The following is a 56,158-nucleotide window of genomic DNA, read 5'->3' on the forward strand; positions in this document are numbered from 1 at the left end:
GCAGCAGAATCAAGCGAATTAAAGGCCGAGAATACAAATAGCAATTCAACCAAAGCAAACGACTTAGAGTTGGTTGAAACGGATATTAAAGCAGCAGAATCAAGCGAATTAAAGGCCGAGAATACAAATAGCAATTCAACCAAAGCAAACGATTTAGAGTTGGTTGAAACGGATATTAAAGCAGCAGAATCAAACGAATTAAAGTCTGAGGATACAGACAGCATTTTACCAAAATCGGATGATTTTGAGTCTAACTACTCAGATAGTGGATCACTGGAATTAAATAGCCATGAACTTACAAGTGCAAAAAATTCTGATTCCAGGAACTTAGAATTTTTAGGAAATACCGCAAAGGCTTTTGTAGATAAAGAAACTCTAGATACTTCTAAAGCAATTGAAAGAGAGATTATGCATGATTCATACTTCTACAACGGAGAAGGCAAGCGCGCAAACTTGATGGTTGCTCAAAAAGGATCAGTATTCAGTACTTATGGAACAGAAATAATTGGTGGACGCGAGTTCTATTTGATTGATAACGGTTTATATATTGCTGCTAATAATGTTAATGCTCAAAAACGAATCTTATTGAAGAACTCATTTGTTTATAACAAAGAGGGGAAACGTATAGGCAGTCAATTACTTAAAAGAAACACGGAAGTTGATACTTATGGAGATCCAGTTAGGTTTGATGACAAAGAATTTTATACTATCGATGTGAATCGCTATGTTAAGGCTGTTAACTTTGGCACAACTAACAAAGAGGTAAATGAAACATTAGCTGACGGTGTTGTTGCAAATGCAGTGTTGAACCATAGTGCTAGACTTTATAACAGTGAAGGGCAACAAAAAGATCAAGTTGTTTTATCAGTTGGATCGCGAGTGGCAACAGGTGAAACTCGGAATATTAATGGTCGTATGTTCATTGAAATTGGTGATAATCAATATCTTGATAGTGATGAGCTAACGGGGACATCTCGAGTATTGACTACCAAGGCAGATGTTTACAATAATACAGGTAAGCGTATTGGTAAGGTGACTATTAGTGTTGGTGATAACATTCGCACTTATGGTGAGGTTACTATAATCCAAGGGAAAGCTTACTACTCGGTTGGTAATGGACAATTTGTAAAGCAAACAGCTTTTGAATAAAGCACTAAAATTAGTCATAAGATAGAGTTCTTTTAGCGGCAATTTTTATGAAAACAAGTGTAAGAATACTTTACATCAAAGCCAATTTACAGCTATAATCAATATTTTTTTCGTACCAAATAAAAAAGGAGCTTTTTTGAGCTCTTTTTTTTTGTTACTAATTAAAGGGATAAAGACTTTATACTTGGTTTAGAGTTAGTTCACCGTGGTCATAACGATTTCGCGTTTGTGAATACTCAAAGGGAATACCATTAGTCAAATAACAAACTTGTTCAACTTCAAAAACCGGATCAGTTTTGCTGCACTTTAAATATAGCTGATCATAAGCATCTGGTTTATCAGCACGAAGAATTCTATTGGCCTTGCCAACTTTTAAGTGAAGCGTATTTTCAATATATCCATAAACTGACTTCCTAAGAACTTCTTCAGTAATACCTGGAATAACCTTTACAGGCATCACTGTATATTCAAGACGTACCGGAAAATCACTTAACAAGCGTTGTCTAATAATGTCATATACTAAATCACTGCGACTAATTTTTAAAAGAGCAACTTCTTTATCAGTTGGTTCGCGGAGGTCAAATGACACAATGTGATTGGTTAATAGAGCCGTGTTCTTGATTCGTTCGGTAAAGCCGACGTGCTCATTAGCATTATCCTTTTTGGCAATTTCAACTTCTTTTTCTGTCAAAATCAGGGTTCCGTGGCCACGAATCGGTTTGACAACGTTTTGATAGCTCAGAAAGCGAATGGCTTTTACAATTGTAACTTTACTAGTTGCATAATCTGTTGCTAGCTGGTCGATATGAGGCAGCTCTTTTTGATACTTATGCATTAGAATATCTTCTTCAATTTTGTTAGCAATTTTTATGTATTTAGGTCTTGTGATCATCATGCACCTCCAATTGTAAGTAAACTATTTACTTTACTTACAGCTTGCCAATCATTTACTTAAAAAGCAAGATGAAATATGATTATTTTTGAAAGCGCTTTTAATAAATAGAAAGAAGTTATGATAATGACAAAATTTTTCTGGGGCAATTCCAGTTCAAGTATGCAAACAGAAGGCGGGTGGAACGAAGGCGGTAAAAGCCTATCTGTTTATGATGTTCGTAAGTCTGGCCCGCATATTAGTGACTGGCACTTTGCAAATGATAATTACCATCATTTTGATGAAGACTTTGATTACATGAAAGATCTTGGAATGAATATGTATCGGTTCCAGATATCTTGGTCACGCGTCATCAAGGATGGCGACGGTGAAGTTAATGAGGAAGGACTTAAATATTATGACAAGCTGGTAGATGGTCTACTAGCACGTAATATTGAACCAATGTTATGTCTTTATCATTTTGATATGCCTTTACACTTAGCAGAAGATTACAACGGTTTTATTAGTAAAAAAGTGTGTGAAGACTTTATTCGCTATAGCAAGATCGTGATCGATCACTTTGCAGATCGAGTTAAGTACTGGATTACTTTTAATGAACAAAACTTGTATCACACTTCGGGTGTATTTCAAATTGCTGGTTATTTAAAAGGTGATAAGACTTTAACCGATATTTATCAAATTGCTCATAATGTTATGTACTGTCATGCGGCGGTTGCTAATTATTTACATAATCAAACAGATGCAAAAATTGGTGGGATGCTAGCTTACAACCAAGTTTATGGTGCAACTGCAAATCCTGCTGATGTCTTTGCGGCACATCAAATAGACGAATTCCTGAACTTTGATTTACTAGATGCGTTTAGCTACGGTAAGTACTCAGATGCAGTAATTAATTTTGTTAAACAGAATAAGTTAGAACTTGAAGTTAATGACAGAGAAATGGCAGAAATTTCACGCCTTAAGAGTGATTTCCTGAGTTTTAGTTACTATGCTTCCAGTACGATTGATGCAAGTAAGATACCTGCTGGCACAGCACCAAATCTCTACCAGGATTATGGCAAAAAGGATAATCCTTATCTCAAAACGACCGAGTGGGGTTGGCAAATTGATCCCTTAGGTTTCCGTGATGTTTTAAACAAGATCTATCTACGCTACCACTTACCTGTATTTCCAATTGAAAATGGGATTGGTGTGCGTGAGAAGTGGGATGGAGAACATCCTATTAACGATGACTACCGAATTGAATATCACCGTAATCATATTAAAGCAATGAAAGCAGCGATTGAAGAAGATGGAGTGGAAGCTATCGGCTACCTTGGCTGGGGACTAATTGATATTTTGAGTTCGCAAGGTGATATGGAGAAACGCTATGGCGTGGTTTATGTTAACCGAACGAATCATGACTTGCGCGATATGAAGCGCGTACCTAAGAAAAGCTATTATTGGCTCCAAAAAGTAATTAAGTCTAACGGACAAGACTTATCTTAAACATGTGAGGTGTTAAATATGAATGACGTTAGTAATACACAAGCTCATCCAAAACTGCAACGGTTTTTGGATAAGTTTACGGACATATCTGTAAAAATTGGAAATCAAGTTCATTTGCGTTCTTTGCGAGATGCCTTTGCCACACTGATGCCGATGTTTATCTTGGCCGGGGTAGCAGTGTTTTTTAACAACGTATTATTTACTTGGGTGCTCAAGGGCGACATGTTAGCAAAGTTTCAAGTATTTGGAACATCCTTAACCAACGGAACGCTAAACGTTGCAAGTATCCTAATTGCGCCAATGATTGCATATTATTTGGCTAAAAATAAGTCTTATGATAGTCCAATTTCAGCAGCGGCAATTGCTCTTTCCGCAGTTTTTATCATGTTGGCTATCCACGTTAGCGTGACTCCAGATGGAGCAAAAAAGGCAGTAGAAGTTACAGGAGCAGTGCTATATTCTCAAGTTGGTACCACGGGGATGTTTGCAGGCATTATTATCGGTTTATTGGCAACTGAAATATACTTAAGACTTTCAAAAGTTAAAGCTTTAAAGATTAACTTAGGGGATCAAGTTCCACCTGCCGTAGGTCAGAGTTTTTCTGTTTTACTACCATCCTTATTAACGCTGGGATTATTTGGTGTATTTGCAGCAGTATTGGCATACTTCAATGCTGACTTGGTATCACTTATTTCACGGTTAATTCAAGAGCCATTGCGTTCAGTTAATACGTCACTGCCAGGATTCCTGCTAATCTACTCAACCGGTAATTTCTTATATACATTAGGAATTCACCAAACTGTAATTAATGGCTCCTTACTTGATCCGTTGAACTTGGTTAATATGAATGAAAATATGGCTGCTGTTCAAGCGGGTAAACAAGCTACACACATTATTAACACAGACTTTGTAACGGTTTATTCACAAATGGGTGGAACAGGTTTAACAATCGCTCTAATTATTGCCGTTTTGCTAGTTTCACACTATAAACCATATAAGGATGTAGTTAAATTGGCAGTTATCCCAGGAATTTTTGAAATCAATGAACCAATTATCTTTGGTTTCCCAATTGTCTTTAACATTCCAATGATTATTCCATTTGTTTTGAGCCCTGTTATTGGCTCGTTAATCGGCTACTTTGCAACTGCAATTGGTTTTGTAAAACCTTTGGCATACTTAGTTCCTTGGACTACACCACCAATTTTAAGTGGTTTGTTGGCCAGTGGGGGAGACTGGAAAGTAGTGCTAGTTCAAATCGTTATTTTAGTGGTCTGTACCTTGTTCTATATTCCATTTATCAAGATTTCAGAACGTGTTGCTTTGAAGCAGGCTGAGCTAAATAATCAGTAAATTGTCTCTAGCACTTACCGAAAGAAACTAATTTCTTCCTTGTTACATAACAGAAAAAGGTTAATTATTAGAATTCTCAATGTTACAATAGTAAATGATATTTTTAGAACTAGTGAGGATAATTAACCAATGAAGAAGGGCGTAAAGCTACTTACAATTTCTGCAGCCATCGCACTGTTTTCAGTTGCAACTGGTAAAATCGCAACATCAGTTGTTGACGCATCGACCAGCGAGGAGAGTAAACAAGAGGCAAAGACTGATGAAAAGGCGTCAATCCGATTAGCTAAAGCAGGTTATGTTTTTAGATTAAATCAGGATGCCACTATTTCCCTAAAAGCACATCAAGCAGCGCACCTACCCAAAGCAGAAGTAGAGAAGTTGGTTAATGATCAAGTCCTCTTTAAGGTCGATCAGGTTAGTTCATTGAGAAATGGCGTACAGGTTCATATTGTTGATCAGACTGGTCAAGCAAAAGGTTGGGTTAACATTGTTAGTGACTTATCCAATGTTAATGCTCAAAAAAGAGCCTTAAAAAGTTAATTAAGGCCGAGCTGAAAGTGATGGATTATTGCGATATTATGCAAATGAAGTCAGCTAAGAAGCAACTCAAAAAGGTAACTAAACTAGCAGACCAAGTAAAAGATCCGGAAGAGCGAGCAATTGCTAAAACCTCCGTTAAAGAATTGAAAAAATGGATGGGTCAACTTGAATACAAGGATATTCCAGCACTACTAATTGGACTATATCCTAGATACTAGTTCTGTTAATGCGGGACTTAATAGGTAAATTAGGAACTGATTTTTAGTTAACAAATTTTGAGAGCGTACTAATAGAAGTCGACAGAAAAAGAAACGTGTATTCTTTTTTAGATGTACTCGTGAATGCTTTTCTTTTTACTGATATACTATACATAGCAATTGAACGCAAACGGCTTTGTTAGTAGATTGCTATACATACATTTTTCTTATAGCTTTCAATACCGCTATGATAATCATGATGTTTCAAAAATTTATGTACTCAAATTGCTACCTCGAATGAAGAACTAGTTTTGAGCTGATTTATGGAAAATCTCTCCTCCGTCGCCTCAAAATGTCTTTTGATTTTTCGCTGTATAATTCCACCTTGCAATTTAAACCGGTATTGAGAGAGTACGCTGTAAAAAGATAGGATACTTTATGTCCTATCTTTTTATTTACCAATTTTTTGATTGAGAAGTTAATTTGGTCAATGTGATTTAAAAAGTAGTTTAAAGATCTCTGTGAATTGAAAATGCAATGAGAGACTGCATTATTTATTACATTCAGAAAAGAATCAAAATAAAAGGACTAACTCCGATTTAATATCGGAAATTAGTCCTTAATTAACAGTTAATAGCCATAAATGCAGGTTTACGTCATAATGAAGTGATTGCTCTTTTATATTTAGTGTAGAAAAGTATTGAAAAATCAATGTTTTGACGCCAAGCGCTGAGTTAATCCAAGGGCTTAACTCTCACATTGATCTTTCAAATCAATTATTTCATCAGACAGGTCAGCAGTCTGTTTTGCAGGTGATGTGTTACTAAGATAACTGATTTATCTTTTTGCGTTAAGATTAATTTTTCTAAAGAATTGCTAGTAGATTTATTCAGTGATGAAGATGCTTCATCAAATAAGTAAACTAGTGTGTCCCGCAAAAGTGCCCAGGCATCTGTAATTTTTGCTTTTGGCCACCAGACAAGTTCGTTCCATAGTTGGTTAATAAAGCGTTTGACCCATCAGGCAAATGTTCGATTGTTTCATCAAAACCACACGCACTTATTACTTGCTTTAATCTACTTTTTGGTTTGATTAACATTAATCAAGTAACCAAAAATGGCACGCATTACATAGGCTAAGGCCATAGTTATAATCCAGATTAAAAATTGCTGTGCATGTAGCTTAAGTTATTTGAATTAAAGCATTGGCACTAGCGATTTCCACCAGAGTTGAAAATCCAGCATTAATGACTGTTAAGGCAATTACCAAACTAAATTGCCACTTTGTTTAAAATATTTGAATAGCGTTATATCTCCTAAAACTTATTTATAAATAGGAACTAAAATAGTATTTCTAATAGTTAAAAATGGCATTATTAGTTCAATAGCTTTTTTAATATTAGCTTTAAAATATTTGCTTTATTTAGAAGAGATTATGCAGTTGAGACTAGGGTATGGCGCCTTTTTTAAGTGTCATAGTGCAAAATAGTATTAGCGTTTAGCAATTGAAAAAAGGGTTGTATTCCGCTATTAATCTAGTACTTAAAAGATAGGATATTTTACGTCCTATTTTTAATTTGCAAAATTTTAACTATAAAGTTAATTCATTAAAAAATGTTTAAATAAAACAGGTTTTATGAGTAGTTTTGTTAAACTTTAATTATTAGTTTGAAATTTTGTTTGTATTTAAGGAGACCACATATGCTGACAATTAACAATCTATCAATTAAAACACGCCAACCAATTTTGCATGACTTTACTTATCAGTTTAAGCCAGGACAGTTTTATCAAATTGCTGCGGAAAATGGTTCGGGAAAAACAAGCTTTCTTCGTGCAATCACAAATTTAATTCCAATTTCGGCAGGAACTATTTTGTTAGATGGAGAGCCATATGCAAAGAAAAAGCAAAACTTCTTTTTCTTTGAAAGTAATGATTGGTTTAATGATAACCTCAACAGCTTGGATTATCTTAATTTTGTTAAAAAGCTATGGCACTCGAATGCAGACCTTGATCGAGAGATGACCTTTTTGGGTGTTAATGAATTTGCCAAGGTTCCAATCAAGAAATACTCCTTAGGGATGAAACAAAAGTTAATTGTAGCAATGTACTTCACAAGTGATGCTGATTACTATCTAATGGATGAAATAACTAATGGCTTGGATGAAGAAAGTCGTAATAAATTATATCAGCGACTAAATGATGAGATTACAAATAGGAATAAGTGTATTATTTTAACTTCGCATTATAGCAGTGAAGTTAAAGTTAATAATCTTCATCGGCTTGTTCTAGAAAAACAAATGATGCATGAGGTATAGACATGGGTACTTATTTTTCTTTACAACGCAAAAAAATCACTAAATCTAAGTTGACAGTAATCTCTGTAGTCATACTGCTCATCTTTTCGCTTACTGTACTTTACTTCAATTCTAAAGCTCTGAATAGTAACAATTTTTCCATTAAAGGCCAGCTACAAGGTAATATTATATTGCAGAAAAAAATCGTTGCAGAAAGCAAGCGAAAACTCAGCGAGCTTAAACCTACGGATCACAGATATCAATCAACTAAGAAAGATTTGAAGAAAGTCGAGACTTCGTTGGCCAAAAAACAAAAATTGCTAGAGGATATCAACAATAATCATTGGGTGCCCGTATATGAAGAACAAATAAGGGCAACAAAAGAGTTGAAAAAAATAATTCTGAAAGTAATTCGAAGAACTTTGTGAATGGCATTGAGCTGCGCTTTAAATATTTAAAAGCGCATCCGATGCCTTATGAAAGTGATACACCTGTTTCAGGTATTCAAATTTTGCTAAACCTAAATGAAACATATTGGCCGATTTTATTAACTTTAGTCATGATTTTTATTTTGACCTATCTATATACTGGTTCATATCGCAATGGAAAAGACATTACGATGGTTTTGCCGATAGGTAGAATCCAGAGTATTTTAACTAACGCAAGTATTGGCTGGATATGTGGAATTGTAATTTTGTTAGGGATGAGTTTATTAATTTTTGCCTGTGCATCCTTGTTTTTTGGTACAGGTAATATTGCTTATCCATACATTATCCATCAGGTAGTAAACGGAAAATTTGCCTTGGGAATTGTTCCAGTAAGTCAAATTGTACCCAACGCATTGATTTTACAAATTTTTGCAATTCTATTTATTGCACTTTTTACGCAACTTATTGCTAAAATTTTCCGTAATCAATTACCGTCATTGCTGCTAACAATTTTATTGTTAATTGGTGGCTCCTTAATAACGATAGTGATACAGCCGTTAAACGCGATTGCTCAATGGCTTCCAAGCACTTATCTAAATCCACTTAAGACAGTTTCTGGTACTTTGGCATATGAGTTAGAGAATGTACAGGTTAATTTTGGAAACGGGATGCTTACATTGATTATTAGTTCCTGTTTTCTAATCGTATTACTGATTTTGGTCGATTATATTCAAACTAAGAATGAGTCAAAGAGGTAAATGAATGAGTACGTATTTAACTTTTCAATTAAAAAAAGTCTTTAAAAATATCCTAACTCCCATTTCACTTCTATTAGTTGTTGGTGCTTTAGCAGTCGTTTTGGTAATGAACAAGCGAACTGAATCTGATTTTAGACTCGAGCAAATAGCAAAAACTAGTATTGAATACTCTGAAAAAGAGATTGTTAAAGCAAAAAAGACACTGTTAACTTTCCCAAAAGATAGTAAAAAAGTTGAGCAGGCTAAATTTTCTTTAGCTGAAAACAAGAGAAGCGAGAAACAAGATAGGAAGGTAATAAAAGCAGTCAAAGCTGAGAATTGGAAAAAAGCATACGAGATATTATGGCAAAAAAGTAAAAGATTTATAGCCGCAGACGAACAAAATATGGTGGGTGCAGAGAAGGAAATGGCTCTTTACGGCTATTTAAAGAATAACCCACTAAAGTATGAAACGCAGGAAATGCCAGTTACTGGTTGGCAAATTTGGATGCAAGTCAATGAAATGTACTTGCCATATCTTTTTGCCATAGTAGCACTCTTTTTGCTCAGCCTACTTTTAACAGATTCTTATCGTCAAAAATTGGCGACAGCTAAATTGTTACCACTCAGCAATTGGCAACGGGCTACAAGTGAAAATTTTGCCGGCTTTTTGTTGATTGCTGGTAGTTTCTCCGTTGCTAACTTATTGCTATTTATTTTTGCATCAGTTTTTTCTGGTACGGGTAATTTGGCTTTTCCGACAATTATTCAGCAGTTTGTTAAGGGAAAAACTGTCATAAAATGTGTTCCAACAGGTGATTTGATCTTACCAATCATTATTTTGCAAATTATGTACATATTTTTTATAGTTGCTTTGACCAGATTATTGGCTTGTATTTTCCGTGATAAAATGCCGACTTTGCTTGTTGCACTACTAGTGGTTCTTGGTATTAACCTTGCGACAATGGTGGCGAATCCTTTAAAACGAATTAGTGCATGGCTACCAATGACCTATCTTAATGCAGTAGAAGTTGTTAATGGTAAATTGGGCTTGCAGTATCAAAACAGCCAGATTAATTTCCAAACAGGTTTGGTAGTTTTGCTTAGTGGCACAGTACTTATGATAACTTTAACGGCAATCATTAGTAGTTTTCAAGAAAAAATCACTTCAGTTTTATTTATTACGAGTATTAACTCATAAATTAGATTGTTCTTTAAGTTTAAAATACAGACTTTTAAAACTCGAATAAAAAATAAATCTTTTTAATATCTCTCGGGCAAATCAACTTAACTCACTGACTAAATGATACAATGTTACAAAAAGATTCGGTTTTTAGTGCTATTATTTAAAATTAGTTTAGCTTACTGAAGATGAGCGAGGTGGTAGTGTGTTATTTTTATTTCAATTTAAGAAAATTGTTAAACATAATCTGAAATCTATTGTTTTTAGTATCCTACTAATTGCCCTATTTATTTTTCTTTATTTGGACTTAAATATCTTAAAAAATAGCAGTTTCATTGAAAATCAAAATAATAGTGTAGTAACTGCTAAAAGTGTAGTGATCTTGGATAGTAATTATCCTGAAGGCAAAGAAGGCGAGCTCCTGATTGATAAGAAGTGGTCGCAAAAAGATAAGCAATCTGTCAAACGCAAAGATCTGATTGCCGATAAAAATAATACTAAACAGTGGACTGAGGTACGTAAGGGTAAGAGACATCGTAACAATAAGCTGGAAATTAGTTATCAAACCACAGAAAAAAGAAATTGGTTAAATCGTGCAAATAATTTTTTAGAGTCACTACCTGATCCAAAAACACCAGGCAAAAAAAATAATGCGCTTGCTGGTATCCAACTATTTTTAGCACTAAATAGCAATTATTGGCTCACTTTCTTTATCCTACTAATTATTTTTATTTTGGCTAAATTCTATACTAGTTCACACCAAAATTGTGATGACTTTGCGCAGGTTTTACCAGTTGGCCAAATAGGAAAATTGCTATCTAACTTGGGTGTAGGGTTATTAGTTATATGCTCTACTTATCTAGTAATTGCCTTCTCATTTTTTGCTAGCTCTATCCTATTTTTTGGTCGAGATAGTTTGAATTATCCGCTAATAATCCACCAAACATGTGATTATAAAGCAACAGTAACCACTGTTCCGGCAGCTAAATTAGTACCAACAACTGTTACTCTTCAACTTTTGAATATTCTAATGTTAGTGATCTTTGTCAATTTGATGGTAAAACTATGCCATAAATTATTAACAACGATTTTAGTTTCAAGTGCAATTATCGCTTTTCTTGTTTTGGCAACCATGTTACTATCTCCTGTTCGTCAAATTGCGCAATGGATTCCAACTACGTATCTTAGATCGTTAAAGATAAATACAGGCTCAATTTCTTATTGTTTAAACAATCTTTCAATTAATTTTGAGCACGGTGTGTTGACCTTAGTAATTAGTTCCTTGCTGATGTTGGGTTTAACCCTTATCGTTGATTATCGAAGCGAGTGTAGAATAAGACAAGCAAATATAAGCAACTAAAAAAGAAACATCATAGTGATGTTTCTTTTTTAGTTTGGTGTTTTTTATAAGCTGTCCTTAATATTGTCAGCCAAGAAGTTATATAGCATACCTTCTTTTAGTGGTTTAGTATCAATGCCTAAAGCATCCGCAATTGCGTAGGCAAAGGCCCAAGCAGTGGCTGGACCACGACTAGTGATGATTTTGTGTTCATTATCGGTTACTGTGATTGTTTCCTTAAAATGACCACTAGGTGCATCCGTTTTTGTTTGCTCATCAAAGCCAGGATAGCAGGTATAATCTGCATCATTTAAAACGCCATAACGCGCTAATGCGATTGGAGCAGCACACATTGCAGCGTCCCATTTTCCTTCATTATGGCGTTTATTCATTAATTCAGCCAATTTGGAACTATCACGAAGGTTCTCCGCACCGGTTTTTCCACCAGGAAAAGCGACGAGATCATAATCTAGCAAACTGTCATCAACCACTTTGTCACAGGTCAATTTGATTTGGTGGTCACCATTGATATCCTTCTTGCTCAGACCGACCATGTCCGTTTGAACACCCAAACGGCGCAAAACATCAACTGTGCTAAGACCTTCAACTTCTTCACATCCGTCAGCAAAAACTACTGCAACTTTACACATTTTAAAAGACCTCCAATCTATTTCTTTTATTATAAACTAGTTTAATTCAAGATAAAAAAGCAAGTCACTGAGTTTAGTTAAATGCAGAGTAGGTCGAGGACTAATTGGCATTTTAACCTTTTTCGGTGCAATCCATAATGATTGCAAGCCAGCGTTTTCTGCTCCTTGAATTTCTTCAACTAAATCTGTGCCGATAACTAGGCAATTATCTGGATCTAATTCTTGCTCTTTTATAATTTGAAACAGGACATTTTTATTTGGCAAAGGATTAGCAAAATCTTCTTTAAAATAGGAAGCAGAAAAATAGTTAAGTAGTTCGCTATCAGATAGGCGAGCTGAGATTAGTTCACGTTCTTCTTTGGCAAGGAGAACTAGATTAACTTGGCTTGTTACTTGATCAAGAAATGGAATAGCATCTTTGACTAACTGCCGCTGACTTTCTAATTTTGTTTTGAAAATTTTTTCGGCTTCTGCAAAATTGTCGGCACAAAAATTTTGCAAAGTTACTGCGATGCGCTCACTAAACCCCATCATTTTAACTTGTCCTTGTAAGTTAGAATATTTTAGGCGTTCAGCTGGTCCAAAATCATGACCGAGCTCTTTTAAAGTTTGTCTAAGTGCGACTTGTTCAGCCGTTTTTTCATTTAATAAACTACCTTCAGGAACAAAAATTAACGTTTGATATTTAGTCACTTGAAATTACCCTCTTAATTTACTCTTAACTGCATTATAATAGATATTAATGCTAAAAAGGAAGTGAAGTTTTATGCCATCAATTTTAACACTTGTTTTCTTACTAAGCGGAGGAATAGCGGGTGGATTACTGTCCTCAGTTGCATCAATGGCGTCCTTAGCATCATATCCAGTACTGCTTGCAGTGGGAATTCCACCGGTATATGCTAATGTGACAAATGATGCTGCCTTGATTTGGACTGGAATAGGATCGACTATTTCGTCACTCAAGGAACTAAAAGGACATTGGAAACAGGTTGCTTTTTACGGCACCTTTACGGTTATCGGCTCACTAGTCGGGTGTCACTTATTACTAGCTTTTCCTTCAGCTGTTTTTGAAAAGGTTGTACCGTTTTTTATTGCCGGATCAGGAATCATGGTAATTGTATCGGCTAAGCATCATAGCTTGGAACCACACAAAAGACCTTTATGGCAAGAATTGCTTTCTATTGCGGCTCTTTTATTTATGGGCGTTTATACGGGCTATTTTGGTGCTGCAGCTGGCGTGATTGTGATAGTTTTGTTAACCTATGTAACAGATGAAAAATTCATTGTTGTCAATGCAATCAAAAATGTAATTTGTGGGCTGGCAAACTTAGTTGCCCTAATAGTTTTTGCTTTCACTTCGCATATCTATTGGATACAGGCAATTCCACTTGCAATTGGCATGTTTATTGGTGGCTACTTTGGTATGGATATTTTACGTGTTGTTCCTGCTAAATATGTGCGCATTTTCATTGCTGTATTAGCATTTTTACAGGCGGGCTATTTCTTTTATAAAGCATATATGTTATAGTTTACCAACACTATTTGAATGAAGGGAGAATACAAAATGGCAACAGAAGTTTATCTAGTACGTCATGGCGAAACAATGTTTAACCAGTTGGATAAAGTACAGGGATGGTGTGACTCCCCTCTGACAATCAAGGGAATTGATGATCTTAAGTCAACCGCGCAGGCGCTTAGTCAGGTTCACTTTGATAACATGTATTCTTCTGATTTAAAAAGAGCAATTGACACAGTACACTTAATGAAAGATGCCAATCAAGTTTCTGAAATTGGCAAAATCAAAAAACTTCCGGAATTTCGTGAAGTCTTTTTTGGTTCATTTGAAGGCGATGATATCGCTACGACTTGGGAGCAAGTCAGTGAAGCAGCTGGAATTGGACTAGAGGATGATGTTACTAAAATCATCAATCAAGTCGGCATTTATGAGTTCCGTGAAGCAACTAAAAAAGCTGATCCACGTCATTTGGCAGAAAATAAGCATGAACTTGATGAGCGGATGGAGCGAGCTGTATCCGTTCTGGGCGAATTAACTCAAAATGAACAACGTGTGTTAATTGTTTCGCACGGTGATTTTATCAAAACGCTGGCCATCAAATACTGGAATCAAAGTGATGGCCTACATGACATTATTTTTCCTAATAATGGTAGCGTTACAAGGGGGCTACTCCATGATAACGGTCGCTTTGAAATTGTGGATTATAATGTTAATGCAGAAGATATGTAGAGTCCTACTTTAAAGGTAGGACTTTTTGTTAAGTTAAGATAATGAGGTAAATTAATGAAGGATCAAACAACTAAGCGTTATGCATACGTAACGGCACTGAACGTAGTTATTACCGCTGCGGAATTTATTGGTGGATTCGTTTCAGGTTCTTTATCACTGCTTTCAGACGCTGTGCATAACTTGAGCGATGTTGGCGCAATAATTATTTCTTTTGTTGCCCATTTAATCAGTAATCGGCGTAGTAATAAGCAAAAGACTTTTGGCTATGAGCGCGCTGAGACTTTAGCGGCTTTTACAAATGGTGTGGTATTAATTTTAATTAGTATTGTTCTATTCGTAGAAGCAATTGAACGCTTCTGGCAGCCAACACAGATTAGCGGTGGCGTTATGTTAATTGTCTCAATCATTGGCTTAGTTGCTAATATTGTTTCAATGCTTGCAATGCACGAGGATGGCGAAAAGAACCTTAATGTCCGTTCAACCTTTATCCATATGATGAGTGATGCACTTTCGAGTGTAGCTGTCGTTATTGGGGCAATTTTTATTTACTTTTGGAAGATTACTTGGCTTGATCCTTTGATGACACTTCTTGTCTCCGTGTTTGTATTTCATGAAGCATGTAGTTTAACGAAAAAGGCAGCTAACGTTTTGATGGAATCTAATCCAGATATCGATCTTGACGAAGTTAATCGCATCGTTTTATCATTTCCAGAAATAAAAAATATCCATCATTTGCATGTTTGGCGTTACAGTGATCGTTACATTATGCTCGACGCACATGTTAACGTAGACCGAGATCTAACAGCAGGCCGGTTTGAAGAATTGACAGATGAAATAAGTCAAAAACTAGCTGTGTTGGGCATCAATCATACCAATTTTCAGGTTGAGTGCGAACGTGGTAAAAATGATCAGATGATTGCATCAGATCAAGACAAGAGGGGGGCTGAATAATATGTCATTAGAAGTTAATCTGTTTACAGCGGTTATTGTTTTAATTGTTGGCTTATATGATATGGCATATGCCTTTAACAGAAGATATAAATCGAAAAAGGGTGGCTTTGGTCCCTTTATGGTTTTGGGCATTATATTCACTATTTTTGGAATTTATTTACTAATTAGACACTGGATGGGATAAAAATGGTCAAATTGGTGTTGTTGAGGCATGGGGAAAGCACAGCCAACTATGCTAATGTTTATACCGGTTGGAATGATGTTGAACTAACTGAAAAAGGATGCAAACAGGCTGAAAATGCTGGTCAGTTAATTAAGCAAATTCCTAATTTTAATCCAACCCACTTGCATACGTCAGTTTTATTGCGGGCAATTGTTACTGCTAATATCGTCGCAGAAGTATGCGGTTGGCTCTACTTACCAATTACTAAGACCTGGCGTTTGAATGAACGGCACTACGGGAAACTGCGTGGCATAAATAAGGATCAATCACGCGAGATTTTTGGGGATGAACAAATCACTGAATGGCGGCGTGGTTTTTATGCAGTTCCACCAGAAGGTGGTGAAGTCACTGCCGCTTGTTACGCATCGTGTGATCGTCATCGCTTGCCGAAGGCAGAAAGTCTTTATCAGACTCAAAAACGCTTAATGCCTTATTATCATGACCAAATAGCGAGTAGACTGCGGCTAGGTGAGGACCAATTGGTTGTAGCTCATGGCTCAAGTTTGCGCGCTTTAATTAAAAAACTTGAAGAAATTGACGATTATGACATTGTTAAGCTTGAAGTTCCCAATGCGGAGCCAATCATTTATACTTTGGATGATCAATTAAATATCATTAAGAAAGAAATATTACATTAAATTTTCAGCGCTTTTCAGTTAAGTGTAAGTATTCTCCTTGATATATGTTAAAATCTAATACGATACTAAATAGATTTTTTTACATTCTTAGTTTGGAGAATTGGTATGCGTAAAATATTTTTATTACGAGGCGCACCCGGCTCCGGTAAATCTTCATTTATTGCTCGTCATCACTTACAGCCTTATGCGATTAGCCGTGATCAAATAAGGCTATTATTGGCGAATTTGACTTACTATTATGAAGAAGATTCCGATTGCTTACATCAAGTAATTCCGCGATATGCAAATGAGCAAACGGAAAAAATGGTGGATTACCTCGTAGAAGAGAAGATGAAGCGTGGCGAAACCGTAATTGTCGATAGTACCCACATTGTTCAAGAAAGCATCGAGCACTATAAAAAGTGGGTTGAGTGCTATCGCTATGAGTTATTTGTTGTTGACTTAATGCATCATAAGAACTTGCGGGGGTTGCTTAATCGCAACGAGGTTCGCAGGCAATATGACTGGGTCAAGCCAGAAGTAGTTAAAGAGATGTATCTGACCTATCAGGATAATTTACATGTCCCTGAATGGGCACATGTTATTAGTCCGACGCAGATGCCTAAGGCCTTATCACAAAAAGAGAGTAATTTAGATCACTTCTCTCATGTGGTTGCAGTTCCTGATCAGGTCGCCGAGGAAGACTTTCCTCATGTTCACATCTCTAATTTTTATTTTTCATTTAATGATCAATTTACAAAGAAATATGGCACATATCGAAATGTGATTACCATTGGTAAAACAAGAGATGAAATTATTAATGATTTCCGCTTGCCATATTTTGTGTTTAAGTTTCATCACAAGCACTTTTTAATTTCTGCTGTTCCCATTAGAAATGAAATGCTTGATCCGATTAAAAAGAATAAGGGAATCTGGACTTATTCAACTGGCCTAGTTAACTTGGCTGACTTTGTTGAAGAATATCCGGAAAGTGAACCCGAACATGTGCACCAATTTAATTTGAGTAAATTGCGTCATGACAAGTTACTACATATTTGGTAAATAGCAAACGAAAAACGCCACTTTAAAAAAGTAGCGTTTTTCGTTTTTAAATTTTGTTTTTTATTTAAAAGCAAGAGCTCCCATTGGATCCCATGGAAGTAATTCGATTGGGTCCTTAGCGCCTTCGTCAAATTCTTTCTTCACGTCATCCGACAAGAATTTCTTGTTAATAACTGCTTGGTAAACAAATGAATCAAACCAAGCATCACTCATAATGAAGTAACCCTTAAAGCCAGGCTTGTCACCCCATGAGTTTTCGATCTTCCACTTAGTTGGTTTGCCGTTTACTAGATCAACACCAGTAATAACCATAGCGTGGTCCATCATGCTTTCACCTGAATCAAGCTTTTCAGCTTTTGACATTGATAAATCAACGTCAAATAATTCATCACGCTTGTAAATATTGGTATCAAGAAGACCAAGTTGTCTTTCAGAATCTTTGCTGACGTTAGAACCAAACCAAACAACTTCTCCTGATTCAAGTTGCTTAATGATTAAGTCTTTCATTTCGTCAATTTCTAAGTTAAGGTGACGAACTTGACGACCGCCAACAACGTTACCAAGGTATTCAACTGAAAATACTTTGTGGTAAGGTTTGTCATCAGTAGGTGAGTTGATAATTGAAACGTGATCTTCTAAGTTCATGCCAACGTACTTGTCAAAGAATGCCTTAGGAGTAAGATCAGCATCGCGGTGGTAATTACCATCATCATCTTTGTACTCGAAATCAAATTTCTTTGGTGGAACGCCAAGAGAAACAGCCAAAACGCGGAAAACATCATTTAAGAATTCGTTCTTACGTTGTTGTACTTCATCTTCTGATTTACCACTGTTGACTAATTCACGTAATTCCAAACCGTCCTTACGTAGTAAAGTGTTTAAAGTGTCGTTTAAAGCACTTGAATTAGTTGCATTAGCAGTTTCTGGGTAAACAGATTTTGGTACGATACCATACTTTTCAATTAAGCCGCAAAGCATATCCCATTGACCACCATCTTGTTGTGGTGTTGCGAATAAGAAGCTTACCTTACGGTCACCAAGTGGCTTATCTGCTGAAGCAATTACATTTTCGAAGAACCAGTTTGATTTTTCAAACTTGTCCCAGAAGTTAGTGTAATTTTGTGATAATTCAAAATCCTTAACCTTGTATTCCTTTTGCAATGGGTGACGCATGGTGTTCAATGCTGAGAACATCCAGCAGCGACCTGATTGCTTTTGATCAGCTGGCTTACCAGTATCAATTTCAACTGAAAATGTTGGGGTAAGGTCAATTTGAGATTGTAAATTTTGACTAGCCTTGAAAATACCGTTTTGTTGAGCAGCGTGGCTAGCAATGTTAATACTAGGGTGCTTTGCTAGATCATCAGTATAATTGGCAATAGCATCATTTGTAATTTCTTTTGTCATTAATGTTATCCTCCTTAAGTTAATAACTCCCATTTTATCCCATCTAGATTAACTAGTCTATTGTAGGCCGAATGATTTTATGAATAAATTGTTAATTAATTGCTACTGAGTGTTAAATTTTGAAAAACAAAAAGAAGCAATTATACTAATTAGTTGCTTGAGCAGGACGGTGATACCAAATTTTATGAAACTCAGGATGCCGCTGGAAATAGTCAATTACTAGTGGATCAAGAGGCCAGATTGGTAATTTGGTATTCTTGGCAAATTCCATTACTAGAGCCATATTTTTGTCCAGAACTGCTTCTTTGTTTTGGTTTGGGGCAATAAACATGTGGTTAATTACCCAAACTTTTCCGTCATTTCGCTCAATTTCGTCCATTGACCAGTGGTAGATTAATTGCTCGTTATCATCGTATTCTTTAAAAAATTGGTGTGGATCATAGAAGGTAAACATTACTTTTTCTCCTGCAAAAAAATGGACTGCTTTTTACGAATTTAATTATAGAACTAGTTTTGCAATGCGAAACTAGAGGAACGTATTTCTTTTAGCCAATAATATAAATTAGCGCTATAAATTTTTCCTACTTACAAGTTATAATGTTTATGATACTTTAACTGAAACAAAAAGTCTTTACCAGCCAAAGGAGAAAAAATGAACAGAACACGTGGCTTTGAAATCGTATCTAAATACCAAGATGAAGATATTACGCTACCGAGACGCCAGACAACTGCTAGCGCAGGATATGACATTGAAGCGGCTCAAGACATGGTGATTCCAAGCATTTGGCGGTTAAACTTTGTCCGTATTTTCCGTTTGATTAGAAATGGGCATCAACTCTATGAACCTGATTATGAGATGGCAGATAAAATAATTAAGCCATTTTTAATTCCTACTGGGGTCAAGGTCTATATGCCAGAAGACGAAGTGTTGATTTTGGCGAACAGGTCGTCAAATACTTTTAAAAGAAACTTGAGCTTACCCAATGGGATTGGCGTTATTGATGCAGACTACTATAATAATGATGCTAATGAGGGTGAGATTTTTGTTCAGGTACTTAATTATGGTGTTCGACCAATAAAGATTAAAAAGGGTGAGCGAATTGCTCAAGGAATTTTTATTCATTATTTAAAAACAGATGATGATGAGCCAGTCAGCCGTCAACGTGCTAATGGCTTTGGCTCAACTAACAAGGAGGAGTAAATGGCCAAAATTAAAACGAAATACAAGTGTCACTCTTGTGGCTATATTTCGGCTAGTTACTTGGGAAGATGTCCTAATTGCGGCGCCTGGAATCAGTTCGAAAAAGAAACCGAAACTGTCCAAGCGCATTCTGCAAAAGGTAGTCCAAGTAGACTAATTAAGAAAACTGGAATTAATGAACCAGTTAAAATTGAAGCCGTAAAGGCTGAAAAAGAGGAACGAATCCAAACAAGTATGGGTGAACTTAACCGTGTTCTTGGTGGTGGAATAGTTCCTGGCTCACTTGTGTTAATTGGTGGGGACCCTGGGATTGGTAAGTCCACATTAATGTTACAAATCATGAGTGAGCTATCACAAAAATTCAAAGTCCTATACGTTTCGGGAGAAGAATCAGCTAATCAAATTAAGTTGCGCGCAGATCGTTTAGGACTTGCTGCGAATGATATGTTGCTTTATCCAGAAACAGACATGGAAGATATTCGTCAGCAAATTGACACAATTAAGCCTGATTTTGTCGTAATTGACTCAATTCAAACAATGAATGAACCTAGTCTTGATTCAATGACGGGTTCCGCATCACAGGTTCGTGAAGTAACCAGCGAATTAATGAAAATTGCTAAGATGGATGCAATTACGGTCTTCGTGATTGGTCATGTTACCAAGGAAGGTGCAATCGCTGGGCCTAAGATTTTGGAGCACATGGTGGATACAGTTCTTTATTTTGAAGGTGATGAACACCATGCATACCGAATTTTGCATTCCGTAAAAAATCGGTTTGGTGCTGCTAACGAAATCGGTATGTTTGAAATGGTCAACAAAGGGTTGCAGGAAGTCACTAATCCATCTGCAATTTTTCTTGATGAGCGATTACCTAACTCAACGGGATCTGCGATTGTCGTCTCGCTTGAGGGAACAAGGCCGATTCTAGCGGAAATCCAAGCATTAGTTACACCGACCGCATTTGGCTACGCCAAAAGAACTACTGCCGGTATTGATTTCAACCGAGCAGGATTATTGTTAGCAGTTTTAGAAAAGCGTGGCAACTTGATGCTACAAAATCAAGATGTTTATCTAACTGCTACCGGTGGTATTCGCTTGAATGAGCCTGCAGTTGATTTGGCGGTAGTGATGGCGATTGCTTCAAGCTATAAAAACCAAGAAATTTTACCAACTGATTGCTTCGTGGGTGAGGTTGGTTTAACTGGTGAAGTTAGACGAGTTAACCAGATTGATGCGCGGATTAAAGAAGCCGCTAAAACAGGTTTTAAGCGAATTTTTATTCCTAATCATAATATGCGATCAAGTTTGCAAAATATGGGAATAGAAGTAATTCCCGTTTCAAGCATCCCCCAAGCGTTAAAATTGGTTTTGGGTTAAGGAAAGATTGAACTTTTCCGTTATTACGGGTAAACTAAAAATGTTTATATTTACTTTTTGAAAGAGGCATGAATTTTGGCAAAACAAAAAATTCGGGTAAGATATGCCCCAAGTCCAACAGGGCACTTACATATAGGTAATGCGCGAACTGCACTATTCAACTACTTGTTTGCGCGTCATAATAAAGGTACTTTTGTTTTAAGAATTGAAGATACTGACCAAAAACGTAATGTCGAAGGTGGTTCTAAATCACAAATGGAAAACTTACGTTGGTTAGGTATTGACTGGGATGAAGGTCCTGACAAGGGCGGCGATTTTGGCCCATATCGTCAATCTGAACGTAAAGATATCTATAATAAGTACATTCAACAACTGTTAGATGAAGGTAAAGCTTACTATTCATACAAAACAGAAGAAGAACTTGAAGAACAACGTGAAGAGCAACGGGCAATGGGAATTGCTCCACACTATACTTACGAGTATGAAGGCCTGACTGCCGATGAAATTGCGCAAAAGCAAGAAGAGGCAAAGGCAAAGGGCTTAAAGCCAGTTGTTCGAATTCACATTCCTGAAATGGAAACATATTCTTGGGAAGATATCGTTAAGGGCCACTTAAGCTTTGAGTCTGACACAATTGGTGGCGATTTTGTTATCCAAAAACGTGATGGTATGCCAACTTACAACTTTGCAGTTGTTGTCGATGATCATTTAATGGAAATAACTCACGTTTTACGTGGGGATGATCACGTCTCTAACACTCCTAAGCAGCTAGCTGTTTATGAAGCATTAGGCTGGGAGCCACCTAAGTTTGGTCACATGACTTTAATTATCAATGCGGAAACTGGTAAGAAGTTATCTAAGCGTGAAGAAGACAAGTCAGTATTGCAGTTTATTGAGCAATATCGTGATTTAGGATACCTACCAGATGCAATGTTTAACTTCATTACACTTCTTGGTTGGTCACCTGTTGGTGAAAACGAAATCTTTACTCAACGCGAATTGATTAAGCAATTTGATCCTGCTCGTTTATCAAATTCACCTGCAGCTTTTGACAGAAGAAAGTTAGAGTGGATTAACAACCAATACATCAAGAAGGCAGATCGTGATACTTTACTAGACTTAGCACTTAACAATTTACAAGAAGCTGGTTTAGTTGAAAAAGATCCAAACCCTGAAAAGATGGAATGGATACGTCAATTAGTTAACATTTACTCTGTGCAAATGTCATATACTAAGCAGATTGTTGATTTAGCTAAGATTTTCTTTGACGCACCAAAAGATTTGAGCGATGAAGAAATTGACGAAATTCGTAAGGATGAAGCAAGACCTGTTATTGAAGAATTCAAGAAGCAAATTGATTTAATTCCTCGGTTTACTTCACCACAAATTATGAAGGCAGTTCAGGCAACTCGTCAGGAAACTGGCATTAAGGGTAGACGCCTATTCATGCCAATCAGAATCGCAACTACTAGATCAATGGTTGGCCCTGGAATTGGCGAAGCAATGGAACTTTTGGGTAAAGAAAAAGTTCATGAACACCTTGACTTAACCTTGAAACAAATGAGCGAAAACGGCTTATAATTTAATACAATAAAAGAGCACCTATTTTTGATTGATAGGCGCTCTTTTGCTTTGCCGTTTTCCGATAAATTATTTTTTAAAAGCTAGAAACTACTATTGTTTCTGTTAGAATGGAGATAAAGTTTTAGAAAGGCAAGTTAGCCGTCGTGAAAATATATAATACTCTGACGAAAACTAAAGAAGAATTTCAACCAATTAAATCTGGGCAGATTACGATGTATGTCTGTGGCCCAACGGTTTACAATTACATTCACATCGGTAATGCACGAAGTGCAATCGCTTTTGACACCATTAGACGCTATTTTGAATACCGCGGGTATAAAGTTAATTATGTGTCTAACTTTACTGACGTTGACGATAAAATGATTAATGAAGCACGTGCCGAAGGCATTACTGTGCCCGAATTAGCGGATCGCTACATTGAAGCTTATGAAGAGGATACGGCCGCTTTAAATATCGAGCCCGCAACTAAGAATCCCCGTGCAACTAGTGAAATTGCTGCAATTATCAGTTTTATTGAAAAGCTAATTGAAAAAGGTTATGCTTATGAATCTGCCGGTGATGTTTATTATCGAGCAAAGAAATTTGCGCACTATGGTGAATTAAGCAGTAAGAACATTGCTGAATTAGAAGAGGGCGCTTCGGAACACGTTAACGAGGAAGAACAGAATCGTAAGGAAGATCCAATTGATTTTGCCCTTTGGAAAAAGCAAAAACAGCCTGATGAAATTGCCTGGGAGTCTGCTTGGGGCAAGGGACGGCCAGGCTGGCATATCGAATGTTCAGTCATGTCAACCAAATACTTGGGCGATACAATTGACATTCATGGTGGTGGGCAAGATCTTGAATTTCCACATCATGAAAATGAAATTGCTCAGAGTGAAGCCGCTACAGGTAAAAAATTTGTTCATTATTGGATGCATAACGGTTTTGTGACTGTAGGTGCTGATCAAGAAAAAATGTCGAAGTCGTTACATAATTTTGTAACGGTCCATGAAATTATAAAGAAAGTTGATCCACAGGTTCTTCGCTTCTTCATGGCCAGTGTTCAGTATCGACGTCAAATCAACTATTCAGAAGAAAACCTCAAACAAGCACAGACTATTTTGCAGCGTTTTAAGAACATGTTGATCAACTTGAATTATCGTTTAAAAGACGGCACTTCTAATGTTGAAGACGCTAATTTACGTGAAATTTTGGCTAAAACGGAAACAGATTTTGTTACCGCAATGGATGATGATTTTAACGTTCAAAATGCGTTAACAGCAATTTATGATTTATTACCAGTGTTAAATGCCAATATTGCAGCTGAAAGTGTTGATAAAGACGCATTAATGAAGGCGCAAGCTCTATTAACAGAATGGTTGGGTATCTTTGGTATTGATACCGCCAAGTTGATTAAGCAAAATGAGACGCAAGGTGATGATGAAATTGTTGCCTTGGTTGAGCAGCGTGATGAAGCAAGAAAGAACAAGGACTGGGCTAAAAGTGATCAGTTACGTGATCAATTAAAAGAAATGGGAGTAATCATTGAAGATACTCCACAAGGAACAAGGTGGATTCGTGAGTAATAGTAAAAAGTTGGTCGAAAACGAAATTAATCCAGATACATTAAACGGGCAGACGTTAGCCTATTTAGGGGATGCTGTTTATGAAGTTGATATTCGGCGGCATTTAGTTAAATGTGGCATTGTTAAGCCACAAGCCTTGCAGCTAAGAGCAACACATTATGTGTCAGCCAAGGCTCAAGCGGCTTTGATTACTAAGATGCAGGAAGATGGCTTATTGAGTGAGGATGAACTAGCAACTTTTCGTCGCGGTCGTAATTCTAAAACTTATAGCAAGGCCAAGAATACTAGTTTAGCCACATACCAATTGTCGACAGGATTTGAAGCAGTTTGGGGCTATTTGGAATTACTTGGTAAAAAAGAGCGGCTTCAAGAATTAACTTCTTGGTGCATTGAAACAGTGGAGAATGGTGGCATTGATGAATATGACTTCAAGTGATAGTGATTTTGTTTTTGGTAGACATGCTGGAATTGATTTTTTAAAAACACAGGATGCTGGCAGAATCAATAAGGTTTTTTTGCAACAAGGTGTGCAGGAAAGCTTTGCAGATGAAGTGTTCGGTTTAGCAAGGGAAAAAGGAATTGTTGTTCAAACTGTTCCTAAAAATAAGCTTGATCGCCTAGTTCAAGGCGGCAATCATCAGGGACTTGTTCTGACTGTTGCTAGTTTCGAATATGCGGATTTGGATGATTTACTTGATCAATTTGATCAGGAGGAGAAACAACCATTTTTGTTAATGCTTGATTCAATTGAAGATCCACACAACCTGGGCTCGATTTTGAGAACAGCTGATGCAACTGGGGTCGATGCAATCATTATCCCGAAAAGACACGCAACGGGTTTGACGTCTGTTGTGGCTAAGACCTCAACTGGTGCGATTGATTACGTCCCAGTTGCCCGCGTTAATAACCTTGTACAAACTAGTCAAATGTTGAAAAAACGTGGTTACTGGCTTTTTGGCACAGATATGGACGGAACAGACTATCGTCAGTGGGATAGCAATGGTAAAACTGTTCTTGTAATCGGAAATGAGGGTAAAGGCATTTCACGTTTACTGAAAGAACAAATGGATCAAATGATTACTTTGCCAATGGTTGGCCATGTGCAATCTCTCAATGCAAGTGTTGCAACTGGTGTTTTGCTATATCAAATGCTGGATACTAGAAATCATCATAAATAAAAAAGTTAAATGGGTGCCCATACAAAATGTGCGCTCATTTTTTTGCAAATTTTGTTCTGACAACCTAAAGTGAATTTTGCTGTTATTAACCGTTACATTTACCTGTTAGTGAAAAATTTAAACATTGGTTCGTTTAAATTAAATTTTGCTTCTCAGTATTCTTTAGCTCAGATATCAACTAAAGGAGAATAGCAATATGGCTAAAATAGAAGTAGCAAGAGAAGAAACCGAGTTAATTATGCAAATCAAAAGTGGACAGACTGATGCACTACGTAAGCTTTGCTTTTTGTATCGTCCACTAATTGCGAATATTAAGAAAAAATATCATCTTCGCTCTTACGATAATCAGGATTGGGATCAGGATGCGATGATCATTTGTTATTTAGCTGTGAAAGATTTTGACCCAAAAAAGGGTAATTTCGCTAGCTATTACAAAGTTCGGCTGGTAAATCATGCCAATACGCTTCTTAGACGTGAAATGGCATACCGCAGAAAGGCTTGGGCCAAAGCAATTTCTTTTGAAGCAGCAGCTACTAAAGGAATGAATCCTATTCGGCGACCAGAAACTTTTTTACCAGAAGTGCCGCTAAGCATAAAACTAGCTGAATTAGTCAACAAGCTATCGATTTTAGAAGTTACGGCTTTATTAATTATTCTCGGACTTTGTCAACCAGAACAGATAATTAACGACTGGCAAATTTTGCCAATGACCTTAGTAAGGGCACGCTCGCGTCTGCTGCAAAAAGCACGGTTAATTTTATTAGACTCTGTTTAATAGAAAATGATGAGAATTTAGCGTATAATTAATAACTGTAGAATTATTTTATAGGAGGTAGATTAAGATGGCAGAAGATGTTATCAAGACTGCATTGTTAGATCGTCACATGAAAGAGGTTTTTGACTGGAGTGATTCAGACATGCCAGTTAGGGATGCTCTTTGGGACTATTTCATGGAAAAGAATGGTAGAGATACCATGAAGACGGAAGAAGATATGCTTCCGTTCCTTGATTATTCTGACGATAAAATCGAATCCTTCGTAAATGAAAATCTTAAGAAGTAAATCCGACTATTACAATGTTCTACGCCCGGCGGTTACGCTTTTGTTTGACCACCAAAAACAGCTGCTTATAAGTAGCTGCTTTTTATTTAAAGAGAAAAATTGACTTGAATTTTAGGGCAATTATTAAATGAATTGCTTATACCTGTATTTTTTGCTAAAATACAATAGTTTGGAAGTGAGATTATGGCAGTGAAAAAAGCATCATTAGCTTGCAGCGTATGCGGCTCGCGTAACTACTCAATCACCGCAGGCAAGAATCGCACGAAGCGGCTTGAATTGAATAAATTTTGTAAACATTGTGGCAAAATGACATTACACAAGGAAACGAGGTAAATTGAATGATTAAGTTTTTTAAGAGCGTAGCACACGAAATGCACTTGGTAACATGGCCAACAGCTAAACAAAACCGTCATGATACTGGAACAGTCATTACTACTTCAGTTTTATTCGCCTTGTTTCTAGGAGTGTTAGACTACTTATTCAGCGTTTTAACACAAATTTTCATGTAAATAGAAATGAAATTCTATTCGTGATATAATAAATAAAGTTAAAGAAAAAACCTCTGAGTGGAGGTTTTTTTGTTTGCCAAAATAAAAGGAGAAATTTGTAATGGTTGAAACAACAAAGAAGCAATGGTACGTGCTTCATACTTATTCAGGATACGAAGATAAGGTTAGATCTGACTTGCTATCACGTGCACAAAGCATGGGGATGCAAGATTATATCTTTCGGGTAATGGTTCCTGAACAAGAAAAAATCGAGAAGGTCAACGACAAGAAAAAAGAAGTTGAAGAAAAAATCTTCCCTGGTTACGTCTTAGTTGAAATGGTCATGACTGACGAAAGTTGGTTTGTTGTTCGAAATACACCTAACGTAACTGGATTTGTTGGTTCACATGGTGGTGGTTCTAAGCCATCACCACTTCTTGAAGAAGAAGTAAATCGTCTGTTGCGTCAACAGGGAGAACCTGCAAAGCGTCCTCAAGTTGAATACGAAGTTGGTGAAACTGTCACTATTATTGACGGTGCATTTAACGGCGTTGAGGGTAAGATTACTGAAATTCAACCCGATAAATATAAGTTATTTGTTTCAGTTGATATGTTTGGCCGTGCAACTACAACCGAGCTTGATTACGATCAAGTAGAAAAAATTAGCTAAACTTTTACGAGAGATTGCAAATTTTAAAAAACGATGGTACCATATTAAAGTACTTTTATTATTGTGGGAGGAAAAGTAGGTAACTTTTCCATTTTAACCACGCACGGAATCAAGGAGGTTTTGACCGTGGCAAAAAAAGTTATTAACGTTGTCAAATTACAAATACCAGCTGGTGCTGCAACACCCGCTCCTCCAGTTGGTCCTGCTTTAGGTCAAGCAGGAATTAACATTGTAGGTTTTACTAAGGACTTCAATGCTAGAACTGCTGACCAAAAAGGCATGATTATTCCTGTAGTCATTACAGTTTATGAAGACCGTTCATTCGAATTCATAACTAAGACTCCACCAGCTCCAGTTCTTTTGAAGCAAGCTGCTAAGATCGACAAGGCATCCGGTGAACCTAATACCAAGAAAGTTGGTAAGGTAACTAAGGATCAAGTTAAGGAAATCGCTGAAACAAAGATGAAGGACCTTAACGCTGCAGATGTTGAAGCTGCTATGCGAATGATCGAAGGTACTGCTAGAAGCATGGGTATCGAAGTCGAAGACTAATCCTGTTATTTATAACAATTTAGGTGGGAGAGTTTGAGTCTCGTTTGACCACATATTAAGGAGGAAATCACATGCCAAAGCATGGTAAAAAATATTTAGAAGCTGCTAAAAAAGTAGATTCAAAGAAATTATATTCAGTTGCTGAAGCAATTAACTTAGTTAAAGAAACTTCATATGCTGGTTTTGATGCATCAGTTGAAGTTTCATACAACTTAGGCGTTGACCCTAAGCAAGCAGACCAACAAATTCGTGGTTCACTTGTTTTACCAAACGGTACTGGTAAGACCCAAAAGGTTATTGTCTTTGCCGAAGGTGCTCAAGCTGAACAAGCTAAGGCTGCCGGTGCTGACGAAGTTGGTTCTGACGACTTAGTAGAAAAAGTTCAAAACGGTTACTTAGACTTTGACGTTGTTGTTGCAACACCAACAATGATGGCTAAAGTTGGTCGTTTGGGTCGTGTGCTTGGACCTAAAGGTTTAATGCCAAACCCTAAGACCGGTACTGTAACAATGGACATCGAAAAAGCCGTTAAGAACGTTAAGGCTGGTCAAGTTGAATACCGTGTTGACCGTCAAGCAGCTATTCATACTGCTATCGGCAAGGTATCATTTACTGATGAACAATTAATTGAGAACTTTGATGCTCTACGTGACGTGATTTTACGTGCGCGTCCATCAGCTGCTAAGGGCCAATACATCAAGAGCGTTGCAGTTGCTGCAACCTTTGGTCCTGGGATCAAGCTTGATCCATTAAACTTGGATTAAAGATTAATTCGAAGAAAATAGGAAAGCAACTCTGCCACACGCGCGAGTTGCTTTTTTTATCGACTTTTTGACCTTAAATATTTATCAATTGCAAGATATTTGTTAAACTAAGCATAATCCTATTGTCAAATTGAGGAAAATACAATGCGTAAAGAGAATGTGAGCAAATTGCTGGTAGTCCTTTTGGTTGTGCCGCTGTTTTTAGTGGGTTGCGGTCAAAGTAAGGAAAAGATTACGATTGTTGGATCCAGTGCTTTGCAACCATTGATTGAGCAAGCTGGTAATGATTATCATCTAGCTCATCTTGATAGTAATATCGTTGTTCAAGGCGGTGGTTCAGGAACAGGGCTTAGCCAGGTTCAAGCGGGTGCAGTGCAGGTAGGAACGTCTGATGTTTTTGCTGAAACCCAAAAGGGAATAGATGAAAAAAAGCTACAGGACTATCCTGTTGCGATTGTTGGAATTGTCCCGATTGCCAATAAAGGAGTCGGTGTCAAGAACTTGTCCAAGAAGCAATTAGCTGCCATTTTTACAGGAAAAATAACCAATTGGCGACAAGTTGGTGGTAAGAACTTGCCGATTATTGTGATTAACCGCTCTCGCGGCAGTGGTACCAGAACTACTTTTGAAGATTTGATTCTAAATGGTAAGGATGCTGTCAATTCGCAGGAACAGGATTCTAATGGAACAGTCAAAAAGATTGTTAATTCAACACCCGGAACAATTTCATATATCTCATTTCCGTATGCAAATGATGAGAACATTCAGAAAATCAGTATAAACCACGTTCAACCAGTCAATAAGAACATACCCACTAATAAGTGGTCACTTTGGTCATATGAACATATGTATACTAAGGGAAAGCCTAACAAGGCAACCGCTAAGTTTATTAACTATGTCTTAAGTAAAAAGGTACAAAGAGATTTAGTACCTAAGATTGGCTATCTAAGTATTCATGAAATGAAAGTTTCGCGTGATAGTGAAAATAAAGTTACGAAATTAGGTAATTAGTATGTCTAAAAAAGAACAAGACTTGCAGGAAGTTGTTGAACAAGCGATTGCTCAACAAAAAGTTCCTCACGTCAAAATTAAGGGGATTAATCCGCATAGTATTGATATTGCGAGGTTAACTAAACCTTCTAAGGAAACCAGACAAGAACGCTGGGGCAAAGGTTTAACTGCTTTAGCAATTTTACTAATCGGTATTTTGATTGTCTCCATTATTGGTTTTGTTGGTAGTCATGGTTTAGCAACCTTTTTTACTGATAAAGTTAATATCTTTCATTTTCTGTTCTCAACTGACTGGAATCCAAGTGCTGGTCCTAATCACGTTGGTGCTGCGGCAATGATTGTTACTTCTTTTGCAGTTACGCTGCTTGCAGCCCTTATTGCTACTCCATTTGCAATCGCAGTAGCACTCTTTATGACTGAATACGAATCAGGCAAGAAAGCAAACCTTTTGCAATCAGTTATGGAATTACTTGTTGGTATTCCATCAGTTGTATATGGGTTCCTGGGTTTAACTGTTGTTGTTCCTGCTGTTAGAACTGTCTTTGGTGGAACAGGTTTTGGTATTTTGACGGCCACCTTAATTCTTTTTGTTATGGTGTTACCGACAATTACTTCTCTAACAGTTGATGCTTTTAAGGCAGTTCCAAAGGAGTTACGTAAATCTTCTGCTGCTTTAGGGGCAACGCAGTGGCAAACTATTTACCATGTTGTTTTGAGAGCTGCTCGAGCACGTATTATGACAGCGATTATTTTCGGAATGGCACGTGCTTTTGGTGAAGCTTTAGCTGTTCAGATGGCGATTGGTAATGCAGTCTTAATGCCTTACAACTTGGTCAGTCCAGCAGCAACCTTAACTAGTCAATTAACTAGTCAAATGGGTAATACAGTTATGGGCACACTGCCTAACAATGCACTATGGAGTTTGGCATTACTACTATTAATAATGTCATTAGTGTTCAACTTCTTGGTACACTTAATTGGAAAGAAGAGTTAGTAGTAAAATGAATTCAAAGAGAAATGATCGCATCGCTACTGGCGTTATCTATTTGTTAGTTGGCATCGTAATCCTACTTTTAGTTGGTATTATTGGAAACATCTTAATTTCTGGTGTACCACATTTATCATGGCACTTTTTAACTTCTGCTTCTTCTTCATTTGAAGCTGGCGGGGGAATAAGAGATCAACTGTTTAATTCACTTTATTTGTTGATTTTAACTTTATTGATCTCACTACCAATTGCTTTGGGTGCAGCAATCTACTTAGCTGAATATGCGAAGGACAATTGGGTGACCCAATTAATTAGAACTACGATAGAAATTCTTAGCTCGCTTCCTTCAATTGTTGTTGGACTTTTTGGCTATTTACTATTTGTCGTTCAATTTGGCCTTGGCTTTTCAATTATTGCCGGTGCGTTGGCTTTAACATTTTTTAATTTGCCAATTTTGACCAGTAACATTGAAGAAGCAATTAAAGGTGTGCCACAAACTCAGCGTGAAGCCGGCTGGGCCCTTGGCTTATCCAACTGGAAAACAATCCGTGGTATCGTCTTGCCTGCAGCACTTCCAGGTATTATAACAGGTATCATCCTAAGCGCTGGACGTGTTTTTGGTGAGGCAGCTGCTTTAATTTATACTGCTGGACAAAGTGGTTCAACTGTTGATTATTCTAATTGGAATATGTTCAGTCCAACCAGCTTTTTAAACGTAATGCGTCCGGCTGAGACCTTGGCTGTCCATATTTGGAAAGTTAACACTGAGGGGATCATTCCCGATGTCACAGTCGTTTCAGCTGCTACTTCTGCCTTATTGGTTATTGTAGTCATTATCTTTAATTTTGGCGCTCGTGCGTTGGGTAATTGGTTATACAATCGCTTGACCGCTGCTAAAATTAAATAAGGAAAATTCTATGGAAAATTGGCAAACTCAAAAGACTTACATTAAGACTTTTAAAGACGAAGATTGTGCTATTTACACTGAGGACTTAAGTGTTTTTTATGGCGGTACAATTCAAAAATTATTTGATGTAAGTCTAGGATTTAAGAAAAACACGATTACAGCACTAATTGGTGCTTCAGGTTCAGGGAAATCAACTTTTTTACGATCGTTAAACCGCATGAATGACCGTGTAGCGCGTGTAGATGGCAAGATTATGTTTCATGATCTTGATGTAAATCAGCAGAAAATCAATGTTTATGAATTGCGCAAGGCGATTGGGATGGTCTTTCAAAAGCCTAACCCGTTTCCTAAGTCAATCAGGGAAAATATAACATATGCGCTAAAGGCTAATGGTCAACAAGATAAACAAAAGCTTGAGCAAATTGTTGAGGAAAGTTTGCGAGCTGCTGCATTGTGGGATGAAGTTAAAGATAAACTTGATAAGAGTGCCTTAGCTCTTTCTGGTGGGCAGCAGCAGCGTTTGTGTATTGCAAGAGCAATCGCACTGAAACCTGAAATTTTGCTCTTAGATGAGCCAGCAAGTGCTCTAGATCCAGTTTCAACTGCTAAGTTGGAAGATACTTTAAAGCAATTGCGTAAGAAGTACACGATGGTAATGGTTACGCACAATATGCAGCAAGCATCCAGAATCAGTGAGTACACTGCTTTCTTTCATTTAGGACATGCACTTGAATATGATACGACTACAAATATTTTCACTAATCCACAAGGTGAGATTACTGAAAAATACATTCAAGGTAGTTTTGGCTAAAGGAGCGATCATATGACAAATATTATGGAGGCCCAAAACGTCAAATTAAGTTATGGCAAATTTGAGGCGTTGCATGGCATCAGTCTTAACTTTCCAGAAAAGCAGTTAACTGCTTTGATTGGTCCGTCAGGATGCGGAAAATCAACCTTTTTAAGATGCTTGAACCGGATGAATGATGACATTGATAATATCAACATTACAGGTAAGATTTTGCTTGAAGGTGAAGATATTTATCGTGCCAAACTGGATTTAGTTGCATTACGTAAAAAAGTGGGAATGGTTTTCCAACAACCTACACCTTTTCCCTTTCCAGTCTATGACAATGTTGCCTACGGCTTAAGGGTTGCAGGAGTTAAGGATAAACAATTAATTGATCAACGAGTTGAAGAAAGCTTAAAGCAGGCGGCGATTTGGGATGAAACCAAGGATAACTTGCAGCGTAATGCCCAGGAGTTTTCCGGGGGACAGCAACAGCGAATCTGTATTGCACGTGCGTTAGCTGTTAGACCTGAAGTGGTTTTACTCGATGAGCCGACTTCAGCACTTGATCCAATCTCAAGTGCTGAAATTGAAGAAACTTTGATGGGCTTAAAAAAGAAGTATACATTCATCATGGTTACGCACAACTTGCAACAAGCGAGTCGTGTTTCTGATCAGGTTGCTTTTTTAATGGATGGCGAACTGATTGAGTCTGGGTCAACCGAGCAAATGTTTTTGGCCCCTAAGAAAGAAATAACTAGTAATTATCTTAATGGCCGTTTTGGCTAAATTTGGAGGTGGATCATGCACGAAATATTTTTGGATGAACTGAAAAAGTTAAACACACAATTTATGGAAATGGGAGTACAGGTTAATGAGTTAATTGACAAGGGTACTCGTTCATTTGTTGACCATAATAAAAAGATGGCTCAAGAAATGATTGAACAAGATAAGGTTGTTGCCAAAGAAGCAATTACAATCGAAAAAAAGGCCCTTGATCTGATGGCATTGCAGCAACCAGTTGCAACTGACTTCCGTGTGGTAATCAGTATTTTAAAAGCAACTACTGACTTAGAACGAATTGGTGAGAATGCCAATAGTATTGCCGTTGAAACAGTTAGAGTGAAGGGTAATCCTCGTATTCCTGATGTTGAGGGAATAATTTCACGTATGACACACCAAGTACGTACGATGTTAATCAAAGTATTGACTGCATATGTTCAAGATGATGAAAAGACTGCTCGTGAAATGCTTGATGGCCATGCAGATGTTCATTATGACTACCGCAAGGCTAGAAAAATGATCATTGATGGTGTTAAAAAAGACCCTAATGTTGCCGTTGCTTCAGCAAGTTATTTTGTCATCATTCGTTTGCTAGAGCGAATCAGTGATCACATTGTTAACTTAGCAAGCTGGGTTATTTACAAGTCTTCTGGTGATTTATTTGAATTAATCAATTCAGACAAGAAAACTTCTGAAAAGGAAACCAAGGAAGAAGCTCCAAAGAAGAACGAAAAGACTAAAAAGAAATAAAACTTAAAAGGAACTATTACAGTAGTTCTTTTTTATTCGCAGAATTATTGCTTGCATTTAAAAAGTAACCCTGCTATAGTTAATAGAGTGAATTCTACCTAAGACTCGGGTGGCTAACGCCTTAATATCCCGCCGAGGCCAGAAGATTATGAAGATTTTAAATGCTCCATGTCTTTGTTGGCATGGAGTTTTTTAGGCCTTATAGAATTTATTAAAAAATTTAACGGAGGTGAATTCGATTGAGTAAAGCTGCTATTGCTGAAAAAGAAAAGTTCGTTGATGCGTTCGCTGAAGATCTTAAAGCTGCAAAAGCTATTTTGGTAATTAATTACCTTGGTTTAACTGTTGAAGAAGTTACTAACATGCGTAAGGAACTTCGTGATAACGGTGTTAAAATGAAGGTTGTTAAGAACACTTACCTAAGACGTGCTGCTGCTAAGGCTGGCATTGAAGGTCTTGAAGATACTTTTGTTGGACCTACAGCTGTTGTTTATACTGATAATGCTGATGACATCACTGAGCCAGCTCGTATTGTTTCAAAATACGAAGATGACTTTGATGTTATTGACATTAAGGGTGGTGTGCTTGAAGGTAAGGTAACTTCTAAGGAAGATATCAAGGCTCTTGCTGCCATTCCAGGACGCGAAGGATTACTATCAATGCTTGTTTCTGTATTACAAGCACCTGTACGTAACGTCGCTTACGCTATTAACGCTGTTGCCGATTCAAAAGACGAATCTGCTGAATAAATATAATGTAATTTATATCTAATAAAAATATTTCGGAGGATATATAAATATGGCTTTAGATACTGAAAAGATTATTGAAGATTTAAAGAATGCTTCAATTCTTGAATTAAATGACCTTGTAAAGGCTATTGAAGATGAATTTGGCGTTTCTGCTGCTGCACCAGTTGCTGCTGCAGGTGCTGCCGGTGGTGAAGCTGCTGCTAAGTCAAGCTACGATGTTGAATTAACAGAAGCTGGTCAAGAAAAGGTTAAAGTTATCAAGGTTGTTCGTGACCTTACTGGACTTGGCCTTAAGGATTCAAAGGACCTTGTTGATGGTGCTCCTAAGAACGTTAAAGAAGGCGTTTCTGAAGACGAAGCTAACGACATCAAGGCTAAGCTTGAAGAAGTTGGTGCTTCAGTAACTTTGAAATAGTTACAGTCCAACTGGACAAGCTAAATAAAAAAGCGTAATCCCAATATGTTTGGGGTTGCGCTTTTTGTTTGTAAAAATATAACCTTTTATAATCAGCTTAATTTTTAAAATAATTAATCATAATCATTGGTTTGTAATATAATTGGATTTATAGTAAAAGTATACAAAGTAGTTATTGTATTTGTATTTACTAGGAGTTTTTTTATTAAAAATAATCAAGAATGGAGAAAACTAATGAGAAAAAATAAATGTCGCCAAGCTTTAACAGCACTTGTGGCAATTACAAGTTTGGGAAGCTGTCTAGCATTGAATTCAGAGCTATCAGAAGCTAAAACGGTAACTGGTAGCACTGAGCTAACTGCTTCGGCCACAAAGATGGGCCGCATTATTAAAAAGACTAGTCTATATAATAAAAAAGGCCACAAAATTAAAAAATCAACCTTAAAAAAGGGTAAAGAATTAGCATTAGTTGGTAAAGTAAAGATTAATAAGAAGAAATACTATAAAGTTGGCTACAATAAATATGTTTTAGCCAAGTATGTAACTATTATCAAGGCAAAGCAAATACAACAGCAAAATACTACCACCCCAAGTACAAGCAAACCTGTAATGCCAACTACGCCAAATACTAATACGACGCAAAAAACATCAACTACACCGAAGACTCCAAGTAAGTCTAAGGATGACGCAGTAAGCAATTTCTCAATTTCCGATTTTAGAAGAGCATTTTTGGATGGTTTAAATGCTGAAAGGGCAGATCGCGGCCTTTCACTGGTAAAAGAGGATTCTCACTACGATGAAGTAGTTCAGGAACGAACAAAGCTGTTGCCAAATAATTTTTCTCACTTTGACTCAAACAATAAGTTCATTCTTGAAAAGTGCTTTGAAGATGCAAACATTAAAAGTGCAAGTGTTGCAGAATGTATTGCAATGTTCCCATGGGGTGTTAGTGTTGACCATTCTACCAATCAGCTTGTACAGGCAAAGAATGCTTCAAGTGCTTTGGTTGCTCAAGGGATGCTTTACGAATATATTTATAACGATGCAGCTTCTAACTGGGGTCACCGTGATATCTTGCTAAATCCAAAAGACAAGACAATTGGTTTGGGTGCAGTTATCGGACAAAGTGATCAAATTTATTCCTCTGTAGGAGTTACTTATTAAATAAGCTAATATAGTGACAAACATGTTAATAAAACAAGTTTGTCTTTTTTATTAACATGGGCAAAGTGAGTTAATATATCTTACTACATGATATATTAATTTTCCTCTTCTTAAATTATAATTTTAGTATGAGTAATTTACAAAAGAGGATTTAATGGAAGAAAAGAGAATATTCACTTTTTGTCTATCTTTATTAGTTTCAGCTTTTTTCTTTGGAAAAAGTGTTTCTGTGAGTGCAGCTAGTACTGATAATGCAAATGAACAAAACAAGACTAACGTAACAGAAGAAAAGAACAATAAAGTTCCAAAAATAGATTCAAAAAATGTAGCAATTCACGAAAAAAGTTAGCTAAAATTATATAAGAACTTTAAATTAAAGCCTTAAACTCCGAAAATTAGATAGCTTCGGGGTTTTATTTTATCCTAAAATGTCTGCAAAATTGTCATTAATAATTGCAGAAGAATACCGCTAAGTAATGAAGTGGATTTTTTGTTCTTTCTAATTTGCAAAAGTAAAATGGTTCGTTAAAATTATTTACAGTAAAACTGTTTAAAAAAGAAACGAGTAAATAATGAGTGACCAAGAAAATCAAATGTATTACGCTGCTAATCCTACAGCTAAACATGATGAGCATATAATTGATTATCAGATAAACAATATTGATCTAAAATTTACAACAGATGCAGGCGTTTTTTCAAAAATGCGTGTAGATTATGGTTCAGGCGTTTTAATCAAACAAATGGCCGAAGTTGATTTTCCAAGTAGTAACATCTTAGACGTTGGTGCTGGCTATGGTCCGATTGGTCTCTTTGCAGCCAAGTTTTGGCCTGAGCAAACCGTTGATTTAGTTGATGTAAATGAACGTGGTCTTAACTTGGTAGCCCAAAATGCCGAAGTAAATGGCATCACTAATGTTAATATCTACAAATCGGATGTGTATGATGAAGTTCCCAGTGAACGGAAATTTGGTTTAATTGTTACCAATCCCCCAATTCGGGCAGGGAAAAAGGTTGTTTCAAGTATTTTAGCTGGTGCAAAGGACCATTTAGTTGAAGATGGTGTTTTACTGGTCGTTATCCAGAAAAAGCAGGGAGAACCGAGCGCACGTAAGCTGCTGAAAGAAACTTTTGGCAACTGCACAATTCTAATTCGTGATAAGGGTTACTACGTTTTGCAGGCGGTGAATTCCTAATGTCTTTTTCAAGTGAAGAAAAGAAAAAATACATGCAATTAGCTTTTGAACAGGCTCGAAAAGCTGAGGCAAAAGGAGAAGTTCCGATTGGTGCAATTTTGGTTGACCCTGAAGGACAGGTAATTGGTGAGGGTTATAATCGTAGAGAGCTTGATCAAGATGCAACGCAGCATGCTGAAATGATGGCAATCCGGCAGGGATGTGAAAAACTAAAAGCTTGGCGTCTGCTTGATTGCAGTCTTTTTATAACTTTGGAACCATGCCCAATGTGTGCAGGGGCAATCATTAATTCTAGAATAAAAAACGTCTTCTATGGTGCGTTTGATCCTAAGGCAGGTGCAGCTGGTAGCGTAGTTAACTTGTTTGAAGTGAGCCAGTTTAATCATCATCCCAACGTAATTCGAGGTTTATACCGAGATGAAGCAAGTCAGATGCTCAAATCTTTTTTTAGGGAGATCAGAAACAAGCAAAAAGAAGCTAAAATGGGAATGGAAAATAGCAAAAATTCTGTAAATTAGTGGAAAAAAATCTCAAAGTACGTTAGTATATCTATTGGGCAATGTTTGGCTTCCAAAGCGTGTCAGGACCGGAAGGTAGCAGCACTAAGGTCGTTCAGGCATGTGCCTTTTATTAGACATTAACAAACTCTTAACTCTTTCGAAGAGTTAAGAGTTTTTTACTAGAGAAAGATAAATCAATGGCTTATCAAGCGTTATACCGCAAATGGCGACCACGCACTTTTGACAGTGTTATTGGTCAAGAAGATATTACGAATACTTTGAAAAATGCGATTAAGCGCGGCACGATTTCACATGCTTTTTTATTTGCAGGACCGCGCGGTACAGGTAAGACTTCGTGTGCCAAGATTTTTGCCAAGGCACTCAACTGTACTAACCTTCAAGACGGCGAACCATGCAATGAGTGTGAAAATTGTCTTGCTGCTGATAAGGGTGCGATGGCTGATATCATGGAAATTGATGCGGCCTCGAATAATGGAGTCGATGAAATCCGTGAGATACGTGATAAGGTTAAATATGCACCGACTCAGGGAAAATATAAAGTCTACATTATTGATGAGGTTCATATGCTTTCAATGGGGGCATTTAATGCTTTATTAAAGACTTTGGAAGAGCCACCTGAGCATGTTGTCTTTATTTTAGCGACTACTGAATTACAAAAAGTCCCAGCTACAATTATTTCTAGAACGCAGCGCTATAACTTTAAGCGAATTTCGCAAGCTGACCTTGAAAAGAGGATGAAGTATATCCTTGATCAAGAAAATATCAAATATGATGATAAAGCACTTGCTGTAATTGCCGAAGTAGCTGACGGTGGGATGAGGGATGCTCTTAGTATCCTTGATCAATTGCTCAGTTATGAAAATGATTCGGTTGAGTATGATGCGGCACTTGAAATCACTGGCTTTGCTGCCAAAGAAAAAATTGAACAGATTTTATTAGCAATTTTAAATAAAGATGCAAGCCAAGCTCTTGCCTTAGCCCAGACAGAATTGCAGAATGGTGCGAGCTCAAAAAATATATTAGATGAGTTAATTGATATGGCCACGAACGCTTTGATTTTGCTAAAAGCTGGTGGTGAAAATAAAAGTAACTTTTTAAGTCAGGATTTCGTTGAGCAGATTAAGGATATTCCTGAACAACGCTACTTTAATTTAATTGCATCTGCCAACACTGCGCTAAATGATTTGCGGTATACTAATCAGCAGCAAATTCCCTTAGAGGTCTTCTTGGTTGAAAGTACTAATCAGGAAGTAGTGCCAAACGCTGCAGCCACGCCCGCTACTTCCCCAGTAGTAGAAAAGCAGGCAGCTGACGGTCAAGAACTGCAAGCTGAAGTAACTGCGCTTAAAAAGCAAGTGGTTGAATTAACTGAAAAAGTTGCTAAGCTTGGTAAAACGCAAAACGTAAACAGCGACCGCATTTTCCACCTTGATACTGAGATATCAAATGTAGGAAAAATGTCCCAACCTTCTGAAGAAGTTGCTAAACCTAAAAATCATAAAAAGAAGGTTCGCAACGATCAACATGCAGACGAGCAGAATCGCAAACAGGTCTATCATGTTTTGGAAAATGCTACTAAAAAAGATCTACAGGCAATCAAAGATGTATGGCCAGATTTGCAATCTGTTTTAGCTGTTTCGCAGCGAGCACTGCTTGATGTGCTTGAGCCTGTGGCGGCTAGTCCGGATCAGGTAGTGATGAAATGCAAATATGCGCTTTGGTTTGAAAAAGCTAGCTCTGATGATGATCTGCTTGATATTTTGACTGATCAGATTGCGAAATTTACTAAGCATGAGTACCAAATTGTGCTTGTTCCGGATAAGGACTGGTTCACAGTTCGGAAGGAATTTTTACAGTCGCACAGGGATGAACTACTTAAGCGGCAGAAGCAATCTGGTATTGAAGAGTCGGAAGCAGAAGAGCCAGCGCAAGAGAATAATGATGAAGTTGTTCAAAAAGCGAAAGACTTATTTGGTGACGCTGTTAATATTAAGGATTAAAATTTAAAGGAGAAAAACAATGAGTAAAAGACCTAATTTTGGTGGTATGGGCGGCATGAACATGCAACAAATGATGAAGCAAGCTAAAAAGTTGCAAGAGCAGATGGCCCAAGAGCAACAAACTATCACTGCGCAAGAATTTGTTGGAAAGTCTGCAGATGATATGGTAGTTGCAACCTTTAGTGGTGACCGTAAACTGAAAGATATCACCATTAATAAAGATGCAATTGATCCTGATGATCCAGATATGTTGCAGGATTTGATTATTGATGCTGTCAATAAAGGCTTGTCAGAAATTGATGAGGCGACACAGCAAAGTTTAGGTAAGTATACGAAGGGCATGATTTAATTGCAATATCCAGCACCAATTGCACATTTGATAGATTCTTATATGAAATTGCCTGGAATTGGTGAGAAAACAGCAACCAGGTTAGCTTTTTATACCTTAGATATGCCTGATAGAGATGTTCATGACTTTAGCACTGCTTTAAATGAAGTAAAAGAAAAACTTCATCGCTGTTCAATTTGCGGCAATATTACCGAGCAAGATCCATGTACAATTTGTAGTGATCCAAACCGTGAGCAATCAACAATTATGGTGGTTGAACAACCCAAAGATGTAATGGCATTTGAAGAAATGGGTGAATATAACGGTTTGTACCATGTTCTGCATGGGATTTTGTCGCCAATGGATGGCATTGGACCTGAAGAAATCAATATCAAATCTTTGATTGTTCGTTTGCAAAAACAGGAACAGGTTAAAGAAATGATTTTGGCACTAAACTCAACGCCGGAAGGCGAGTCTACCGCAATGTATATTAGTAAATTAATTAAACCATCTGGTATCAAAGTTACGCGCTTAGCAGCCGGTTTGGCAGTTGGTAGTGATATTGAATATGCAAATGCAATTACTCTAAAAAGAGCAGTGCAGGGGAGAACTTCAATCTAATGGCACACGATAAGATTAAAAAACTAGGCGATCAACGTCTGATCGCTACAATTGAAGAACTACAAGAAGAAATTGCAATTCAAAAGAGTTTAGATCCAACTACCCTTGACATGTCAGAGGACAATATCATTGTAGGTAAAATACTGCTGGCCAAGTATTCTTTTTTATATGATGAAGCACGTCACCGACATACAAGATTTAGTGGTTTTACAAATGCAATTTCAGAATAGAAAAGCTCTAATTTAAGGGCTTTTTTATTTTTACTAAAATTAAAGTACCTTGGGGTGTTAATATAAGACAATCTCTTGTAAAATAGACTCATGGAGAGTTTTATGAATAGCTATTTTATCAGTTTCGAGGGGCCTGATGGGGCCGGTAAAAGCACGGTTTTAGAACAAGTGGTTGCCCAAATTACACCACTGCTCAAAACACAATATCTAGTAACGCGTGAACCAGGCGGTTCGATAATTGCTGAAAAAATTCGGCAGCTTATTTTGGATCCGACTAATGAAAAAATGAGTGCAAAAACTGAAGCACTATTATATGCAGCTGCTCGTAGTCAGCATATGAGTGAAACAGTAATTCCAGCACTTAAAGCAGGTAAGGTGATTTTTTCTGATCGCTTTGTTGATAGTTCATTGGCATACCAGGGTGCAGGACGTGATCTTGGAATCGATGCAGTTAAGCAAATTAATAATTTTGCAACTAGTGGCATCGAGCCAAATCTAACTCTATTCCTAGATGTTAAGCCAGAAGTTGGTCTTGCACGAATTGAACGTGCTCGCGCGGGTCAGGAAGACCGTTTGGAACTGGAAAAATTAGCCTTTCATCAAAAAGTTTATGAAGGTTATCTTGAAGTTAACCGTAAACATCCAGAGCGAATTGCCATTGTCGATGGAGATCGACTGGTTAATCAAGTAGTAGAAGACTGTGTTAATATTATAAAAAAACGGATACCAAAAGATTTGCTAAAGGACTGATTTGAATGAAATTAATAATTGCAATTGTTCAAAGAGAAGATGCTAGCCGGCTGCAACATGCTTTTGCTAAAGAAAACATTCGTGCAACTAAGTTGGCGACAACTGGTGGTTTTTTAAGTGAAGGTAATACAACTTTCTTAATCGGAATTGATGAAAAACACGTCAAGAAAGTGATGCGCTTAATTCAAGGCGAATCACAAGGACGTGAGGAGTACATGAATCCTAATTTATCAATGACTGGATTTGATGTTAGCAGTCAACCAGTAAAAATCACAGTTGGCGGTGCAACATGCTTTGTACTACCTGTAGAAGAATTTAAGCAATTTTAATGAAAATCGAACTAGCAAAAAGGGGCAAAAAACAAGCCCAGTTTTTACAACATGCTTATGAAGAAAACAAGTTGGCTCATAGCTATTTATTTGTCGATGCAAATGAAAAGCAAGCCTTAAATACTGCATATTGGCTAGCGTGTTTATTCAATTGTACAGGTGAGCAAAAACCGGACGGTACTTGTCAAAATTGTCGCCAAATTATCTCTGAAAATAATCCAGATGTGTTGTTAGTTACACCTGAAAATAAACAGAGTTTAGGAATCGATCAGGTTCGAATACTAAAAGAAGAATTAGCAAAGAGCCCAGTTCAAAGTAGCACGCGCTTTTTCATCATTGATGAGGCACAAAAGCTGACTCTAGCTGCAGCTAATGCACTTCTTAACTTGTTAGAGGAACCAGTCGCTCCAGTGGTTACAATTTTGATTACTAATAATACGGATCAAATTTTACCAACAATTCGTTCGCGTACCCAGATTGTTAATTTTACTGATGGCAAGAAACCTGATAATAAAACGACACTTTTGTTGGAAAATGGTTTTAGCCAAGATGAGATTGATGAATTAGATAATACTAGTAGTCTTGATCAGGCAATCAAGTATTTTTATCAAGAAATGCTTGAGCACAATTCATTGGCATTGGTAAGTGCGCATAAATTGGCTGAATTGGCTAAAGGCAAGTCCGAGCAAAATTACTTGCTGGTTATGCTAAAACAAATGGCACAAAAAGATTTAAATAGTGGTAATCAACAGGCTGGTGCAAGAATGCTGAAGTACTTAGTGGAAATTGACAAAATGCAATATAGCAATGTTAGTTTTCGTAATCTTCTTGATTATCTTGCTTTGCAGTGGAAAAGGTAGGTGTTTTTATGGTTGATTCTTATTCAAAATTAGAGCAGCTCCATGAATCGATGGTTAGTATGACTAAAACCATTGAAAGCTTGGAAAATAGTATCTTAGATACACTTAGAGAAAATACAGAACTTAAAGTCGAAAATCAGTTGTTGCGTGAAAAAATGGATAAGATGAGCAATGCCCATAACAACACGATTAAGACGCAAAGTGGTCTTGAATCTTTACGCAAAATATACAATTCAGGTTATCACATCTGCAATATGTACTATGGTTCTCATCGTGATCCTAGTTCGGATTGCATGTTTTGCTTAGATATTTTAGACAATTTTGGTGAAAAGAAGAAAAAACATTAAGGACTTGAGATAGATGCAGCGGCAAAGTAGCTATGCGACAGACAAGGGTAAACTTTATTTAGTACCAACTCCGATTGGTAATCTAGAAGACATAACCATTCGGGCCAAAAAAGTTTTACAGAGCGCGGATTATATTGCAGCCGAAGACACACGAACAAGTGGAATTTTATTGGAAAAGATTGGCGTTCATAATCATATGCTGTCTTTTCATAAATATAATTCTAAACAACGTGCTCCGGAACTAATTAAACTAATGCAAGAAGGAGCTGTGATTGCTGAAATCAGTGATGCTGGTATGCCAGTTATTTCTGATCCTGGTTATGAATTGGTGCAAGAGTGTATCAAAAACGATATTCCAGTTGTACCACTTCCAGGAGCTTCTGCCTTTACGACAGCCCTGATTGCTTCAGGTTTTGATGCGCAACCTTTCACTTACTACGGCTTTTTACCACGAAAAGCTAGCGAGCAGAAGCCGTTTTTTGAACAAATGAATGAGGCAAGAGCAACGTCAATTTTTTATGAAGCACCTCATCGCTTGGCTAAAACGCTTAAAAACATGGCAACAGTTTTTGATTCTAACCGACAAATTGTTGCTGCTAGAGAATTAACCAAAATTCATGAAGAATTTGTTCGCGGTACGATTACTGAATTAAATGATTATTTTGAGGAGAATGCTCCGCGAGGCGAATTTGTAATATTGGTATCACCAAATGACAAAGAGCAAGAGCAACTCTCCTGGGATGAATTAATTGCATTAGTTGATCAGCGTGTACAGCTTGGCGATAGTAAGAAAGTTGCAATCAAAGAAGTTGCTCAGGAAAATAATGTCTCGAAGAATGAGTTATATGATCGATATCATCAAAAGTAGGCAAGTAATATGAAATATAGTGAACAACATACAGTAAATTATTATGAATGTGATGAAAACCGGCATTTAAGATTACCAGCAATGATTAACTTGATGATGAGTGTTTCTGAGAATCAACTAGCCGATAGCTCTGGTAGTACTAAAGAGTTGACACGTCGTGGCCTAGGCTGGGTAGTAACACAGTATCATTTAGATGTTAATAGATGGCCTGAACCTGGTGAAGTAATTACTCTAACGACTGAACCAATTGGTTATAACCGGTTCCTGGAGTATCGTGATTACCAATTCACTGATGAAAAGGGTAATACCTTGATTACTGGTCAAAGCGAGTGGGTTTTGTTTGATTTAAATAAACGTAAATTGGTTTCTACGGATAAAGAAATGATGGATGATTTAGGCATTCCTTTATTGAAAAAGTTGCCACGTTTTCCACGTTTGAAGCCACAAGATGAATATCAAGATAAGCGTCAGTACCGCGTTCGATATGACGATTTAGATACTAATCATCATATGACTAACGGCCACTACTTTAACTGGTTTATTGATACTTTGGATCGTGATTTTCTTAAGACTCATGTTATTAGTGGGATTGACATCAAGTTTAACCTTGAAGTACGCTATTCGCAGACGCCATTTGCTTGTGTGAAATTGGTTGAAAATGAAGATGAAATTAAGTCATATCACACAATTGCTGATGAAGAACGGAATGATAAAGCCGTTTGTGAACTAACTTGGCGTAAATTATAATATAATTAGACGAGGTTATTAAACCAAGTTTATTATGAAAGAAGTGCTGCAAAATGACTACAAAGGAAATGTTTAAGGTTGAATTGCGCGATCTAGTCCTTTTAGGCTTTGTTGTTGCCATCAAAGTTGTTCTTAGTCGCTTTAGTCTTGGAACAACAGTTGTTCATGTTAGTTTAGGTTTTGTTGGAAGCGTCATGCTTGGCTATTTATTTGGCCCAGTTTGGGGTGCAATTGGCGGAGGAATAAGTGACTTTGTGTCCTCAGCGTTATTTGGCAACCAAGGGGGCTTTTTTATTGGCTTCACATTGAGTGCAATGATCGGGCCACTTATTTATGGTTTGCTTTTTTACAAGAAACCAGTTAAAACTTGGCGCATTATTCTTGCAACGATTTTGGTTACAGTTATAGTCAATATTGGATTGAATACCCTATGGGTTCATCTGATGTATGGCATGGATCTCAAGGCAGCTTTAATTCAGCGCATCCCTAAAGAGACGATTGTGCCTTGGATCGAAATGGTTGTTACTTACTTTGTTTTACAAGCAATTTCGCGGGTAAAAATTAGAAGATAGTTTTAAAAAGGTAGAAGTAATCTGAAATGAAAATTTTAAGCATATCAACGGCAACTAATGAGTTGAGTGTGGCTTTAAATGAAGATGAACGCTTAATAGTAGAAAAGAATGAATTGGATGAGCGGAACCACAGTGAACATCTCGATCCAATTATTGATGAAATTCTGAACAAAAATAAGCTTAAGTTAAAGGATATTGACCGTTTTGCAGTCGCAATTGGTCCAGGTTCATACACAGGTCTACGTATCGGTGTCACAACAGTGAAAATGTTTGCCAGCATTTTAACTAAAGAAGTAGTTGGCGTTTCTACTTTACAAGCTTTAGCAGCCAGTTGCTCTGAAGAAGATACTTTAGTGGTGGCTGGAATTGATGCCAGAAATGACAACTTCTTTGCAGGAGCATACCTTAATGAAAATGGGCAGCCAGTTAATGTGATTCCCGATGGACATTACCACATCGATGTTTTACATACTGCAATCAACGAGTATTTAAATGATCATAAGCCGAAAAAGCTTCTCTTTATTGGATCTGGTTTTGATAAGCAGATCGAGCAACTCGATACGCTTGAACTGCCATATTCGTTTGGCTCTGGTGAGCAAAATGCAATTCATGCCGGCTTAATTGGCAAGCTTGCACTCAACAAGGAACCAGTTGATCCTGACTTATTGTTACCAAACTATTTGAGACGGACACAAGCTGAAGTAGATTGGCATAAAAAGACGGGTAATCCGTTTGGTCCAGATAGTAATTATGTGGAAGAAGTTTAAACAGCTAGTTACGTTTCCGCATTCAGCAAATGACTCAAGTGATTTTCACTTCAGGCCATTTGCCTTTAAATTGCAGCAAGAAACGCTTCAAGTAATGAAGGCAAAAACTGATGAAATCACTAATCTACTATTACTTGAAGAAAAAGTCTATAATGGTGCGACACCATGGTCAGCTGCAATTTTTCAAGTTGAACTAATTAAAAAGGATTCACTATATTTAGTGGTTTATCATGGTTCGAGATTAGTGGCAATGATTGGGATGCGCAAGATGAATACTGAAGCCCATGTTACTAACATAATGGTTGATCCGGAGTGGCAACACCAAGGGTTAGGTACTTACTTGATGAAACTGATGATTGACTACGCGCAAAAAGTTAACTGCAGTTTTATTAGTTTAGAAGTGCGAATTGACAATGAAAACGCCAAAAAGCTCTATCAGGCTTTGGGCTTTACAGTTAAGTTAGTTCGCCCAAATTATTATCAAGACGTGCATAAAGATGGATTGAATATGGTGCTGGATTTAACAACACAAAAGAAAGGGATTGACTTTGGATAGTAAAAAAGATATCCGTATTTTGGCATATGAAAGCTCATGTGATGAGACTTCAACTTCAGTTGTCAAAAATGGTCGCGAAATTGAAAGTTTAATTGTTGCTACACAAATTAAGAGCCACCAGCGTTTTGGTGGTGTTGTGCCGGAAGTGGCAAGTCGCCACCATATTGAAGTAATTAGTCAAATTACTAAAGAAGCTTTGGCTGAAGCTAATGCTACTTGGAATGATATTGATGCCATTGCTGTAACTTATGGTCCAGGACTAGTTGGTGCATTGCTAATTGGTGTCAGTGCTGCTAAAGCTGCTTCAATGGCAACTGACTTGCCTTTGATTGGTGTCGACCATATTATGGGTCATATTATGGCAGCACAATTAACAGATGAAATTGTTTATCCTGCATTGGCACTTCAAGTCTCTGGCGGTCACACTGAAATTGTTCTTTTGAAAGACCCAACTCATTTTGAAATTGTTGGTGATACGAGGGATGATGCTGCAGGGGAAGCGTACGATAAGATTGGCCGCGTTCTTGGTGTTAATTATCCTGCTGGCAAAACTATTGATGAATGGGCACATCAAGGGAAAGACACATTCAATTTTCCACGTGCAATGATGGAAGACGACGATTATGATTTTTCTTTTTCTGGACTAAAGAGTGCGTTTATCAACACCTGTCACCATGCAGATCAGCTTCATCAAGAATTAAATAAATATGATTTAGCTGCTAGCTTTCAAGCTGCAGTGGTTGATGTTTTAGCTCATAAAACAATCAGGGCAATCAAACAGTATCAACCAAAAACCTTCATCATGGGTGGCGGCGTTGCTGCTAATTTAGGTTTACGTGATCGAATGGAAGCTGAAATTGCTAACCTACCAGAGAATTTAACTCCTAAAGTTATTTTGCCAAGTCTAAAATTATGTGGTGATAATGCGGCAATGATAGGTGCTGCTGCCTATAATCTCTATAACGAAGGTAAATTTGCGGATTTAACTTTAAACGCAGATCCTTCGCTCGAATTACCTTACGCAACAGAAATGTTAAAGTAAAAACAAAAAGACTCAACTTTTAAGGTTGAGTCTTTTTTAATGTTTAATATTCGTGATAAAAAGCAACTAATTCACCTTGATCGCAAGATGTGAAGCCATTTTTTTCATAAAAGGCACGGGTCACAGGTTCTTCCATTGTCAAAAGCACTTGTTGGCGCACGTGACGAAATTCTTTACATACTTTATTAATCAATGTTGAGCCAATTCCCTGGTTTTGGTACGCAGGTAAAACCAGTAAGTCTTGAATATAAATAATAGTCAAGCCATCACCAACGACACGAATTAAGCCGATTAGTTGATCATGATTGAATGCGCCAAGCACATAAAGTGAATTATGGACAGCTTGCTGAAGTAGTTCAGGTTTTTCTGTATATGAAGTCCAGCCTACACTTTGATACAAGTTAATTAGTTGTTTTAGATTAATATTCTTATCGGTTAAAAAATTCATTTTGTCCTCCTTAATTTATCTACAAATTAAAGAGCAATACGTAATTTCTCCATTTCATAACCTCACTTTTTTATTTAATGGTATTAGGTAACCTTCATTTTATGAAAAGTGGGTCTAAAAGACAAGATGCTTGAGAACTTAATTAGCTATTCAGCATTTAAAGTTGAAATGTTAAACTAGTTATTTATAAAACTAGTGGAGGATGTATTTATGCAACACAATTATGTGGCTTTTAGCCAGGCAGATGTTTTTACCCAAATACCTTATCAGGGTAATCCGGTCGCGGTAATTATTGATGGTGACAAGTTTAGCGATGATGAAATGCAAAAAATAGCGAATTGGACCAACCTTTCGGAAACCACATTTTTATGTTCGCCAACGAATCCCGCTGCTGATTATCGTTTACGTATTTTTACCCCTAAAGAAGAACTATCCTTTGCAGGTCACCCAACGATTGGCTCAGCAAAAGTGGCATTGAATAATGGACTAAAGCCTAAGCATCCTGAATACTTAGTGCAAGAATGTGCTAAAGGATTGGTACCGGTTTATATGAAGCAAGACAAACTATTCTTTACCTTACCTAAACCTGACGTAAAACCAATTTCATCAGATTTATTAGAAGCAATTGCTCAGGCTCTAGGGCTCCCAAATATTGATTCAATTAAGCTAGCTAAGGTAGTTGACGTTGGAGCAGTTTGGTACACTTTATATCTTGATACGGTCGAAACTGTTCTTAGTCTAAATCCAGACGACAGCCAATTAGCATCATTATTGCCAAAAGGCACTTCAGGTGTAACTGTTTTTGCCTTGACTGATGGAGAAACGGAAGTTGAAGTTCGGTCATTTGCCCCCGGACAAGGTGTCCATGAAGATCCTGTTTGTGGGAGTGGGAATGGTGCAGTGGCAGTTTTGGTTAAAGAAGAGCACCTATTAGCAAAATCTCACTATCTTGCTAGCCAAGGCCAAAAATGTGGACGCTCCGGGTTAATTGAAGTTGACTTAGATAATCAAGGTCAAATTCTAATTGGTGGACAAGCTGTTGAGTGTATTAAAGGTCGAATTACGCTACCAGAACGGTAATAAAAAGAGATTGCATGATTAATGCAATCTCTTTTAGTTTATTCGAAGTCATCTAATGCAGTGAGAGCTGTTTCCCAGTCATCATTTGCCTTGTCTAATTCGGTTTGAATGTCTGTTAATTGTTCTTGAAGTGGTCCAAGCTTATCAAAATTAGTAGCAATTTCAGGATCAGCCATTTCAGTTTGAATTTCTTCTTGCTGCTTTTCAAGTTGGTCGATTTTTGCTTCAGCAGCTTCTACTTCACGTTGCAACTTCCGTTTTTGTGAATCGCGCTGCTTTTGTTCTTGATAAGAAAGCTTATTGGTTGATTCATCAGAAGGATTTTCCATTTCTGTTGCACTTTGCTCAATAGAGGCTTCAGCCGCAGTATCTGTCGTTTTAGCTTTTTCGTTAAGGTAATATGTGTAATCACCCTCATAAACTTTGGCATGCTGGTCTTTAACTTCAACAATTTTGTTGGATAATTGATTAATAAAGTAACGGTCATGTGAAACAAACAGTAAAGTGCCATCAAACTTTTGTAAGGCTTGTTCAAGCACTTCCTTAGCTTCTAAGTCTAAGTGGTTAGTAGGCTCATCCATTAGCAGAAAGTTGTTGTGTTCCAGAGACAAGACTGTCAGAGTCAGTCTTGCTTTCTGTCCACCTGATAGTTGCCCGACTGTCTTATCAATGTCTTTAGCCGTAAAAAGAAAACTTGCTAGAATTGAACGTACATCCCGTTCGGGCATCGTTTTATGGCGATCCCAAATTGTATCAAGCACTGTTTTGGTCGGATCAAGCAGTTGTAATTCTTGATCATAATAACCGATGTCAAGAGAGGCACCATACTTGATCGAACCACCCTTTGGCTTTAATTCCTTCATGACAGTTTTAAGTAGGGTAGATTTACCAATTCCGTTAGGGCCAATTACTGCAACACGATCGCCCTTGTTAACTTGCAAGGAAATATCTTCGACCATGGTTTTGGTTGGATAACCAATGGTTAAGTCACGTAAAATTAATACTTCTTTTCCGGAAGGGCGTTCACTTCTAAAGTTAATTTGAACCTTGTTTTTATGTTTAGGTGGAGTGATCCGTTCCATTTTTTCTAGTTGCTTACGTCGACTTTGGGCACGCTTAGTGGTTTTAGCTCTGGCAATATTCTTTTGAATGAATTCCTCATCCTTTTTAATTTTTTCTTGTTGCCGCTCGTAAGCCTCTTCTTGCTGCATGTTGCGTAACTCACGCTCAGCAACATAGTTAGAGTAGTTTCCCTTAAAAACAGTTAGCTTACCGAATTGCAATTCAAAAATTTGGTTAGCCAAATGATCTAAAAAGTACTGGTCGTGGGAAACAACCAAGATAGCACCAGAATAGCTCTTTAGATAGGTTTCTAACCAGTCCAAAGTATCTAAATCAAGATAGTTGGTAGGCTCATCGAGCAAAAGTAGTGGTGGCTTACGTAACAACAGTTTAACGAAAGCCAATCTAGTTTTTTCACCACCAGAAAGACTACCAATTGTTTTTGTCCATGTTGATTCAGGAAAATTAAAACCATTTAGAATACTCTTAATATCAGACTGATAAGTGTAACCGCCTTGTTGCTCAAAGTTAAATTGAAGTTGGTCATACTGTTTTAGCAGCTGCTTATCCTCAGGATGAGCGGCAATTTTTTCCTGCAGAGTTTGAATATTCTGGCTCATTTGAATTAGCGTAGCAAAAACGGTCAACATTTCATCCCAAATGTTGTTTTCTTCGTTTAAACCATTTTCCTGTGCAATATAACCAACGTCGATGTCTTTATTAATCGTGAATTCGCCGTGAGTAGCTTCTTCTTCACCAGTCATAATTTTTAATAGGGTAGTCTTACCAACCCCGTTTGGTCCCACTAAACCAATTCGTGCATTTGAATCAATTGAAAAATTGACGTTCTTAAATAGTGTAGTAGCGCCAAATTGTTTCTCTAAGTTGTGTCCTTGTGCAATTATCATAATTTTTCACCTAAAAACTATTTTAGCATACACTGCAGTGCGATAGTGGACGGATTATTGAAGGGAGGCAAAAACAAAGTTAGTGAAGATTTGGTAATTATCAATTTGTTAAGGGATGTACAAATAAGTTTTCACTAAGTCAAGATTTCTTAGGGAAAAAACTGAAACTAGCACCTTTTTTATTAATTCAAGATTGTGAAAAAACATTTGCAAATGCTATCAATTTATAGGTAAAATAATACTAATTGATGAGCTAATTCACAAATAACTCTTAGGCAAAATAAGTTGGAGGCTTTTAAAATGGAAAAAATCAAAATACCGACTGCGACCGCAAAAAGATTACCGCTATATTATCGCTATTTAATTATTTTAAATGAAGCAGGTAAGGAAAAAGTTTCGTCGACTGAATTATCAGAAGCTGTTCAAGTAGATAGTGCTTCAATTAGACGTGACTTTTCATATTTTGGTGCTTTGGGTAAGCGTGGCTATGGATATGACGTAAAGAGTCTGCTTACATTTTTTAAAAAAATTCTTAATCAAGATACTCTAACTAATGTTGCCTTAGTCGGTGTTGGTAATTTGGGACATGCGCTTCTTAACTATAATTTTAAGCGGAGTAACAATATCCGTATTTCCTGTGCCTTTGATATTGACCCTAAGATTACTGGTAAAATTTTGAGCGGTGTACCCGTTTACGAGATGAGCGAGTTGAAGAAACAATTAAGTGATCAACAAATTACTATTGCCATTTTGACGGTCCCATCTGATTCTGCCCAAAGAACTGCCGATGATATGGTCGAAGCAGGCATTAAGGGCATCATGAACTTTACCCCTATTCGTTTATCTGCTCCAACCGGTGTAAGGATTCAGAATGTAGACTTAGCAACTGAATTACAGACATTGATTTACTTCCTTGACTCAGATAAGGGTAAGGATAACCAGTAATAAGCCCAATAATATCAACGTTTTAAGTGAATTAGCACTTTGGTAAAAAAAGTGCTAATTTTTTCTTGCTTTTTTTAGGAAAAGGGGTTATTATCATATTTGTAAGTTAGCACTTGGGTAATAGGAGTGCTAACCGATAAATAATTAAAAATGAAAATAAACAATAGGAGGGACAAACGTGTTACAACCAATTGGTGATCGCGTGATCGTAAAAGTTAAAGAAGAAGAAGAAAAAACTGTAGGCGGAATCGTCCTTGCTTCAAATGCAAAAGAAAAGCCAACAGAAGGTGAAGTTGTTGCAGTTGGTGAAGGCAGTTATGCTGACAACGGCGACAAGATTCCAATGTCTGTCAATAAGGGCGACGTTGTTCTTTACGACAAGTATTCTGGCACTAACGTTGAATACGAAGGCGAAAAATTTTTAGTCCTTCATGAAAAAGATATTTTAGCAATTGTTAAGTAATCTAAGGAGCGGATATTATGGCAAAAGACATTAAATTTTCAGAAAAAGCAAGACGTTCCCTATTAAAGGGTGTTGATAAATTAGCTGATACTGTTAAAGCAACTATCGGTCCTAAGGGTAGAAATGTTGTTTTGGAACAATCATACGGTAACCCAGAGATTACTAACGATGGTGTAACAATTGCTAAGTCAATTGAATTAAAAGATCACTACGAAAACATGGGTGCTAAGTTAGTAGCTGAAGCAGCACAAAAGACTAACGATATTGCCGGTGATGGTACTACTACTGCAGTTGTTTTAACTCAGGCAATTATCCGTGAAGGAATGAAGAACGTTACTGCTGGTGCTAACCCTGTAGGTGTTCGTCGTGGTATTGAAAAAGCAACTAACGCAGTTGTTGATGAATTACACAAGATTAGCCACACAGTTTCTTCGAAAGATCAAATCGCTCAAGTTGCTTCAGTTTCTTCAGCTTCAAAAGAAGTTGGTGATTTAATTGCTGACGCAATGGAAAAAGTTGGTAATGACGGTGTTATTACCATTGAAGATTCACGTGGTATCGAAACTGAATTATCTGTTGTTGAAGGTATGCAATTTGACCGTGGTTACTTATCACAATATATGGTAACTGACAACGACAAGATGGAAGCTGACTTAGACAATCCTTACGTTTTGATTACTGACAAGAAGATTTCTAACATTCAAGATATCCTACCTTTGTTGCAAGAAATCGTTCAACAAGGTAAATCATTATTGATTATTGCTGATGACGTTTCTGGTGAAGCTCTTCCAACTTTAGTATTGAACAAGATTCGTGGTACTTTCAATGTTGTAGCCGTTAAGGCTCCTGGTTTTGGTGACCGTCGTAAGGAACAATTACAAGATATTGCTGCTCTTACTGGTGGTACAGTAATTACCGAAGACCTTGGTCTTGAATTAAAAGACACTACAATTGCTCAATTAGGTCAAGCACGTCGTATCACTGTAACTAAGGACTCAACTACTATTGTTGATGGTGCTGGTTCAGAAGATGCTATCAAAGAACGTGAAGATTCAATCAGAAAGCAAATTGCTGATACTACTTCAGACTTTGATAAGAAGAAGTTACAAGAACGTCTTGCTAAGTTAACTGGTGGTGTAGCTGTTATTCATGTTGGTGCTGCAACTGAAACTGAATTGAAAGAACGTAGATACCGCATTGAAGACGCATTGAACTCAACTCGTGCTGCTGTTGACGAAGGCTACGTAGCAGGTGGTGGTACTGCTTTAGTTGATGTTGAAGATGCCGTTAAGGACCTTAAGGGTGATAACGCGGATGAACAAACAGGTATCAACATTGTTTTACGTGCTTTAAGTGCTCCAGTTCGCCAAATTGCTGAAAACGCTGGTGAAGACGGTTCAGTTATCTTGAACAAACTTGAAAGTCAAGATCTTGAAGTTGGTTACAACGCTGCTACTGACAAGTGGGAAAACATGGTTGAATCTGGTATTATCGACCCAACTAAGGTTACTCGTACTGCATTACAAAACGCTGCCTCAATTGCTGCTTTATTATTAACTACTGAAGCAGTTGTTGCAGAAATCCCAGAAGACAAACCTGCAGTTGATCCTAATGCTGCTGGTGCCGGTGCTCCTGGTATGATGTAATCATTATTTTACTGATTCAAAAGAGTCGTTCATTTGAACGACTCTTTTTTATTGCTAAGTTTTAGCTTTTCCACTTGAATTTCTCAAAATTAGTTTATGAGAAATTTGACAAAAAATGATAATAATATTAATATATTTGCTTGTATTATATTTTTCCACAAGAAAGGAAAGCTGATGGAGTACTTATGCTTACTTGGCGTTCTGGTAATCGTTGTAGGTTTTGCCCTAGGACTAGATACAGTCGCAGTTGTTGTGATTTCTGCTTTGGTAACAGCCTTAGTATCAGGAATTGATTTTGTTTCGTTTTTACGAATTTTAGGAAAGGGATTTATTGATAACCGAATGGTTTCAATCTTTTTCTTAACTTTGCCAACTATCGGAATAATTGAGAGACACGGTCTCAAAAAGGCAGCAGTCAACTTAATTAATAAGATTAAGAACTTAACACCAGGTAGAATTTTTGATATCTATACTGCGGTTCGTGAAATTGCCGCACTTTTTGGTATTTCTCTTCAAGGACAAGTTCAATTCATTGTTCCTCTAATTAACCCAATGGCACAAGCGGCTGGAAAGGTAAATGGTGAATTGACTGAATTAGAAGTTGACCAAATTAAAGGTCGTGCCGCTGCAAGTGAGAACTTTGGCAATTTTTATGCCCAGAACCTATTTATCGGTTCTTCAAGCGTATTGCTAATTGCCAGTACGATGAAATCACTGGGTCATCCAGTTGAAACAAATTCTATTGTTATAAACACTTTGCCAATTGCGATAATTTGTTATCTTCTATGCTTAGGTTATAACCACATCTTTGATCAAAAACTAAAGAAAGCAAAGGTAAAATAAATGAAAGCGATAATTGATAATTTCTTGTTGGCTTTTTACATTATTATTGGATTATTCTTTTTGGCTGCAGCAATTGAATCATGGCGTGACCAAACAAATCCAGCTCGTTGGGGCACAGGTTTATTCTGGTTAATTTTCGCCGCACTGTTTTCTCTAGGACAATGGTTACCTAGTGAAGTCAGTGGTGGTTTGCTACTTGTGATTGCTCTGCTTTCACTATTTAAGCAAGTGCGTGTAGGTCATATTAAGGAATTAAGTGAAAAAGTTGCTTCCGAAACGA

69 protein-coding genes, 1 other RNA gene and 1 other annotated feature (1 of these 71 running past the window's edge) are annotated in these 56,158 nt (G+C 37.2%); of the genes, 62 read left to right on the forward strand and 8 right to left on the reverse strand.

Going from position 1 to position 56,158, the window contains the following annotated elements; translation table 11 throughout:
- A partial coding sequence (locus H3R21_RS06625) for an SLAP domain-containing protein (protein ID WP_198183937.1) occupies positions 1-1,149 on the forward strand: 1,149 nt, incomplete at its 5' end.
- A gap of 178 nt (positions 1,150-1,327) precedes the next feature.
- Here the strand turns inward: H3R21_RS06625 and H3R21_RS06630 are convergent.
- Positions 1,328-2,044 carry a GntR family transcriptional regulator gene (locus tag H3R21_RS06630; protein WP_228150051.1) on the reverse strand — a complete coding sequence of 239 codons (717 nt, stop codon included), beginning with the start codon at positions 2,042-2,044 and terminating at the stop codon, positions 1,328-1,330.
- A 123-nt stretch (positions 2,045-2,167) separates the two neighbouring features.
- On the opposite strand from H3R21_RS06630, the gene H3R21_RS06635 reads away from it, so the two are divergent.
- From H3R21_RS06635 to H3R21_RS06650, 4 genes are all read left to right on the forward strand, one after another.
- Positions 2,168-3,529 carry a glycoside hydrolase family 1 protein gene (locus H3R21_RS06635; RefSeq protein WP_198183939.1) on the forward strand — a complete coding sequence of 454 codons (1,362 nt, stop codon included), beginning with the start codon at positions 2,168-2,170 and terminating at the stop codon, positions 3,527-3,529.
- An 18-nt stretch (positions 3,530-3,547) separates the two neighbouring features.
- Entirely contained in the window at positions 3,548-4,879 is a 1,332-nt protein-coding gene (locus H3R21_RS06640) for a PTS sugar transporter subunit IIC (RefSeq protein ID WP_074426319.1), read from the forward strand.
- Between the two features lie 129 nt (positions 4,880-5,008).
- Positions 5,009-5,419, forward strand: coding sequence for a hypothetical protein (locus H3R21_RS06645; protein WP_198183942.1), 411 nt, complete (start codon positions 5,009-5,011; stop codon positions 5,417-5,419).
- Between the two features lie 20 nt (positions 5,420-5,439).
- Positions 5,440-5,637, forward strand: a complete 198-nt coding sequence (locus H3R21_RS06650) for a hypothetical protein (protein WP_198183944.1) — start codon at positions 5,440-5,442, stop codon at positions 5,635-5,637.
- Between the two features lie 901 nt (positions 5,638-6,538).
- Here the strand turns inward: H3R21_RS06650 and H3R21_RS06655 are convergent.
- Positions 6,539-6,715 carry a hypothetical protein gene (locus tag H3R21_RS06655; RefSeq protein WP_198183946.1) on the reverse strand — a complete coding sequence of 59 codons (177 nt, stop codon included), beginning with the start codon at positions 6,713-6,715 and terminating at the stop codon, positions 6,539-6,541.
- Between the two features lie 601 nt (positions 6,716-7,316).
- Between H3R21_RS06655 and H3R21_RS06660 the strand changes: the two genes are divergently transcribed.
- From H3R21_RS06660 to H3R21_RS06680, 5 genes are all read left to right on the forward strand, one after another.
- A complete protein-coding gene (locus H3R21_RS06660) occupies positions 7,317-7,931 on the forward strand; it encodes an ABC transporter ATP-binding protein (RefSeq protein ID WP_198183948.1) in 615 nt (204 codons plus the stop codon).
- Positions 7,932-7,933: 2 nt separating this feature from the next.
- Positions 7,934-8,338 (forward strand): hypothetical protein, encoded by a 405-nt coding sequence (locus tag H3R21_RS06665; RefSeq protein WP_198183950.1) that lies wholly within the window; start codon positions 7,934-7,936, stop codon positions 8,336-8,338.
- The gene (locus H3R21_RS06670; RefSeq protein ID WP_198183951.1) at positions 8,335-9,096 is read left to right on the forward strand and encodes a hypothetical protein; all 762 of its coding nucleotides are present in this window, start codon (positions 8,335-8,337) and stop codon (positions 9,094-9,096) included. Before H3R21_RS06665 ends, H3R21_RS06670 begins: the two co-directional genes overlap by 4 nt.
- Before the next feature lie 4 nt (positions 9,097-9,100).
- A complete protein-coding gene (locus H3R21_RS06675) occupies positions 9,101-10,276 on the forward strand; it encodes a hypothetical protein (RefSeq protein ID WP_198183953.1) in 1,176 nt (391 codons plus the stop codon).
- Between the two features lie 187 nt (positions 10,277-10,463).
- Positions 10,464-11,618 carry a hypothetical protein gene (locus H3R21_RS06680; protein WP_198183956.1) on the forward strand — a complete coding sequence of 385 codons (1,155 nt, stop codon included), beginning with the start codon at positions 10,464-10,466 and terminating at the stop codon, positions 11,616-11,618.
- A 44-nt stretch (positions 11,619-11,662) separates the two neighbouring features.
- Here H3R21_RS06680 and H3R21_RS06685 read toward each other — a convergent pair whose 3' ends face one another.
- Positions 11,663-12,247 carry a DJ-1 family glyoxalase III gene (locus tag H3R21_RS06685; RefSeq protein ID WP_198183957.1) on the reverse strand — a complete coding sequence of 195 codons (585 nt, stop codon included), beginning with the start codon at positions 12,245-12,247 and terminating at the stop codon, positions 11,663-11,665.
- A gap of 36 nt (positions 12,248-12,283) precedes the next feature.
- Complete coding sequence (locus tag H3R21_RS06690; protein WP_198183959.1) at positions 12,284-12,940, reverse strand: HAD family hydrolase; 657 nt, start codon at positions 12,938-12,940, stop codon at positions 12,284-12,286.
- A 73-nt stretch (positions 12,941-13,013) separates the two neighbouring features.
- Here H3R21_RS06690 and H3R21_RS06695 point away from each other — a divergent pair, with 73 nt between their 5' ends.
- From H3R21_RS06695 to H3R21_RS06720, 6 genes are all read left to right on the forward strand, one after another.
- Positions 13,014-13,775 (forward strand): sulfite exporter TauE/SafE family protein, encoded by a 762-nt coding sequence (locus H3R21_RS06695; RefSeq protein WP_198183961.1) that lies wholly within the window; start codon positions 13,014-13,016, stop codon positions 13,773-13,775.
- Positions 13,776-13,811: 36 nt separating this feature from the next.
- Complete coding sequence (locus H3R21_RS06700; protein ID WP_198183963.1) at positions 13,812-14,492, forward strand: histidine phosphatase family protein; 681 nt, start codon at positions 13,812-13,814, stop codon at positions 14,490-14,492.
- 54 nt (positions 14,493-14,546) lie between these two features.
- On the forward strand, positions 14,547-15,443 hold the full coding sequence (locus H3R21_RS06705; protein WP_198183965.1) for a cation diffusion facilitator family transporter: 897 nt from the start codon (positions 14,547-14,549) through the stop codon (positions 15,441-15,443).
- Between the two features lies 1 nt (position 15,444).
- Complete coding sequence (locus H3R21_RS06710) at positions 15,445-15,627, forward strand: DUF308 domain-containing protein (RefSeq protein WP_074426305.1); 183 nt, start codon at positions 15,445-15,447, stop codon at positions 15,625-15,627.
- 2 nt (positions 15,628-15,629) lie between these two features.
- Complete coding sequence (locus tag H3R21_RS06715) at positions 15,630-16,304, forward strand: 2,3-diphosphoglycerate-dependent phosphoglycerate mutase (RefSeq protein ID WP_198183967.1); 675 nt, start codon at positions 15,630-15,632, stop codon at positions 16,302-16,304.
- Between the two features lie 105 nt (positions 16,305-16,409).
- Positions 16,410-17,345 carry an AAA family ATPase gene (locus H3R21_RS06720; RefSeq protein WP_198183969.1) on the forward strand — a complete coding sequence of 312 codons (936 nt, stop codon included), beginning with the start codon at positions 16,410-16,412 and terminating at the stop codon, positions 17,343-17,345.
- Between the two features lie 60 nt (positions 17,346-17,405).
- On the opposite strand, the gene pepC is transcribed toward H3R21_RS06720, so the two are convergent.
- Together pepC and H3R21_RS06730 are read right to left on the reverse strand one after the other, a co-directional pair.
- The gene (pepC, locus tag H3R21_RS06725; RefSeq protein WP_198183971.1) at positions 17,406-18,752 is read right to left on the reverse strand and encodes an aminopeptidase C; all 1,347 of its coding nucleotides are present in this window, start codon (positions 18,750-18,752) and stop codon (positions 17,406-17,408) included.
- 145 nt (positions 18,753-18,897) lie between these two features.
- Positions 18,898-19,206: a hypothetical protein gene (locus H3R21_RS06730; RefSeq protein WP_198183973.1), complete on the reverse strand. Its 309-nt coding sequence runs from the start codon at positions 19,204-19,206 to the stop codon at positions 18,898-18,900.
- Positions 19,207-19,404: 198 nt separating this feature from the next.
- On the opposite strand from H3R21_RS06730, the gene H3R21_RS06735 reads away from it, so the two are divergent.
- The 40 genes from H3R21_RS06735 to tsaD all read left to right on the forward strand — a co-directional run bounded on the left by H3R21_RS06735 (position 19,405) and on the right by tsaD (position 48,483).
- Positions 19,405-19,953 (forward strand): dUTP diphosphatase, encoded by a 549-nt coding sequence (locus H3R21_RS06735; RefSeq protein WP_198183975.1) that lies wholly within the window; start codon positions 19,405-19,407, stop codon positions 19,951-19,953.
- On the forward strand, positions 19,954-21,330 hold the full coding sequence (gene radA / locus H3R21_RS06740; protein WP_198183977.1) for a DNA repair protein RadA: 1,377 nt from the start codon (positions 19,954-19,956) through the stop codon (positions 21,328-21,330).
- Between the two features lie 75 nt (positions 21,331-21,405).
- A complete protein-coding gene (gltX, locus tag H3R21_RS06745; protein WP_198183979.1) occupies positions 21,406-22,911 on the forward strand; it encodes a glutamate--tRNA ligase in 1,506 nt (501 codons plus the stop codon).
- A gap of 146 nt (positions 22,912-23,057) precedes the next feature.
- Complete coding sequence (cysS, locus tag H3R21_RS06750; protein WP_198183981.1) at positions 23,058-24,482, forward strand: cysteine--tRNA ligase; 1,425 nt, start codon at positions 23,058-23,060, stop codon at positions 24,480-24,482.
- Positions 24,475-24,918, forward strand: coding sequence for a Mini-ribonuclease 3 (locus H3R21_RS06755; protein WP_122035694.1), 444 nt, complete (start codon positions 24,475-24,477; stop codon positions 24,916-24,918). The genes cysS and H3R21_RS06755 overlap by 8 nt, the downstream gene beginning before the upstream one ends.
- On the forward strand, positions 24,905-25,660 hold the full coding sequence (gene rlmB, locus H3R21_RS06760; RefSeq protein WP_109716047.1) for a 23S rRNA (guanosine(2251)-2'-O)-methyltransferase RlmB: 756 nt from the start codon (positions 24,905-24,907) through the stop codon (positions 25,658-25,660). Before H3R21_RS06755 ends, rlmB begins: the two co-directional genes overlap by 14 nt.
- Before the next feature lie 196 nt (positions 25,661-25,856).
- Positions 25,857-26,435 carry a sigma factor gene (locus H3R21_RS06765; protein ID WP_198183983.1) on the forward strand — a complete coding sequence of 193 codons (579 nt, stop codon included), beginning with the start codon at positions 25,857-25,859 and terminating at the stop codon, positions 26,433-26,435.
- A gap of 67 nt (positions 26,436-26,502) precedes the next feature.
- A complete protein-coding gene (locus H3R21_RS06770; RefSeq protein ID WP_046307443.1) occupies positions 26,503-26,721 on the forward strand; it encodes a hypothetical protein in 219 nt (72 codons plus the stop codon).
- 183 nt (positions 26,722-26,904) lie between these two features.
- A complete protein-coding gene (gene rpmG, locus H3R21_RS06775; RefSeq protein ID WP_074426294.1) occupies positions 26,905-27,054 on the forward strand; it encodes a 50S ribosomal protein L33 in 150 nt (49 codons plus the stop codon).
- A 5-nt stretch (positions 27,055-27,059) separates the two neighbouring features.
- Complete coding sequence (gene secE / locus H3R21_RS06780; protein ID WP_198183985.1) at positions 27,060-27,230, forward strand: preprotein translocase subunit SecE; 171 nt, start codon at positions 27,060-27,062, stop codon at positions 27,228-27,230.
- A 100-nt stretch (positions 27,231-27,330) separates the two neighbouring features.
- The gene (nusG, locus tag H3R21_RS06785; RefSeq protein ID WP_109715718.1) at positions 27,331-27,879 is read left to right on the forward strand and encodes a transcription termination/antitermination protein NusG; all 549 of its coding nucleotides are present in this window, start codon (positions 27,331-27,333) and stop codon (positions 27,877-27,879) included.
- Positions 27,880-28,005: 126 nt separating this feature from the next.
- Positions 28,006-28,431, forward strand: coding sequence for a 50S ribosomal protein L11 (gene rplK / locus H3R21_RS06790; protein WP_046307440.1), 426 nt, complete (start codon positions 28,006-28,008; stop codon positions 28,429-28,431).
- 71 nt (positions 28,432-28,502) lie between these two features.
- Positions 28,503-29,195, forward strand: coding sequence for a 50S ribosomal protein L1 (gene rplA / locus H3R21_RS06795; RefSeq protein WP_198183987.1), 693 nt, complete (start codon positions 28,503-28,505; stop codon positions 29,193-29,195).
- Between the two features lie 144 nt (positions 29,196-29,339).
- A complete protein-coding gene (locus H3R21_RS06800) occupies positions 29,340-30,206 on the forward strand; it encodes a phosphate ABC transporter substrate-binding protein (protein WP_046307438.1) in 867 nt (288 codons plus the stop codon).
- A gap of 1 nt (position 30,207) precedes the next feature.
- Entirely contained in the window at positions 30,208-31,200 is a 993-nt protein-coding gene (gene pstC, locus H3R21_RS06805; RefSeq protein WP_198183989.1) for a phosphate ABC transporter permease subunit PstC, read from the forward strand.
- Positions 31,201-31,207: 7 nt separating this feature from the next.
- On the forward strand, positions 31,208-32,101 hold the full coding sequence (pstA, locus tag H3R21_RS06810) for a phosphate ABC transporter permease PstA (RefSeq protein WP_046307436.1): 894 nt from the start codon (positions 31,208-31,210) through the stop codon (positions 32,099-32,101).
- Positions 32,102-32,111: 10 nt separating this feature from the next.
- Positions 32,112-32,912 (forward strand): phosphate ABC transporter ATP-binding protein PstB, encoded by an 801-nt coding sequence (pstB, locus tag H3R21_RS06815; protein WP_046307435.1) that lies wholly within the window; start codon positions 32,112-32,114, stop codon positions 32,910-32,912.
- Between the two features lie 12 nt (positions 32,913-32,924).
- Positions 32,925-33,680, forward strand: a complete 756-nt coding sequence (pstB, locus tag H3R21_RS06820; protein ID WP_046307434.1) for a phosphate ABC transporter ATP-binding protein PstB — start codon at positions 32,925-32,927, stop codon at positions 33,678-33,680.
- A 15-nt stretch (positions 33,681-33,695) separates the two neighbouring features.
- Positions 33,696-34,424: a phosphate signaling complex protein PhoU gene (gene phoU / locus H3R21_RS06825; protein ID WP_198183991.1), complete on the forward strand. Its 729-nt coding sequence runs from the start codon at positions 33,696-33,698 to the stop codon at positions 34,422-34,424.
- A gap of 79 nt (positions 34,425-34,503) precedes the next feature.
- Positions 34,504-34,628, forward strand: a sequence feature (ribosomal protein L10 leader region).
- A gap of 35 nt (positions 34,629-34,663) precedes the next feature.
- The gene (gene rplJ / locus H3R21_RS06830; RefSeq protein ID WP_046307429.1) at positions 34,664-35,173 is read left to right on the forward strand and encodes a 50S ribosomal protein L10; all 510 of its coding nucleotides are present in this window, start codon (positions 34,664-34,666) and stop codon (positions 35,171-35,173) included.
- A gap of 49 nt (positions 35,174-35,222) precedes the next feature.
- Positions 35,223-35,588, forward strand: a complete 366-nt coding sequence (gene rplL, locus H3R21_RS06835; RefSeq protein ID WP_046307428.1) for a 50S ribosomal protein L7/L12 — start codon at positions 35,223-35,225, stop codon at positions 35,586-35,588.
- Between the two features lie 234 nt (positions 35,589-35,822).
- Positions 35,823-36,752, forward strand: coding sequence for an SLAP domain-containing protein (locus tag H3R21_RS06840; RefSeq protein ID WP_198183993.1), 930 nt, complete (start codon positions 35,823-35,825; stop codon positions 36,750-36,752).
- Between the two features lie 154 nt (positions 36,753-36,906).
- Entirely contained in the window at positions 36,907-37,101 is a 195-nt protein-coding gene (locus H3R21_RS06845; RefSeq protein WP_198183995.1) for a hypothetical protein, read from the forward strand.
- Positions 37,102-37,324: 223 nt separating this feature from the next.
- A complete protein-coding gene (locus H3R21_RS06850; RefSeq protein ID WP_198183997.1) occupies positions 37,325-37,945 on the forward strand; it encodes a class I SAM-dependent methyltransferase in 621 nt (206 codons plus the stop codon).
- The gene (tadA, locus tag H3R21_RS06855) at positions 37,945-38,463 is read left to right on the forward strand and encodes a tRNA adenosine(34) deaminase TadA (protein WP_198183999.1); all 519 of its coding nucleotides are present in this window, start codon (positions 37,945-37,947) and stop codon (positions 38,461-38,463) included. The genes H3R21_RS06850 and tadA overlap by 1 nt, the downstream gene beginning before the upstream one ends.
- 25 nt (positions 38,464-38,488) lie before the next feature.
- An RNA gene (ffs, locus tag H3R21_RS06860) (signal recognition particle sRNA small type) lies at positions 38,489-38,588 on the forward strand.
- A 54-nt stretch (positions 38,589-38,642) separates the two neighbouring features.
- Positions 38,643-40,466, forward strand: a complete 1,824-nt coding sequence (gene dnaX, locus H3R21_RS06865) for a DNA polymerase III subunit gamma/tau (protein ID WP_198184001.1) — start codon at positions 38,643-38,645, stop codon at positions 40,464-40,466.
- 19 nt (positions 40,467-40,485) lie between these two features.
- Positions 40,486-40,815: a YbaB/EbfC family nucleoid-associated protein gene (locus H3R21_RS06870; protein ID WP_198184003.1), complete on the forward strand. Its 330-nt coding sequence runs from the start codon at positions 40,486-40,488 to the stop codon at positions 40,813-40,815.
- Entirely contained in the window at positions 40,816-41,415 is a 600-nt protein-coding gene (recR, locus tag H3R21_RS06875) for a recombination mediator RecR (protein WP_198184005.1), read from the forward strand.
- Entirely contained in the window at positions 41,415-41,645 is a 231-nt protein-coding gene (locus tag H3R21_RS06880) for a YaaL family protein (protein ID WP_046307412.1), read from the forward strand. The genes recR and H3R21_RS06880 overlap by 1 nt, the downstream gene beginning before the upstream one ends.
- Positions 41,646-41,747: 102 nt before the next feature.
- Positions 41,748-42,395 carry a dTMP kinase gene (tmk, locus tag H3R21_RS06885; RefSeq protein ID WP_198184007.1) on the forward strand — a complete coding sequence of 216 codons (648 nt, stop codon included), beginning with the start codon at positions 41,748-41,750 and terminating at the stop codon, positions 42,393-42,395.
- A gap of 5 nt (positions 42,396-42,400) precedes the next feature.
- A complete protein-coding gene (locus H3R21_RS06890; protein ID WP_046307408.1) occupies positions 42,401-42,724 on the forward strand; it encodes a cyclic-di-AMP receptor in 324 nt (107 codons plus the stop codon).
- A complete protein-coding gene (locus H3R21_RS06895) occupies positions 42,724-43,584 on the forward strand; it encodes a DNA polymerase III subunit delta' (protein WP_198184009.1) in 861 nt (286 codons plus the stop codon). The genes H3R21_RS06890 and H3R21_RS06895 overlap by 1 nt, the downstream gene beginning before the upstream one ends.
- 8 nt (positions 43,585-43,592) lie before the next feature.
- Positions 43,593-43,931: a DNA replication initiation control protein YabA gene (gene yabA / locus H3R21_RS06900; RefSeq protein WP_046307404.1), complete on the forward strand. Its 339-nt coding sequence runs from the start codon at positions 43,593-43,595 to the stop codon at positions 43,929-43,931.
- Positions 43,932-43,944: 13 nt separating this feature from the next.
- The gene (rsmI, locus tag H3R21_RS06905) at positions 43,945-44,799 is read left to right on the forward strand and encodes a 16S rRNA (cytidine(1402)-2'-O)-methyltransferase (protein WP_109715713.1); all 855 of its coding nucleotides are present in this window, start codon (positions 43,945-43,947) and stop codon (positions 44,797-44,799) included.
- Positions 44,800-44,808: 9 nt separating this feature from the next.
- The gene (locus H3R21_RS06910; RefSeq protein WP_198184011.1) at positions 44,809-45,546 is read left to right on the forward strand and encodes an acyl-[acyl-carrier-protein] thioesterase; all 738 of its coding nucleotides are present in this window, start codon (positions 44,809-44,811) and stop codon (positions 45,544-45,546) included.
- Positions 45,547-45,599: 53 nt separating this feature from the next.
- On the forward strand, positions 45,600-46,118 hold the full coding sequence (locus H3R21_RS06915; RefSeq protein WP_198184012.1) for a folate family ECF transporter S component: 519 nt from the start codon (positions 45,600-45,602) through the stop codon (positions 46,116-46,118).
- A 26-nt stretch (positions 46,119-46,144) separates the two neighbouring features.
- Positions 46,145-46,885: a tRNA (adenosine(37)-N6)-threonylcarbamoyltransferase complex dimerization subunit type 1 TsaB gene (tsaB, locus tag H3R21_RS06920; protein WP_198184015.1), complete on the forward strand. Its 741-nt coding sequence runs from the start codon at positions 46,145-46,147 to the stop codon at positions 46,883-46,885.
- Positions 46,851-47,441 carry a ribosomal protein S18-alanine N-acetyltransferase gene (gene rimI / locus H3R21_RS06925; protein WP_232352357.1) on the forward strand — a complete coding sequence of 197 codons (591 nt, stop codon included), beginning with the start codon at positions 46,851-46,853 and terminating at the stop codon, positions 47,439-47,441. The genes tsaB and rimI overlap by 35 nt, the downstream gene beginning before the upstream one ends.
- Positions 47,434-48,483 carry a tRNA (adenosine(37)-N6)-threonylcarbamoyltransferase complex transferase subunit TsaD gene (tsaD, locus tag H3R21_RS06930; protein WP_198184017.1) on the forward strand — a complete coding sequence of 350 codons (1,050 nt, stop codon included), beginning with the start codon at positions 47,434-47,436 and terminating at the stop codon, positions 48,481-48,483. The genes rimI and tsaD overlap by 8 nt, the downstream gene beginning before the upstream one ends.
- Positions 48,484-48,526: 43 nt before the next feature.
- Here the strand turns inward: tsaD and H3R21_RS06935 are convergent, their stop codons facing one another.
- Positions 48,527-48,931, reverse strand: a complete 405-nt coding sequence (locus H3R21_RS06935) for a GNAT family N-acetyltransferase (protein WP_198184019.1) — start codon at positions 48,929-48,931, stop codon at positions 48,527-48,529.
- 210 nt (positions 48,932-49,141) lie between these two features.
- Here H3R21_RS06935 and H3R21_RS06940 point away from each other — a divergent pair, with 210 nt between their 5' ends.
- Positions 49,142-50,011: a PhzF family phenazine biosynthesis protein gene (locus H3R21_RS06940; RefSeq protein WP_198184021.1), complete on the forward strand. Its 870-nt coding sequence runs from the start codon at positions 49,142-49,144 to the stop codon at positions 50,009-50,011.
- Between the two features lie 38 nt (positions 50,012-50,049).
- On the opposite strand, the gene H3R21_RS06945 is transcribed toward H3R21_RS06940, so the two are convergent.
- Positions 50,050-51,981, reverse strand: a complete 1,932-nt coding sequence (locus H3R21_RS06945; protein ID WP_198184023.1) for an ABC-F family ATP-binding cassette domain-containing protein — start codon at positions 51,979-51,981, stop codon at positions 50,050-50,052.
- 300 nt (positions 51,982-52,281) lie between these two features.
- On the opposite strand from H3R21_RS06945, the gene H3R21_RS06950 reads away from it, so the two are divergent.
- The 5 genes from H3R21_RS06950 to H3R21_RS06970 all read left to right on the forward strand — a co-directional run.
- Complete coding sequence (locus H3R21_RS06950) at positions 52,282-52,926, forward strand: redox-sensing transcriptional repressor Rex (RefSeq protein WP_074426268.1); 645 nt, start codon at positions 52,282-52,284, stop codon at positions 52,924-52,926.
- Positions 52,927-53,104: 178 nt separating this feature from the next.
- Positions 53,105-53,389: a co-chaperone GroES gene (groES, locus tag H3R21_RS06955; protein WP_046307385.1), complete on the forward strand. Its 285-nt coding sequence runs from the start codon at positions 53,105-53,107 to the stop codon at positions 53,387-53,389.
- A 17-nt stretch (positions 53,390-53,406) separates the two neighbouring features.
- A complete protein-coding gene (gene groL, locus H3R21_RS06960) occupies positions 53,407-55,035 on the forward strand; it encodes a chaperonin GroEL (RefSeq protein WP_046307383.1) in 1,629 nt (542 codons plus the stop codon).
- Between the two features lie 174 nt (positions 55,036-55,209).
- Positions 55,210-55,878, forward strand: a complete 669-nt coding sequence (locus tag H3R21_RS06965; protein WP_046307381.1) for a DUF969 domain-containing protein — start codon at positions 55,210-55,212, stop codon at positions 55,876-55,878.
- Positions 55,879-56,158: the 5' end (the start) of a DUF979 domain-containing protein gene (locus tag H3R21_RS06970; RefSeq protein ID WP_046307379.1), read on the forward strand. 644 nt of this gene lie beyond the right edge of the window; the window shows 280 of its 924 coding nt (coding positions 1-280); it begins with the start codon at positions 55,879-55,881; the stop codon falls past the right edge of the window.

The sequence above is a fragment of the Lactobacillus sp. W8172 genome, from assembly GCF_016102055.1.
GTDB classification, from domain to species: domain Bacteria; phylum Bacillota; class Bacilli; order Lactobacillales; family Lactobacillaceae; genus Lactobacillus; species Lactobacillus apis_A.

What these genes read in the sequence shown, in the direction of transcription:
- radA (WP_198183977.1), top strand. Translation starts at nt 19,954, where the DNA reads ATGGCCAAAATTAAAACGAAATACAAGTGTCACTCTTGTGGCTATATT.
- H3R21_RS06765 (WP_198183983.1), top strand. Translation starts at nt 25,857, where the DNA reads ATGGCTAAAATAGAAGTAGCAAGAGAAGAAACCGAGTTAATTATGCAA.
- H3R21_RS06840 (WP_198183993.1), top strand. Translation starts at nt 35,823, where the DNA reads ATGAGAAAAAATAAATGTCGCCAAGCTTTAACAGCACTTGTGGCAATT.
- H3R21_RS06910 (WP_198184011.1), top strand. Translation starts at nt 44,809, where the DNA reads ATGAAATATAGTGAACAACATACAGTAAATTATTATGAATGTGATGAA.
- H3R21_RS06655 (WP_198183946.1), bottom strand. Translation starts at nt 6,715, where the DNA reads ATGTTAATCAAACCAAAAAGTAGATTAAAGCAAGTAATAAGTGCGTGT.
- H3R21_RS06850 (WP_198183997.1), top strand. Translation starts at nt 37,325, where the DNA reads ATGAGTGACCAAGAAAATCAAATGTATTACGCTGCTAATCCTACAGCT.
- H3R21_RS06640 (WP_074426319.1), top strand. Translation starts at nt 3,548, where the DNA reads ATGAATGACGTTAGTAATACACAAGCTCATCCAAAACTGCAACGGTTT.
- nusG (WP_109715718.1), top strand. Translation starts at nt 27,331, where the DNA reads ATGGTTGAAACAACAAAGAAGCAATGGTACGTGCTTCATACTTATTCA.
- H3R21_RS06895 (WP_198184009.1), top strand. Translation starts at nt 42,724, where the DNA reads ATGAAAATCGAACTAGCAAAAAGGGGCAAAAAACAAGCCCAGTTTTTA.
- pepC (WP_198183971.1), bottom strand. Translation starts at nt 18,752, where the DNA reads ATGACAAAAGAAATTACAAATGATGCTATTGCCAATTATACTGATGAT.
- pstB (WP_046307434.1), top strand. Translation starts at nt 32,925, where the DNA reads ATGACAAATATTATGGAGGCCCAAAACGTCAAATTAAGTTATGGCAAA.
- tmk (WP_198184007.1), top strand. Translation starts at nt 41,748, where the DNA reads ATGAATAGCTATTTTATCAGTTTCGAGGGGCCTGATGGGGCCGGTAAA.
- H3R21_RS06950 (WP_074426268.1), top strand. Translation starts at nt 52,282, where the DNA reads ATGGAAAAAATCAAAATACCGACTGCGACCGCAAAAAGATTACCGCTA.
- H3R21_RS06770 (WP_046307443.1), top strand. Translation starts at nt 26,503, where the DNA reads ATGGCAGAAGATGTTATCAAGACTGCATTGTTAGATCGTCACATGAAA.
- H3R21_RS06730 (WP_198183973.1), bottom strand. Translation starts at nt 19,206, where the DNA reads ATGTTTACCTTCTATGATCCACACCAATTTTTTAAAGAATACGATGAT.
- H3R21_RS06935 (WP_198184019.1), bottom strand. Translation starts at nt 48,931, where the DNA reads ATGAATTTTTTAACCGATAAGAATATTAATCTAAAACAACTAATTAAC.
- tsaB (WP_198184015.1), top strand. Translation starts at nt 46,145, where the DNA reads ATGAAAATTTTAAGCATATCAACGGCAACTAATGAGTTGAGTGTGGCT.
- H3R21_RS06880 (WP_046307412.1), top strand. Translation starts at nt 41,415, where the DNA reads ATGGCACACGATAAGATTAAAAAACTAGGCGATCAACGTCTGATCGCT.
- H3R21_RS06665 (WP_198183950.1), top strand. Translation starts at nt 7,934, where the DNA reads ATGGGTACTTATTTTTCTTTACAACGCAAAAAAATCACTAAATCTAAG.
- H3R21_RS06635 (WP_198183939.1), top strand. Translation starts at nt 2,168, where the DNA reads ATGACAAAATTTTTCTGGGGCAATTCCAGTTCAAGTATGCAAACAGAA.
- rplL (WP_046307428.1), top strand. Translation starts at nt 35,223, where the DNA reads ATGGCTTTAGATACTGAAAAGATTATTGAAGATTTAAAGAATGCTTCA.
- pstB (WP_046307435.1), top strand. Translation starts at nt 32,112, where the DNA reads ATGGAAAATTGGCAAACTCAAAAGACTTACATTAAGACTTTTAAAGAC.
- H3R21_RS06800 (WP_046307438.1), top strand. Translation starts at nt 29,340, where the DNA reads ATGCGTAAAGAGAATGTGAGCAAATTGCTGGTAGTCCTTTTGGTTGTG.
- H3R21_RS06870 (WP_198184003.1), top strand. Translation starts at nt 40,486, where the DNA reads ATGAGTAAAAGACCTAATTTTGGTGGTATGGGCGGCATGAACATGCAA.
- H3R21_RS06715 (WP_198183967.1), top strand. Translation starts at nt 15,630, where the DNA reads ATGGTCAAATTGGTGTTGTTGAGGCATGGGGAAAGCACAGCCAACTAT.
- groL (WP_046307383.1), top strand. Translation starts at nt 53,407, where the DNA reads ATGGCAAAAGACATTAAATTTTCAGAAAAAGCAAGACGTTCCCTATTA.
- H3R21_RS06675 (WP_198183953.1), top strand. Translation starts at nt 9,101, where the DNA reads ATGAGTACGTATTTAACTTTTCAATTAAAAAAAGTCTTTAAAAATATC.
- tadA (WP_198183999.1), top strand. Translation starts at nt 37,945, where the DNA reads ATGTCTTTTTCAAGTGAAGAAAAGAAAAAATACATGCAATTAGCTTTT.
- H3R21_RS06660 (WP_198183948.1), top strand. Translation starts at nt 7,317, where the DNA reads ATGCTGACAATTAACAATCTATCAATTAAAACACGCCAACCAATTTTG.
- H3R21_RS06650 (WP_198183944.1), top strand. Translation starts at nt 5,440, where the DNA reads ATGGATTATTGCGATATTATGCAAATGAAGTCAGCTAAGAAGCAACTC.
- H3R21_RS06965 (WP_046307381.1), top strand. Translation starts at nt 55,210, where the DNA reads ATGGAGTACTTATGCTTACTTGGCGTTCTGGTAATCGTTGTAGGTTTT.
- H3R21_RS06700 (WP_198183963.1), top strand. Translation starts at nt 13,812, where the DNA reads ATGGCAACAGAAGTTTATCTAGTACGTCATGGCGAAACAATGTTTAAC.
- H3R21_RS06705 (WP_198183965.1), top strand. Translation starts at nt 14,547, where the DNA reads ATGAAGGATCAAACAACTAAGCGTTATGCATACGTAACGGCACTGAAC.
- H3R21_RS06710 (WP_074426305.1), top strand. Translation starts at nt 15,445, where the DNA reads ATGTCATTAGAAGTTAATCTGTTTACAGCGGTTATTGTTTTAATTGTT.
- H3R21_RS06945 (WP_198184023.1), bottom strand. Translation starts at nt 51,981, where the DNA reads ATGATAATTGCACAAGGACACAACTTAGAGAAACAATTTGGCGCTACT.
- H3R21_RS06720 (WP_198183969.1), top strand. Translation starts at nt 16,410, where the DNA reads ATGCGTAAAATATTTTTATTACGAGGCGCACCCGGCTCCGGTAAATCT.
- dnaX (WP_198184001.1), top strand. Translation starts at nt 38,643, where the DNA reads ATGGCTTATCAAGCGTTATACCGCAAATGGCGACCACGCACTTTTGAC.
- yabA (WP_046307404.1), top strand. Translation starts at nt 43,593, where the DNA reads ATGGTTGATTCTTATTCAAAATTAGAGCAGCTCCATGAATCGATGGTT.
- rlmB (WP_109716047.1), top strand. Translation starts at nt 24,905, where the DNA reads ATGACTTCAAGTGATAGTGATTTTGTTTTTGGTAGACATGCTGGAATT.
- rplA (WP_198183987.1), top strand. Translation starts at nt 28,503, where the DNA reads ATGCCAAAGCATGGTAAAAAATATTTAGAAGCTGCTAAAAAAGTAGAT.
- phoU (WP_198183991.1), top strand. Translation starts at nt 33,696, where the DNA reads ATGCACGAAATATTTTTGGATGAACTGAAAAAGTTAAACACACAATTT.
- H3R21_RS06645 (WP_198183942.1), top strand. Translation starts at nt 5,009, where the DNA reads ATGAAGAAGGGCGTAAAGCTACTTACAATTTCTGCAGCCATCGCACTG.
- H3R21_RS06685 (WP_198183957.1), bottom strand. Translation starts at nt 12,247, where the DNA reads ATGTGTAAAGTTGCAGTAGTTTTTGCTGACGGATGTGAAGAAGTTGAA.
- H3R21_RS06940 (WP_198184021.1), top strand. Translation starts at nt 49,142, where the DNA reads ATGCAACACAATTATGTGGCTTTTAGCCAGGCAGATGTTTTTACCCAA.
- pstA (WP_046307436.1), top strand. Translation starts at nt 31,208, where the DNA reads ATGAATTCAAAGAGAAATGATCGCATCGCTACTGGCGTTATCTATTTG.
- H3R21_RS06630 (WP_228150051.1), bottom strand. Translation starts at nt 2,044, where the DNA reads ATGATGATCACAAGACCTAAATACATAAAAATTGCTAACAAAATTGAA.
- pstC (WP_198183989.1), top strand. Translation starts at nt 30,208, where the DNA reads ATGTCTAAAAAAGAACAAGACTTGCAGGAAGTTGTTGAACAAGCGATT.
- H3R21_RS06890 (WP_046307408.1), top strand. Translation starts at nt 42,401, where the DNA reads ATGAAATTAATAATTGCAATTGTTCAAAGAGAAGATGCTAGCCGGCTG.
- secE (WP_198183985.1), top strand. Translation starts at nt 27,060, where the DNA reads ATGATTAAGTTTTTTAAGAGCGTAGCACACGAAATGCACTTGGTAACA.
- H3R21_RS06845 (WP_198183995.1), top strand. Translation starts at nt 36,907, where the DNA reads ATGGAAGAAAAGAGAATATTCACTTTTTGTCTATCTTTATTAGTTTCA.
- H3R21_RS06735 (WP_198183975.1), top strand. Translation starts at nt 19,405, where the DNA reads ATGAACAGAACACGTGGCTTTGAAATCGTATCTAAATACCAAGATGAA.
- H3R21_RS06695 (WP_198183961.1), top strand. Translation starts at nt 13,014, where the DNA reads ATGCCATCAATTTTAACACTTGTTTTCTTACTAAGCGGAGGAATAGCG.
- rsmI (WP_109715713.1), top strand. Translation starts at nt 43,945, where the DNA reads ATGCAGCGGCAAAGTAGCTATGCGACAGACAAGGGTAAACTTTATTTA.
- H3R21_RS06915 (WP_198184012.1), top strand. Translation starts at nt 45,600, where the DNA reads ATGACTACAAAGGAAATGTTTAAGGTTGAATTGCGCGATCTAGTCCTT.
- rpmG (WP_074426294.1), top strand. Translation starts at nt 26,905, where the DNA reads ATGGCAGTGAAAAAAGCATCATTAGCTTGCAGCGTATGCGGCTCGCGT.